The 55719-nt window shown below is 64.2% G+C and carries 58 protein-coding genes (2 of these 58 only partly in view); 25 read left to right on the top strand and 33 right to left on the bottom strand.

What is annotated here, in order from left to right; translation table 11 throughout:
• From KO516_RS02675 to KO516_RS02665, 3 genes are all read right to left on the bottom strand, one after another.
• Positions 1-333: the 5' portion of an ABC transporter ATP-binding protein gene (locus KO516_RS02675; protein WP_216002267.1), read on the bottom strand. 327 nt of this gene lie to the left of the window's left edge; 333 of the gene's 660 nt are visible here — the first part of the coding sequence; it begins with the start codon at positions 331-333; the stop codon falls past the left edge of the window.
• 201 nt (positions 334-534) lie between these two features.
• The gene (locus KO516_RS02670) at positions 535-1563 is read right to left on the bottom strand and encodes a permease (protein ID WP_216002266.1); all 1029 of its coding nucleotides are present in this window, start codon (positions 1561-1563) and stop codon (positions 535-537) included.
• Positions 1556-1912 (bottom strand): helix-turn-helix transcriptional regulator, encoded by a 357-nt coding sequence (locus tag KO516_RS02665; protein WP_216002265.1) that lies wholly within the window; start codon positions 1910-1912, stop codon positions 1556-1558. Before KO516_RS02665 ends, KO516_RS02670 begins: the two co-directional genes overlap by 8 nt.
• A gap of 99 nt (positions 1913-2011) precedes the next feature.
• Here KO516_RS02665 and KO516_RS02660 point away from each other — a divergent pair, with 99 nt between their 5' ends.
• Entirely contained in the window at positions 2012-2605 is a 594-nt protein-coding gene (locus KO516_RS02660) for a uracil-DNA glycosylase family protein (protein ID WP_216002264.1), read from the top strand.
• Entirely contained in the window at positions 2602-3393 is a 792-nt protein-coding gene (locus KO516_RS02655) for an SseB family protein (protein WP_216002263.1), read from the top strand. Before KO516_RS02660 ends, KO516_RS02655 begins: the two co-directional genes overlap by 4 nt.
• Positions 3394-3396: 3 nt before the next feature.
• Here the strand turns inward: KO516_RS02655 and panC are convergent, their stop codons facing one another.
• Positions 3397-4239: a pantoate--beta-alanine ligase gene (panC, locus tag KO516_RS02650; RefSeq protein WP_216002262.1), complete on the bottom strand. Its 843-nt coding sequence runs from the start codon at positions 4237-4239 to the stop codon at positions 3397-3399.
• Complete coding sequence (gene panB / locus KO516_RS02645) at positions 4236-5063, bottom strand: 3-methyl-2-oxobutanoate hydroxymethyltransferase (protein WP_216002261.1); 828 nt, start codon at positions 5061-5063, stop codon at positions 4236-4238. The genes panC and panB overlap by 4 nt, the downstream gene beginning before the upstream one ends.
• 124 nt (positions 5064-5187) lie before the next feature.
• Here panB and KO516_RS02640 point away from each other — a divergent pair, with 124 nt between their 5' ends.
• Positions 5188-6654, top strand: coding sequence for an ABC transporter substrate-binding protein (locus KO516_RS02640; RefSeq protein ID WP_216002260.1), 1467 nt, complete (start codon positions 5188-5190; stop codon positions 6652-6654).
• Here KO516_RS02640 and KO516_RS02635 read toward each other — a convergent pair.
• The 5 genes from KO516_RS02635 to folK all read right to left on the bottom strand — a co-directional run bounded on the left by KO516_RS02635 (position 6629) and on the right by folK (position 11465).
• Positions 6629-7504: a DMT family transporter gene (locus KO516_RS02635; RefSeq protein ID WP_216002259.1), complete on the bottom strand. Its 876-nt coding sequence runs from the start codon at positions 7502-7504 to the stop codon at positions 6629-6631. The two genes, KO516_RS02640 and KO516_RS02635, sit on opposite strands and share 26 nt — an antisense overlap.
• A gap of 19 nt (positions 7505-7523) precedes the next feature.
• Entirely contained in the window at positions 7524-8168 is a 645-nt protein-coding gene (locus KO516_RS02630; RefSeq protein ID WP_216002258.1) for a DUF2062 domain-containing protein, read from the bottom strand.
• Positions 8169-8294: 126 nt separating this feature from the next.
• Positions 8295-10433 (bottom strand): bifunctional (p)ppGpp synthetase/guanosine-3',5'-bis(diphosphate) 3'-pyrophosphohydrolase, encoded by a 2139-nt coding sequence (locus KO516_RS02625; protein WP_216002257.1) that lies wholly within the window; start codon positions 10431-10433, stop codon positions 8295-8297.
• Between the two features lie 33 nt (positions 10434-10466).
• Positions 10467-10820, bottom strand: coding sequence for a DNA-directed RNA polymerase subunit omega (gene rpoZ, locus KO516_RS02620; RefSeq protein WP_216002256.1), 354 nt, complete (start codon positions 10818-10820; stop codon positions 10467-10469).
• Positions 10821-10898: 78 nt separating this feature from the next.
• Positions 10899-11465 (bottom strand): 2-amino-4-hydroxy-6-hydroxymethyldihydropteridine diphosphokinase, encoded by a 567-nt coding sequence (gene folK / locus KO516_RS02615; protein WP_216002326.1) that lies wholly within the window; start codon positions 11463-11465, stop codon positions 10899-10901.
• A gap of 140 nt (positions 11466-11605) precedes the next feature.
• Here folK and KO516_RS02610 point away from each other — a divergent pair, with 140 nt between their 5' ends.
• From KO516_RS02610 to KO516_RS02580, 7 genes are all read left to right on the top strand, one after another.
• The gene (locus KO516_RS02610) at positions 11606-12184 is read left to right on the top strand and encodes an NYN domain-containing protein (protein ID WP_216002255.1); all 579 of its coding nucleotides are present in this window, start codon (positions 11606-11608) and stop codon (positions 12182-12184) included.
• 45 nt (positions 12185-12229) lie between these two features.
• Positions 12230-12673, top strand: coding sequence for a YqaA family protein (locus KO516_RS02605; protein WP_216002254.1), 444 nt, complete (start codon positions 12230-12232; stop codon positions 12671-12673).
• A 160-nt stretch (positions 12674-12833) separates the two neighbouring features.
• Positions 12834-13784, top strand: coding sequence for a 4-hydroxy-3-methylbut-2-enyl diphosphate reductase (gene ispH / locus KO516_RS02600; RefSeq protein ID WP_216002253.1), 951 nt, complete (start codon positions 12834-12836; stop codon positions 13782-13784).
• Between the two features lie 15 nt (positions 13785-13799).
• Positions 13800-14252 (top strand): DUF3429 domain-containing protein, encoded by a 453-nt coding sequence (locus KO516_RS02595; protein WP_216002252.1) that lies wholly within the window; start codon positions 13800-13802, stop codon positions 14250-14252.
• Positions 14249-14836: a bifunctional 2-polyprenyl-6-hydroxyphenol methylase/3-demethylubiquinol 3-O-methyltransferase UbiG gene (locus KO516_RS02590; protein WP_216002251.1), complete on the top strand. Its 588-nt coding sequence runs from the start codon at positions 14249-14251 to the stop codon at positions 14834-14836. Before KO516_RS02595 ends, KO516_RS02590 begins: the two co-directional genes overlap by 4 nt.
• Entirely contained in the window at positions 14829-15287 is a 459-nt protein-coding gene (gene rnhA, locus KO516_RS02585; protein WP_216002250.1) for a ribonuclease HI, read from the top strand. The genes KO516_RS02590 and rnhA overlap by 8 nt, the downstream gene beginning before the upstream one ends.
• Before the next feature lies 1 nt (position 15288).
• Positions 15289-15909 carry a trimeric intracellular cation channel family protein gene (locus KO516_RS02580; RefSeq protein ID WP_216002249.1) on the top strand — a complete coding sequence of 207 codons (621 nt, stop codon included), beginning with the start codon at positions 15289-15291 and terminating at the stop codon, positions 15907-15909.
• An 80-nt stretch (positions 15910-15989) separates the two neighbouring features.
• Here the strand turns inward: KO516_RS02580 and cueR are convergent, their stop codons facing one another.
• From cueR to argH, 9 genes are all read right to left on the bottom strand, one after another.
• Positions 15990-16379, bottom strand: coding sequence for a Cu(I)-responsive transcriptional regulator (gene cueR, locus KO516_RS02575; RefSeq protein WP_216002248.1), 390 nt, complete (start codon positions 16377-16379; stop codon positions 15990-15992).
• Positions 16376-18820, bottom strand: coding sequence for a heavy metal translocating P-type ATPase (locus KO516_RS02570; protein WP_216002247.1), 2445 nt, complete (start codon positions 18818-18820; stop codon positions 16376-16378). The genes cueR and KO516_RS02570 overlap by 4 nt, the downstream gene beginning before the upstream one ends.
• Positions 18821-18864: 44 nt before the next feature.
• On the bottom strand, positions 18865-19296 hold the full coding sequence (locus KO516_RS02565) for a hypothetical protein (protein ID WP_216002246.1): 432 nt from the start codon (positions 19294-19296) through the stop codon (positions 18865-18867).
• 97 nt (positions 19297-19393) lie between these two features.
• The gene (gene rlmN / locus KO516_RS02560) at positions 19394-20581 is read right to left on the bottom strand and encodes a 23S rRNA (adenine(2503)-C(2))-methyltransferase RlmN (RefSeq protein WP_216002245.1); all 1188 of its coding nucleotides are present in this window, start codon (positions 20579-20581) and stop codon (positions 19394-19396) included.
• A 172-nt stretch (positions 20582-20753) separates the two neighbouring features.
• Complete coding sequence (locus tag KO516_RS02555; RefSeq protein WP_216002244.1) at positions 20754-21644, bottom strand: helix-turn-helix domain-containing GNAT family N-acetyltransferase; 891 nt, start codon at positions 21642-21644, stop codon at positions 20754-20756.
• A gap of 65 nt (positions 21645-21709) precedes the next feature.
• Entirely contained in the window at positions 21710-24247 is a 2538-nt protein-coding gene (locus tag KO516_RS02550) for a TIGR02302 family protein (protein WP_216002243.1), read from the bottom strand.
• 37 nt (positions 24248-24284) lie between these two features.
• A complete protein-coding gene (lysA, locus tag KO516_RS02545; RefSeq protein ID WP_216002242.1) occupies positions 24285-25550 on the bottom strand; it encodes a diaminopimelate decarboxylase in 1266 nt (421 codons plus the stop codon).
• Positions 25551-25626: 76 nt separating this feature from the next.
• Positions 25627-25776, bottom strand: a complete 150-nt coding sequence (locus KO516_RS02540; RefSeq protein WP_216002241.1) for an argininosuccinate lyase — start codon at positions 25774-25776, stop codon at positions 25627-25629.
• Entirely contained in the window at positions 25773-27164 is a 1392-nt protein-coding gene (gene argH, locus KO516_RS02535; RefSeq protein WP_216002240.1) for an argininosuccinate lyase, read from the bottom strand. Before argH ends, KO516_RS02540 begins: the two co-directional genes overlap by 4 nt.
• A gap of 22 nt (positions 27165-27186) precedes the next feature.
• On the opposite strand from argH, the gene KO516_RS02530 reads away from it, so the two are divergent.
• Positions 27187-27747, top strand: a complete 561-nt coding sequence (locus tag KO516_RS02530; protein ID WP_216002239.1) for a TlpA disulfide reductase family protein — start codon at positions 27187-27189, stop codon at positions 27745-27747.
• Between the two features lie 77 nt (positions 27748-27824).
• Here KO516_RS02530 and KO516_RS02525 read toward each other — a convergent pair whose 3' ends face one another.
• The 7 genes from KO516_RS02525 to pncA form a co-directional block, all read right to left on the bottom strand.
• Positions 27825-28367 (bottom strand): hypothetical protein, encoded by a 543-nt coding sequence (locus KO516_RS02525; RefSeq protein WP_216002238.1) that lies wholly within the window; start codon positions 28365-28367, stop codon positions 27825-27827.
• 201 nt (positions 28368-28568) lie between these two features.
• On the bottom strand, positions 28569-29390 hold the full coding sequence (locus KO516_RS02520; RefSeq protein ID WP_216002237.1) for an extensin family protein: 822 nt from the start codon (positions 29388-29390) through the stop codon (positions 28569-28571).
• A gap of 1 nt (position 29391) precedes the next feature.
• Positions 29392-30303, bottom strand: coding sequence for a prephenate/arogenate dehydrogenase family protein (locus tag KO516_RS02515; RefSeq protein WP_216002236.1), 912 nt, complete (start codon positions 30301-30303; stop codon positions 29392-29394).
• Positions 30300-31385, bottom strand: a complete 1086-nt coding sequence (gene hisC, locus KO516_RS02510; RefSeq protein WP_216002235.1) for a histidinol-phosphate transaminase — start codon at positions 31383-31385, stop codon at positions 30300-30302. The genes KO516_RS02515 and hisC overlap by 4 nt, the downstream gene beginning before the upstream one ends.
• Before the next feature lie 558 nt (positions 31386-31943).
• Complete coding sequence (gene pncB, locus KO516_RS02505) at positions 31944-33233, bottom strand: nicotinate phosphoribosyltransferase (protein WP_216002234.1); 1290 nt, start codon at positions 33231-33233, stop codon at positions 31944-31946.
• A complete protein-coding gene (locus tag KO516_RS02500) occupies positions 33170-35512 on the bottom strand; it encodes a PAS domain-containing sensor histidine kinase (RefSeq protein WP_216002233.1) in 2343 nt (780 codons plus the stop codon). Before KO516_RS02500 ends, pncB begins: the two co-directional genes overlap by 64 nt.
• Positions 35513-35578: 66 nt before the next feature.
• Positions 35579-36172: a bifunctional nicotinamidase/pyrazinamidase gene (gene pncA, locus KO516_RS02495; protein ID WP_216002232.1), complete on the bottom strand. Its 594-nt coding sequence runs from the start codon at positions 36170-36172 to the stop codon at positions 35579-35581.
• A gap of 69 nt (positions 36173-36241) precedes the next feature.
• Between pncA and KO516_RS02490 the strand changes: the two genes are divergently transcribed.
• Positions 36242-37189 (top strand): rhodanese-related sulfurtransferase, encoded by a 948-nt coding sequence (locus tag KO516_RS02490; RefSeq protein WP_216002325.1) that lies wholly within the window; start codon positions 36242-36244, stop codon positions 37187-37189.
• Here KO516_RS02490 and fliP read toward each other — a convergent pair.
• From fliP to fliF, 4 genes are read right to left on the bottom strand one after another with little or no spacing between them, the layout of a single operon-like run.
• The gene (gene fliP / locus KO516_RS02485) at positions 37180-37908 is read right to left on the bottom strand and encodes a flagellar type III secretion system pore protein FliP (protein ID WP_216002231.1); all 729 of its coding nucleotides are present in this window, start codon (positions 37906-37908) and stop codon (positions 37180-37182) included. The genes KO516_RS02490 and fliP overlap by 10 nt on opposite strands.
• A gap of 3 nt (positions 37909-37911) precedes the next feature.
• On the bottom strand, positions 37912-38199 hold the full coding sequence (locus KO516_RS02480; RefSeq protein ID WP_216002230.1) for a FliM/FliN family flagellar motor switch protein: 288 nt from the start codon (positions 38197-38199) through the stop codon (positions 37912-37914).
• Complete coding sequence (locus KO516_RS02475) at positions 38192-38797, bottom strand: ABC transporter ATP-binding protein (RefSeq protein WP_216002229.1); 606 nt, start codon at positions 38795-38797, stop codon at positions 38192-38194. The genes KO516_RS02480 and KO516_RS02475 overlap by 8 nt, the downstream gene beginning before the upstream one ends.
• Positions 38794-40422 (bottom strand): flagellar basal-body MS-ring/collar protein FliF, encoded by a 1629-nt coding sequence (gene fliF, locus KO516_RS02470; protein ID WP_216002228.1) that lies wholly within the window; start codon positions 40420-40422, stop codon positions 38794-38796. The genes KO516_RS02475 and fliF overlap by 4 nt, the downstream gene beginning before the upstream one ends.
• 116 nt (positions 40423-40538) lie before the next feature.
• Here fliF and fliL point away from each other — a divergent pair, with 116 nt between their 5' ends.
• The 3 genes from fliL to KO516_RS02455 are packed head-to-tail and all read left to right on the top strand — an operon-like array spanning position 40539 to position 42167.
• Positions 40539-41090: a flagellar basal body-associated protein FliL gene (gene fliL, locus KO516_RS02465; protein ID WP_216002227.1), complete on the top strand. Its 552-nt coding sequence runs from the start codon at positions 40539-40541 to the stop codon at positions 41088-41090.
• Positions 41091-41100: 10 nt separating this feature from the next.
• Complete coding sequence (locus tag KO516_RS02460; protein ID WP_216002226.1) at positions 41101-41460, top strand: hypothetical protein; 360 nt, start codon at positions 41101-41103, stop codon at positions 41458-41460.
• Positions 41457-42167: a MotE family protein gene (locus KO516_RS02455; protein ID WP_252737355.1), complete on the top strand. Its 711-nt coding sequence runs from the start codon at positions 41457-41459 to the stop codon at positions 42165-42167. The genes KO516_RS02460 and KO516_RS02455 overlap by 4 nt, the downstream gene beginning before the upstream one ends.
• 4 nt (positions 42168-42171) lie before the next feature.
• Here KO516_RS02455 and trxC read toward each other — a convergent pair whose 3' ends face one another.
• Complete coding sequence (gene trxC, locus KO516_RS02450; protein ID WP_216002225.1) at positions 42172-42597, bottom strand: thioredoxin TrxC; 426 nt, start codon at positions 42595-42597, stop codon at positions 42172-42174.
• 143 nt (positions 42598-42740) lie between these two features.
• On the opposite strand from trxC, the gene KO516_RS02445 reads away from it, so the two are divergent.
• Complete coding sequence (locus KO516_RS02445) at positions 42741-43298, top strand: L,D-transpeptidase (protein ID WP_216002224.1); 558 nt, start codon at positions 42741-42743, stop codon at positions 43296-43298.
• A gap of 378 nt (positions 43299-43676) precedes the next feature.
• On the opposite strand, the gene KO516_RS02440 is transcribed toward KO516_RS02445, so the two are convergent.
• Positions 43677-44375 (bottom strand): arylesterase, encoded by a 699-nt coding sequence (locus KO516_RS02440; protein ID WP_252737354.1) that lies wholly within the window; start codon positions 44373-44375, stop codon positions 43677-43679.
• Here KO516_RS02440 and KO516_RS02435 point away from each other — a divergent pair.
• From KO516_RS02435 to KO516_RS02425, 3 genes are all read left to right on the top strand, one after another.
• A complete protein-coding gene (locus KO516_RS02435) occupies positions 44374-45066 on the top strand; it encodes an ABC transporter ATP-binding protein (protein ID WP_216002223.1) in 693 nt (230 codons plus the stop codon). The two genes, KO516_RS02440 and KO516_RS02435, sit on opposite strands and share 2 nt — an antisense overlap.
• A complete protein-coding gene (locus KO516_RS02430) occupies positions 45063-47567 on the top strand; it encodes an ABC transporter permease (protein WP_216002222.1) in 2505 nt (834 codons plus the stop codon). Before KO516_RS02435 ends, KO516_RS02430 begins: the two co-directional genes overlap by 4 nt.
• A 71-nt stretch (positions 47568-47638) precedes the next feature.
• Positions 47639-48556, top strand: coding sequence for an inositol monophosphatase (locus KO516_RS02425; RefSeq protein ID WP_216002221.1), 918 nt, complete (start codon positions 47639-47641; stop codon positions 48554-48556).
• On the opposite strand, the gene KO516_RS02420 is transcribed toward KO516_RS02425, so the two are convergent.
• The gene (locus KO516_RS02420; RefSeq protein ID WP_216002220.1) at positions 48553-49383 is read right to left on the bottom strand and encodes an ABC transporter permease; all 831 of its coding nucleotides are present in this window, start codon (positions 49381-49383) and stop codon (positions 48553-48555) included. The two genes, KO516_RS02425 and KO516_RS02420, sit on opposite strands and share 4 nt — an antisense overlap.
• Before the next feature lie 157 nt (positions 49384-49540).
• On the opposite strand from KO516_RS02420, the gene cysQ reads away from it, so the two are divergent.
• The 6 genes from cysQ to KO516_RS02390 all read left to right on the top strand — a co-directional run.
• Positions 49541-50338, top strand: a complete 798-nt coding sequence (gene cysQ, locus KO516_RS02415) for a 3'(2'),5'-bisphosphate nucleotidase CysQ (RefSeq protein WP_216002219.1) — start codon at positions 49541-49543, stop codon at positions 50336-50338.
• Positions 50339-51601: a glycosyltransferase family 2 protein gene (locus tag KO516_RS02410; RefSeq protein ID WP_216002218.1), complete on the top strand. Its 1263-nt coding sequence runs from the start codon at positions 50339-50341 to the stop codon at positions 51599-51601.
• Positions 51602-51736: 135 nt separating this feature from the next.
• Positions 51737-52633, top strand: a complete 897-nt coding sequence (galU, locus tag KO516_RS02405) for a UTP--glucose-1-phosphate uridylyltransferase GalU (RefSeq protein WP_216002217.1) — start codon at positions 51737-51739, stop codon at positions 52631-52633.
• Between the two features lie 6 nt (positions 52634-52639).
• Positions 52640-53623 carry a UDP-glucose 4-epimerase GalE gene (gene galE, locus KO516_RS02400; RefSeq protein WP_216002216.1) on the top strand — a complete coding sequence of 328 codons (984 nt, stop codon included), beginning with the start codon at positions 52640-52642 and terminating at the stop codon, positions 53621-53623.
• Positions 53604-54785 (top strand): glycosyltransferase family 1 protein, encoded by a 1182-nt coding sequence (locus tag KO516_RS02395; RefSeq protein ID WP_216002215.1) that lies wholly within the window; start codon positions 53604-53606, stop codon positions 54783-54785. The genes galE and KO516_RS02395 overlap by 20 nt, the downstream gene beginning before the upstream one ends.
• A gap of 73 nt (positions 54786-54858) precedes the next feature.
• On the top strand, positions 54859-55719 hold the 5' portion of the coding sequence (locus KO516_RS02390; RefSeq protein WP_252737364.1) for a glycosyltransferase family 2 protein. The gene runs 126 nt beyond the window's last position; only the first 861 of its 987 coding nucleotides appear in the window; its start codon is at positions 54859-54861; the stop codon falls past the right edge of the window.

Below are 55719 nucleotides of genomic sequence, written 5' to 3'. Positions count from 1 at the left end.
GTTGCAGAGCCAGCGGCAGAAGCTTTCGACGTAATCCGGATCGATACCGTACATCCGGGCGATGAACCGAGAGTTCTCGCGCGCCGAGATCTTCGACACCACCCCGCCCATGAATCCCAGCGGAAAAGACACCCGGCTGGTCGAGCGTATCTCGCCCTCGTCGGGCTTTTCCAGCCCGGCCATCATGCGGATCAGCGTCGACTTGCCGGTACCGTTCGGAGCAAGGATGCCCAGCGACTGGCCAAGTTCCACCCGGAACGACACGCGGTCAAGGATCACCTTGCGCCGCTGCCCTGTCCAGAAGGACTTGCTGACCGTGTCAAACTCAAGCATCCACCGTGCCCCGCACCATACGCCCTCCTCAGCAATACAGAGGGCAGATTAAGCATGTCTTAGGCGTGGAATCTGGTGATATTATGTCCCGATCAGGAAACAAAGAGCAATCGCCGGGGGTGTTATCCGGCGATTGTCTGGTTGTGTGGGCCACAAGATGGCGCGGGCTGCCCCAGCTGTGACCAAGGCGTTAACGCCGACTCAGGCGATGGCGCCCCAGGCAAGACCGGCGGCGAAGGCCCCGATCAGGGCAAAGCCGAAATAGGCGGCAAACACCCGCGGCTTGACCAGCGCCCAGACCGCGATGGCCGCCGGAATGCAGCTGACGCCGCCCGCCACCACAAAGCTCATCGCCGCGCCCGGCGCCATGCCCTGCGCCAGCAGCGCATCGACCAGCGGCACGGCAGCATAGCCGTTCAAATACGCCGGGGCCCCGATCAGCGCGCCCAGCAAGATCGGCCAGACCCCGGTGCCGCCCAGAACGCCCGCGATGGTTTCTGCGGGGATATAGCGCAGCATCACGGCCTCGATCAGATAGGCGAGCAGCAGCCATTTCAGCAGGAAGACAAGGTTGGCCTGCGCCTCGGTGCGGAAGGTCTCGCGCCGCGCCGCATCCTGCCAGAAACGCCATTTCGGTGTCCCCTGAAACGGCTTCGTCACGCCGCCACAACAGCTGCTGCCACAGGTCTTGGGCTGCGGCTTCAGCGGATCGGCAAACACCGGGCTGCGCTTCAACGCCATGGCGCCCAGCCCGCCCGCAAGCCCGATCGCCACCGCGGCCAGCGTCTTGGCCAGCGCAAAATCCAGCCCCAGCGTGCCCGCCGTCACCAGAAACATCGCCGGGTCCATCAGCGGCGAGGCCAGCCAGAAGGCCATCACCGCGCTGAGCGGCGCGCCCACCGCCAGCAGCGCGGCGATGAACGGGATCACCTCGCAGGAACAGAACGGCGACAGCCCGCCCAGCACCGCGGCCAGCACGATCATCCGGGTCTCGCGCCCCTCAAAGGCCTTGGCCAGCAGGGTCTCGGCCCCGGAGGCCTTGATCGTGGCCACCGCCGCCACAGCAAACAGCACGAAAGGCAGCGTGTGCAACAGAGCTCCCAGCGCGAACTGCGCCGTGGGCAGAGTCTGGGGCGTATCGACCAGAGCGACAGACAGCAGCAGCAGCGCGCTCGCCATCCAGGCCTTGTCGAGTTTCGGCAGCCGTGCCGGACGCCATGTGTCAGCCATCGTGATGCTCCGGGTGTTCGCTGCAACCCTCGCAATCGGCACAGCATTGGGTGACAAGAAACTCAGACAATGCCTGCACCTCTTCATAGGCGGCGGCGGCGCAGATGATGCTGCGGCCCTGCTTTTCCTGCCGCACGAGGCCGGCATGGGTCAGGATGCGCAGATGATGGGTCAGGGTCGAGCCGGTGACGCCGGTGCGCGCGCCAAGCGCCCCGATGCTGATGCCCGAGGGGCCGGAGCGCACCAGCGCCCTGAGCACGCTCAGCCGCTGTTCAGAGCCAAGCGCGGCGAATTTCGACGCGGCGATCTCCAGCGGCATATCTTTGGGGATGGGGGATTCGTGTTTCATATTTCTAGCATCATCGAAACATTTCCCGCACGCAACGGTTCATTTCGATAATTTTCGAACTGTTCTGGCAATCTCGCGCCACGCACTTATCTGCCCCTCATGGAACCGTTGCCAGAACTCGCCGATCATCTCCGCGCCTGCCGCCTGTGTGCGCCGCGCTTTGCCACCACCCGCACCCAGCACGCCCCGCGCCCGGTGGTCTGGTTCGCGCCGGGCGCGCGGCTGCTGATCGCCTCGCAGGCGCCGGGACTGCGGGCGCATCAAAGCCAGAAGCCATTTGATGATGCGTCGGGCATACGCCTTCGTGATTGGCTGGGGCTGGACGAGGCGACCTTCTGGGACCGCTCGAAGGTGGCGATCATACCAATGGCCTTTTGCTTTCCGGGCTATGATGCCGCCGGGTCCGACCTGCCGCCGCCGCCGATCTGCCGTGCCACGTGGCACGACCGGCTGTTCGCCGCATTGGGCGACGTTCAACTGCGGCTTTATATCGGCGGCTATGCCCATCGCTATCATCTCGGCGTGAAAACCGGCGTCACCGAGACGGTGCGCGGCTGGCGCGACCATTTGCCGGGCGCAATCCCCTTGCCTCATCCGTCGTGGCGCAATACCGCATGGCTCAAACGCAACCCGTGGTTCGAGGCCGAGCTTTTGCCGGTGCTGCGATCCCGCGTCCGCGAGGCGATGACATGACTTTGGAAACCCCACTCGACCACGCCCATGCCGCGATGGAGGCCGCCCCGCTGGACGGGGCCGCCCGCCTGCGGTTCTACGAACGGCTTGCCGATGGCGAGCTGTTCGTGTTGCTGGCGAAAGAAGCGACCGGCGACACCGTCGAACCCGAGGTGTTCGAACTGGCCGATGCCTCCTTTGTGCTGGTGTTCGATCGCGAAGAGCGCCTGTCGCAATTCGTCGGGGCCGCCGCGCCCTATGCGGCGCTGTCGGGGCGGGCCTGCGCGTCGATGCTGGCAGGGCAAGGCATCGGTCTTGCGGTCAACCTCGAGGTGGCGCCATCGTCGATCCTGCTGCCGCCCGAGGCGGTGGACTGGCTGAACGAGACGCTGGGCCATGGCCCCGCCGAAACCCATGGCCAGATCGAAGAGGTCACGCCGCCGGGCGGGCTGCCCGAGTCGCTGATCACCGCGCTGGACACCAAGCTGGCAACGGCGGTGGGGCTTGCCCGCGCCGCGTGGCTTGCCGGGGTGCGCTATGAGGATGGCACCCGCAGCCACCTTCTGGCCTTTGCCGGGGCAGTGCCGGGGGCCGAGGATGCGCTGGCCCGCGCCGTGAACGAGGCGCTGGTGTTTTCGGGAATCGAAGCTGGCTCGCTCGACGTGACCTTCGTGCGCGATCACGACCCGCTGGCGGCATCGCTAACCCGCGTCGGGCTGCGCTTCGATCTACCCGAACCGGAAAAGCCTGCGCGGATCGAACCCATCGCGCCGGGGTCCGACCCGGACAGCCCGCCAATCCTGCGCTAAGTCTCAGCCGACCGCGATATTGTCGATCAGCCGCACGCCGCCAATCCATGCGGCGGCGAGCAACCGCGCCGGGCGGTCGAGCCGATCCAGCAGGGCCAGCCCGTCGGCGGCGCGCAATTCAAGGTATTCGACCTTGTCGAAGCCCGCGCCCGCGAGCGCCGCTTCGGCGGGCGCGACCAGTTCGGCCATGGTCCCGCCCTGCGCCAGTGCCTCGGCCATGCCCTGCATGACGTGGCCCAGCGCCGGGGCCTTGGCCCGCGCATCAGCCGGCAGCAACAGGTTGCGCGAGGACAGCGCCAGCCCATCGGGTTCGCGCACCGTGGGGCAGCCGATCACCTCGACCGGGATATCCAGATCCGCCGCCATTCGCCGCACCACCTGCAATTGCTGGTAGTCCTTTTCGCCGAACCACGCCTTGTCGGCGCCGGTCTGAAGGAACAGCTTGGGCACAACGGTGGTCACCCCGTCGAAATGCCCCGGCCGGAACGCCCCGCACAGGATCTCGGTCAGCCCCTCCACATGCACCGAGGTTGCAAAGCCATCGGGATAGATCTCTGACGGGCCGGGCACATAGATTACATCGACCCCGAACGGCGCGAGCTTTTCGGCATCCTGATGTTCGGTGCGCGGGTAGTTTTCCAGATCAGACGGATTGTTGAACTGCCGAGGATTGACGAAAATCGTCACGATCACCCGGTCGGCCCCGGCCCTTGCCGCCTGCGCAAGGCTCAGGTGGCCCTCGTGCAGCGCCCCCATGGTGGGCACCACGCCGATCACCTCTCCGGCGCGTTTCCAAGCGGTGACACGGGCGCGCAGGGCCGCCTTGTCGCGGATGATCTCGGTCATTTCATCGGCTCCGTATCGGCAAAGACATGCTCTGGCGCGGGAAAGGCGCGGGCGCGCACCTCTGCGGCATAGGTGGCGATGGCGGCTTCGGCCTCATCGCCAAGGCTGGCATAGCGCTTGACGAATTTCGGCTTGAAGGCGGTGAACAGCCCCAGCATGTCGTCAACCACAAGGATCTGCCCGTCACAACCCGCCGACGCGCCGATGCCGATGGTTGGTATGTCTACCGCCTCGGTCACACGGTCGGCCAGCGCGGCGGGCAGTTTTTCCAGCACCACGGAAAAGGCTCCGGCCTCGGCCACGGCGCGGGCATCGGCCAGCAGCGCCTCGCCCGCCGCGCCCCGGCCCTGCACCTTGTAGCCACCCAGCGTGTTGATCGACTGCGGCGTCAGGCCGACATGCGCCATCACCGGAATACCGCGCCCGGTCAGAAACGCGATGGTCGGCGCCATCTGCACCCCGCCTTCCAGCTTCACCGCGCCAGCGCCGGTTTCCGCCATGATCCGGGCGGCGTTGCGAAACGCCTGCTCGCGGCTTTCCTCGTAGCTGCCAAAGGGCATGTCGACGACCATCATCGCCCGGCTCAGCCCGCGCTTTACCGCTCGGCCGTGCAGGATCATCATCTCGAGCGTGACGCCCAGCGTCGATTCCAGCCCGTGCAGCACCATGCCGACGGAATCCCCCACCAGCACGAAATCGCAATGGGCGTCCATCAGCTGAGCCATCGGCGTGGTATAGGCGGTGAGGCTGACAATCGGCACGCCGCCTTTGCGGGCGCGGATATCGTCCGGCAGCGGCACGCTCTTGTGTGCGATTGCGCTCATGTGCTCCTCCCTAAGCTGTGGCGCCCTCTATCAGCCCGTGCGATGCCTTTCCAGTGCGACGCGCCTTGCACCTTTGGCGAATTGCGTCACAGTTCGACAATCATCCCAGAACGGAGAGCCGCCGATGTCCCGCCTTGCCCTTGTCGCCGCGCTGCTTGCCGCACAGGCCGCCAGCGCCCAGCAGACCGACATCACCGTCGCCCTGCAACTGGAACCGCCGCATCTTGATCCGACCTCGGCAGCGGCCGGGGCCATCGATTCAGTGCTGTATTCCAACGTCTTCGAAGGGCTGACGAAATTCACCGAAACCGGGGCCATCGCCCCCGGCCTTGCGCAAAGCTGGGACATTTCCGACGACGGCGCGCGCTACACCTTTCACCTCGCCAGCGGCGTGACCTTCCACGACGGCAGCGCGATGGACGCCGAAGACGTCAAGTTCAGCCTTGATCGCGCCCGCGCCGATGACAGCCAGAACGCACAGAAGGCGCTGTTCGCGGGCATCGCGTCGGTCGACGTGATCGACCCGCAAACCGTCGAGGTGACGCTGGCTGCGCCCGACGGTAACTTCCTGTTCAACCTCGCTTGGGGCGATGCGGTGATTGTCGCGCCCGAAAGCGTCGATGGCATCAAGCAAACCCCGATCGGCACCGGCCCGTTCAAATTCTCGCGCTGGGTGACGGGCGATCGCATCGAGCTGGCCCGCAACGACGCCTACTGGGGCACCGAACCAGCGCTGAGCGACGTCACGTTCCGGTTCATCGCCGACCCGACAGCGGCCTTTGCCGCGATGATGGCGCAGGATATCGACGTCTTTGCCGGCTTCCCCGCCCCCGAAAACCTGCCGATGTTCGAATCCGACCCGCGCTTTCAGGTGCTGTCCGGCACCACCGAGGGCGAGACCATCCTTGCGATGAACAACGCCCAAGCGCCGCTGGATGATCTGCGGGTGCGCGCGGCGGTGGCCCATGCCATCGACCGGCAGGCGATCATCGACGGCGCGATGTTCGGACAGGGCACGCCCATCGGCACCCATTTCGCCCCGCATAACCCCGATTACGTCGATCTGACCGGGCTGTCCGCCTATGACCCTGCGAAATCGCGCGAACTGCTGACCGAGGCGGGCTATTCCGAAGGCTTCACCACCACGCTGAAGCTGCCGCCGCCCTCCTATGCCCGGCGCGGCGGCGAGATCATCGCGGCGCAGCTGCGCGAAGTCGGGATCTCGACCGAGATCGTCAATCTCGAATGGGCGCAATGGCTCGAAGAGGTGTTCAAGGGCAAGGATTTCGGCATGACCATCGTGTCTCACACCGAACCCTTCGACATCGGCATCTATGCGCGGCCCGATTACTACTTCCAGTACGGCAAGCCGGAATTTGCCGAGCTGATGACCACGCTGAGCGCAACATCCGACCCGGCGGCGCGCTCGGCGCTGATCAAGCAGGCTGAAACCATGATCGCCGAGGATTACGTCAACGCCTATCTGTTCCAGCTTGGCTTTGCCACGGTGGCCGATGCGCGGCTGACCGGACTGTGGACCAACCAGCCGACGCAGGCCACCGACCTTACCGCGGTGCGCTGGACCGAGTGAACGGGATCACCGACAGCGCGACTCCGCCCAGCACCAGCCCGCAGGCGAGCACAAAGCGCAGCGTCAGCGCCTCGCCCAGAAAGGCCATGCCGCCCGCCATGGCGATCACCGGCACGGTCAGCTGGGCGACGGCGGCGGTCGATGACGGGATGCGCGGCAGCACCGCGTACCATAGAATGTAGCCAAGCGCCGAGGTCACCGCGCCCGAGAACACCGCCAGCAGCACCGCGCTGGCGGACCAGCTTGCGACCCCGCCGCCGTCACCCCCCATGACAAACAGCCCGATCTGCACAAGGCAGCCCAGCCCTGCGGTCAGCACGAAATTCGCCGCGCTCGACACCATCGGCACGGTCGACAGCTTGCCCGCCAGCGAGTAGATCCCCCAGCCAAAGCCCGCAACCAGCATGGCCAGCGCGTGCGGCAGGCTGGGGGCCGTGCCGCCTCCCGGCGCCAGCAGCCATACCAACCCGCCAAAGGCCAGCCCCGCCCCAACCCAGCGGCGCGGCGGAAGAACCTCGCGCGCGATGGCTGCGGCGGCGAACATCGTCACCTGCACCATGCCGAACATCAGCAACGCCCCCAGCCCGGCAGCCAGCCCGTTATAGGCCACCGAAAACCCGTAGATATACAGGAATAGCCCGGCAACGGCCGCCAGCCGCCCCGGACCGCCCAGCGAAAACCGCCCCTGACGCAGCAGCACCAGAACCGACAGCATCACCGCGCCGGACAGCAGGCGCAGCGTTCCGAAACTGGTGGCGTCGATGCCACCCCCGGCCAGCGCCGCGCGGTTGAGCAGTGAATTGGCCGCAAACGCCACCATGGTCAGCGCGATCAGTCCGAACAGTTTCATGTATCCTCCGGGCGGCGGCTCAGTCAGGCCGCGCCGTGCTTTCCGCTTTTTTCTTCTGCAAGGCCGCCAGCTTGGCATTCAGCCGGCCGCGCCGCCGCTTTTGATAGGCGCTGATCACCGGCACCGTCAGATAATACGCGACCAGCGCGGTGATGATCCCCGGCAGGATGCCCCCGATCATGTAGGGGTAAAACACCGTGTGATAAAAGGCGTTCAACGCCGTCCAGTCGGTGGGGTTGCCCTGAAGCCAGTTCAACAAGTTGTCCCACAGATCCTGCCCCGCCATGGTAAAGCGGTGGAGCAGCGATGTGTGGTGCGGCTCGTGCCGGTCGATGCCCAGCAGCCAGTAACCGGTGCGCAGCGAAGCGATGCCGATCGGCACATAGGTCAGCGGATTGCCGACAAACGTGCCAAGGAAGGCCGCAAGGAAATTGCCCCGCAGTAGCCAGGCCAGCCCGCCCGCCACCACGAAATGCAGCCCGTAAAACGGCGTAAACGTGGTGAAGACCCCGGCAAACACCCCGCGCGCGATCTTTTCCGGGGAATCCGGCAGACGATGCAGCCGGTGCTGCATGTAACGCGCCGCGCGCGTCCAGCCGCCGCGCGGCCAGAACAGCTCGAACACGGCTCGCAAAAAGGGCCGTCTGTCGCGGCGTTTGAACACGCGTCCCGTCCGTTATTCCTGCGGCAGCCCGTGCTGTGGACCGCTGCTCCCCAAGTCGTCATCGCGCCCCGGCAGGGCCGCCCAATCAATGCGCCGACCCTAGCGCCATGACGCGCGAGGGAAAGCCTATTCCGCCGCCGCGGGCGCAACCGCCAGCGCAGTATCGCGCCTGCGGTGCACCGAGGCCACATCACTTTCCGCCTCGAGCGCCGAGACCACCGAGTGCAGATGTTCGACATCGCGGAATTCGATGTCCATCCGCATTCTGAAGAAATCGGGTTTACGATCCACAAAAGTCAGATCGGAAATATTGGCCTGACGCTCGCCGATCAGGCTGCACACGCGGCCCAGAACCCCCGCATCGTTGCCAAGGGTCAGCTCGAGCGTCACATCATAGGCGGCGGGATGGGTGCCCTCCTCCCAGCGCAGATCGAGCCAGCGTTCGGGCTGGTCTTCCCACGCGGCAAGGGAATCGCAGTCGATGGCGTGCACGTACACGCCCTTGCCGCGCTGGGTGATGCCGATGATGCGTTCGCCCGGCAGCGGCTGGCAGCAGCGCGCCCGGGTAAAGCCCTGCCCCGGCTCCAGACCGATCACCGCCGATTGCGCGTCGATCTCGTCGCCGCGCGCATCGTCAAGTTCGGGGTAAACCGCGTGCACCACCTCGCGTGAGGTGATCTCGGCGCTGCCAAGCCGCACCAGCAGCTCGTTGCGCCCGCTGATGCGCAGGGTGCGGGCAGCCTTTTCCAGCACCTTGTCGGTGGCCTTCTTGCCAAGATGTTCAAAGGCCGAACGCGCCAGTTCCGCCCCCAGCCGCATGAACCGCTCGCGCCCGGCTTCGCGCAGGGCGCGGCGGATGGCGGTGCGGGCCTTGCCGGTGGTGGCGATGTCGAGCCATGTCGCCTGCGGGGTCTGGCCCTCGGCGGTGATGATCTCGACCGACTGGCCGTTCTTGAGGCGGGTCCAGAGCGGCACGCGAATGCCATCGACCTTGGCCCCGACGCAGCCCGACCCGATCCGCGTGTGGATCGCATAGGCGTAATCCAGCGGCGTCGCGCCGCGCGGCAGCTTCACCACGTCACCCTTGGGCGTAAAGCAGAACACCTTGTCGGAATACATCTCGAGCTTGACCGCTTCGAGGAATTCGTCGTGATCCTGTTCTGCGTCGAACTGTTCGGTCAGCGAGGCGATCCAGCGGGCGGGATCGACGGCAAAGGGGTTTTCCGAGCGTTCGCCATCGCGGTACGACCAATGCGCCGCAACGCCGGTTTCGGCGACGTCATGCATCTGACGGGTGCGGATCTGCACCTCGACCCGCTTGCCGTCGCGGCCCGACACAGTGGTGTGGATCGACCGGTATCCGTTGGATTTCGGCTGGCTGACGTAGTCCTTGAACCGTCCCGGCACCGATTTCCAGCGCTGGTGGATGACCCCCAGCGCGCGGTAGCAATCCATTTCGCTGCGGGTGATGACGCGAAAGCCGTAAATATCCGACAGGCGCGAAAACCCGACGCCCTTGTCCTGCATCTTGCGCCAGATCGAATAGGGCTTTTTCGCACGGCCAAACACCTGAGCGTCGATGTCGGCCTTTTCCAGCTCGTCGCGCATGTCGCCGGTGATGCGATGGATGACGTCGCCGGTTTCCTTTTGCAGGTTGATGAAGCGGCGGATGATGCTGGCCCGCCCCTCGGGGTTGAGCACGCGGAACGCGAGGTCTTCGAGCTCCTCGCGCATCCATTGCATCCCCATGCGCCCGGCCAGCGGCGCATAGATATCCATCGTCTCGCGCGCCTTCTGGATCTGCTTTTCCGGCCGCATCGCCTTGATGGTGCGCATGTTGTGCAGACGGTCCGCCAGCTTGACCAGAATCACCCGCAGATCCTTGGACATCGCCATGAACAGCTTGCGGAAGTTCTCGGCCTGCTTGGTTTCCGAGCTGGAGAGCTGAAGATTGGTCAGCTTGGTGACACCATCCACAAGATCGGCCACATCCGCGCCGAAGCGGTCGGTGATGTCCTTGTACGAGGCGCGCGTGTCCTCGATCGTGTCATGCAGAAGGGCGGTGATGATGGTCGCATCGTCAAGCTGCTGCTCGGTCAGAATGGCGGCAACGGCGACGGGATGGCTGAAATAGGGCTCGCCCGAGTGGCGCATCTGCCCATCGTGCATCGCGCGGCCAAAGTCATAGGCCGCGCGGATCAGCGCTTCGTTCGTCTTGGGATTGTAGTTGCGGACCAGCGCAACGAGGTCTTCCGCCGCGATCATGGGCGTTCATCCTTGCAACGGCCCGCCGGGGCCTCAGCTTTCCCCTTGCGCTTCCATCAGAGCGCGAAGCAGCTTTTCCTCGGACATGTCGTCTTCGGCGGGCTTGTCCTGCTCGGCACCCATAAGAAGCGCCATGCTGTCGTCTTCGGGTTCGTCGACTTCGATCTGGGTCTGGTGCGACTCGATCAGCCGCTCGCGCAGCTCGTCAGCCGACTGGGTTTCCTCGGCGATCTCGCGCAGCGAGACGACGGGGTTCTTGTCGTTGTCGCGGTCGACCGTGATCGCGCTGCCAGCGGCGATCTCACGCGCACGGTGCGCGGCGAGCATCACCAGCTCGAAGCGGTTCGGAACCTTGTCGACGCAATCTTCTACCGTCACGCGGGCCATATGCGTATCACCTATCCGGTTAGCCGTAAGAAAGGGCACGTCTAACGCGCCCCTGCCCGGAAGACAAGCGCGATTCGCTCAAATGGGCTTGACTTCGGCGCGCGCCTCGGCAGGCAAGGCGTCGTGCATCTGCCGCACGGTCAGGCCGCTGACCGGGTGGCACCAATCCGGCGCGACATCCAGAAGCGGCACAAGCACGAAGCCGCGATCCTGAAGCCGTGGATGGGGCAGAATCAATTGCTCTGGGGCCAGCCTGCCCTGCGCCTCGGGCGACAGATCCCGCCATTGCTGGTAATACTTTAGTGAGGGCAGAACTTTTCCGCCTATTGCCAGCAGGTCCAGATCGAGGCTTCGCGCCCCCCAGCGACGGTCTCTTTTGCGATCATGCTCGGCCTCGATCTGGTGCAGCGCGGCAAGCACTTCCTCGGGTGTCAGATCAGCTGTCAAGTGCGCACAGGCGTTCACATAATCGGGCCCTGCCCCCGCTGGAAAGCACGGGGTCTCATAGAATTTGCTGACCGCGCGCACCGCAAGGCCAAGCTCGGGCAGACGCGAGAGGGCGTTGCTCAAAGTTTCGGCTGGTCCACCATAGGTAGATTGCATATTCGCCCCTAAGGCGATCAAGATTTCTTGTCCGACAGGCATGTGTGGACTATCCTTATGAGCAGGCTTCGTGGGTTGAAGCGCCTTTTCGAAAACCATAATATTCCAGGTTCGGCCTCGCGGCGCAGTACACTCACACTCACGGACCATTTTCGCGCGGCCAATTGCTGAAAGGACATTTAATGTTTTACAAGGACGAACGGCTGGCGCTGTTCATAGACGGATCGAACCTTTACGCAGCTGCAAAGGCGCTTGGGTTCGACATAGACTACAAACTCTTACGACAAGAGTTTGTGCGCCGAGGCAAGATGGTGCGTGCCTTCTACTATACCGCACTGCTTGAAAACGATGAGTACTCGCCAATCCGCCCGCTGGTGGACTGGCTGCATTACAATGGCTTCACCATGGTGACGAAGCCGGCCAAAGAGTACACCGACAGTCAAGGGCGCCGCAAGGTCAAGGGCAACATGGACATCGAACTTACGGTCGATGCCATGGAACTTGCCCCGCGCGTCGACCATATCGTGCTGTTCTCGGGCGATGGCGATTTTCGCCCGCTGGTGGAATCGCTTCAGCGTCAGGGCGTCCGGGTATCGGTGGTCTCGACCATCCGCAGCCAGCCGCCGATGATCGCCGACGAGCTGCGTCGCCAAGCCGACAATTTCATCGAGCTTGACGAATTGCGCGAAGTCATCGGTCGCCCGCCGCGCGAGCAGACCGCCGAGCGCAACTTCGAGGTTGCCGCGCCGCGCAACGCGTGACCACCTGCAAGGCGAGGGTTCGAATGGGGATGAGAGCCCTCGCCCATGCTGGGTGAAATCGCCGCACTTGGCGGCCTGTTCCTTGCCGCCTTCGGGGCGGCAACGATCCTTCCGTTCCAGTCCGAGGTCGTGTTTGTCGGCCTGCAATTGGGCAATGCGGCGCCGGTGCTGCTAATCGTTCTGGTGGCCAGCATCGGCAATGTGCTGGGCGCAGTGGTAAATTATTACCTTGGACTCTGGCTGGAACATTTCCGCCATCGGCGCTGGTTTCCGATCACCGAAGCGCAGCTGGAAAAGGCGCAGCGGATTTACGCCCGCTGGGGCGTCTGGACGCTGCTGATAAGCTGGGCGCCATTGGGCGATGCCTTCACCGTTCTGGCCGGGGTGATGCGCACCAACCTCGTGCTGTTTACGCTGCTGGTCACCCTCGCCAAGACCGGACGCTACATCGCGCTGGCCTGGATCACCGCCGCCGCATCCGGGGGCTGATCCGCCACGGTCCGCTTTGAGATCTCGGCATGGTATTGACGCACGGCCAACGCCCCCGCCACCCCAAGGGCAAGCTTCCGCAGCCCAGCCCAGAGTTAAAACGCCGCACTGGATTCGCCGTGCGTTTCGCCCTAGGTCTTGAACTGCACAGGAGACCCACATGACCGCTCAGAAGCTGACCCTATACCTTGCAGCCCCTCGCGGGTTCTGCGCCGGTGTCGATCGCGCCATCAAGATCGTCGAGATGGCGCTGCAAAAATGGGGCGCCCCGGTCTATGTCCGGCACGAGATCGTGCACAACAAATACGTGGTGGACAGCCTGCGCGACAAGGGTGCCGTCTTTGTCGAAGAGCTGTCCGACTGCCCGCCCGACCGTCCGGTGATTTTCAGCGCCCATGGCGTGCCGAAATCCGTTCCCGCCGAAGCGGCGCGGCGCGAGATGATCTATGTCGATGCCACCTGCCCGCTGGTCAGCAAGGTCCATATCGAGGCGGCCCGCCATCACGAGAACGGTCTTCAGATGATCATGATCGGCCATGCCGGTCACCCCGAGACCATCGGCACCATGGGCCAGCTGCCCGAGGGCGAAGTACTGCTGGTCGAAACCCCCGCGGATGTCGCGCATGTGCAGGTGCGCGATGCCCAGCGACTGGCCTTCGTCACCCAGACCACGCTGTCGGTCGATGACACGGTGGAAATTGTCGCCGCCCTGCGCGCACGCTTTCCGGCCATTGTCGGCCCGCACAAGGAAGACATCTGCTACGCCACCACCAACCGTCAGGACGCGGTCAAGGTCATCGCGCCCGATTGCGACGCGATGCTGGTGGTTGGCGCGCCCAATTCATCCAATTCGCGCCGTCTGGTCGAAGTCGCCCGCAAGGCCGGGTGCGGCTATGCGCAGCTGGTGATGCGCGCCTCGAACATCGACTGGCGCGCCCTCGAAGGGGCGAAGACCGTTGGCGTCACCGCCGGAGCCTCCGCCCCCGAGGTGCTGATCGACGAGGTCATCGGCGCGTTTTGCGATCGCTACGACGTGACGGTCGAGACGGTCGAGACCGCGACCGAAACCATCGAATTCAAGGTCCCGCGCGTGTTGCGCGAGATGGCCTGAGCAGGCCGCGCCGCGATGGGTCCGGTTCCACGCTCTGCGCTGCTGCTGGCGATTGCCGGGCTGATCCCCTTTGTCTGGAGTGCGGTAACGCTGGTCAGCGATCCGGCCTATGAGCTGAGCTATGCCCTGCTGGGCGGGCGGTTCGTCGGGCCTTATCTGCACCTGTCCTACGGCATGGTCATCCTTGCCTTCATGGCAGGGGTGCTTTGGGGGTTCGCCGCCAAGGCCCCGCGCGAACAGGCGCCGATCTGCTATGCGTTGTCGGTGATCCCGGCGCTCTGGGCGTTTTTCATGGCGGGCGGCGGGCCGGTGTCGGCGGGGATGAATCTCATCTTTGGCTATCTCGGCTTGCTGGCGCTGGATTGGCAATTCTGGAAATGGCAGCTGGCACCGCGCTGGTGGCTGCACCTGCGCCTGCCGATGACGGCGGCGGTGGTGGCGCTGCTGTTCGTTGGGGTGATGGCATGAGTGATCCGCAGACGCTAAAAGTCTATGCCGAAAAGGCCCGCGATTACGAGGCGCTGGCCCCGAACTACCCCTACCCCGCCATGGCCGCCTTTGTCGCCCGCCTGCCCGCCGGGGCGCGGGTGCTGGATTATGGCTGCGGTCCGGGGCTGGATGCCGGGTATATGGCCTCGCAAGGGATGACAGTCGACGCGCTGGATGCCTCGCCCGAGATGGTGGCACTGGCGGCAACGCGACCCGGCGTGACAGCGACGCTGTGCGATTTCGATGCGCTGAGCGCCGAGGCGCTGTACGATGCGATCTGGGCCAGCTTCAGCCTGCTGCACGCGCCGCGTGATGCGATGCCGCGCCACCTTGCCGCCATCGCCCGCGCCCTGAAGCCGGGCGGCCTGCTGGGCCTGACGCTGAAAGAAGGAAGCGGCGAGGCGCGCGACCGGCTGGGTCGGTTCTACACCTATTACACCGAAACAGAGCTGCGCCCCCTGCTGGACGCGGCGGGGCTGAGCGTGATGGATGTGGCGCGCGGCAGCAGCTCCGGGCTTGACGGCAGTGCCGCCAACTGGCTAAGCGTCACCGCCCATGCCTGAACTTTTTGCCTATACCGACGGAGCTTGCTCCGGCAATCCCGGCCCCGGAGGCTGGGGCGTGCTGCTGCGCGCCATGGACGGCGAGACCGTCTCGAAACAACGCGAGCTTTCCGGTGGAGAGCGAGACACCACCAACAACCGGATGGAGCTGATGGCGGCGATCTCGGCGCTTGAATCGCTGACACGGCCATCCTCGATCACGGTCATCACCGACAGCGCCTACGTCAAGAATGGCGTCACCGGCTGGATTCACGGCTGGAAGCGCAATGGCTGGAAGACCGCCGCCAAGAAGCCGGTCAAGAACGCCGAGCTTTGGCAGCGTCTGGACGAAGCGCAAAAGCGCCACGAGGTGACGTGGAAATGGGTCAAAGGCCACGCCGGGCACCCCGAGAACGAACGTGCCGACGAGCTGGCCCGCGCCGGCATGGCGCCGTTCAAGGCCGGAAAGTGACATGAGCCTGATCGCGGTGCTCGACTATGCCTCGGTGCTGGTCTTTGCCGCAACCGGGGCGCTGGTGGCGAGCCGCGCGCAGCTGGATATCGTTGGGTTCTGCTTCATGGCCTGCCTGACGGCGCTTGGCGGCGGTACCATGCGCGATCTGCTGCTGGATCGCGAAGTGCTTTGGATCGGAAATCCAGCCTATCTTGGCATTGCCTGCGCGGCCGCCGTGCTGTGTTTCTTTACCGCGCATCTGCTGGAAAGCCGGATGCGGGCGATCCTCTGGCTGGATGCGGCGGCGCTGAGCTTTGCCGTGGCCGCCGGCGCCGGGATCGCCACGAACGCCGGACTCAGCTGGCCGCTGGTTCTGGTGATGGGGGTGATGACCGGCTGCCTTGGCGGGCTGATGCGCGACGTGGTGGCCAATGAGGTGCCGCTATTGCTAAAGCAGGGCGAGCCTTATGCCACCTGCGCGCTGATCGGTGCCGGGGCGCTGTTGCTGGCGGAAACCACCGAGATGCTGCCCGGCCGAGGAGCGTTGATCGGCGCGATGCTGACATTTGTCGCGCGGGGCGGCACGCTGGCCTTTGGCTGGCAGCTGCCGGTTTACAAGAGCCGCCCGCCGCGCAGCTGACCGCCCGTTTCGCATGGCCACTGGGGACGGATGCCTCCGGCGGGGATATTTAGGGCCAGAAGAAACCGGGGGCGGCGCGGTCAGCCTTCGCTGGCAATCCCGGAGAGGATCGGACAATCGGGGCGGTGGTCGCCGTGGCAGGCATCGACAAGTTTTGCGAGGGTGTCGTGCATGTCCTGAAGCTGGGCGATCTTGTCTTCGATCTGTGCGAGGTGGTCTTGCGCAAGGCGTTTGACATCGGCGCTTTCGCGAGACTGGTCGTTGTAGAGGCCAAGCAGCGTGCGGCAGTCCTCGATGCTGAAGCCGAGGGCGCGGGCGCGGGCGAGGAAGGCGAGCTTGTGCAGATCCTGCTTCGAGAAGTCGCGATAGCCGTTTTCGCTGCGCGACGGCGCGATGAGGCCGATGTCTTCGTAGTAGCGGATGGTCTTGGCGGGCAGGCCCGCGCTCTCTGACACCTGTCCGATGTTCATGCTGAGGCCTCCTTGGGCTGGTGGGCGATCGAGGCAACGCGGCGCAGGCGCAGCGCGTTGCTGAGCACAAAGACCGAGGACAGCGCCATCGCCCCGGCCGCCAGCATCGGCGAGAGCATCATCCCGAAGAGCGGATAGAGCGCCCCCGCCGCCACCGGGATCAGCAGCACGTTGTAGCCAAACGCCCAGAACAGGTTCTGCCGGATGTTGCGCAGCACTGCGCCCGACAGGTTCACCGCCTCGGCAACGCCCGCCGGATCGCCGGATACCAGCACCACGTCGGCGCTTTCGATGGCGACATCGGTGCCGGTGCCGATGGCGATACCCACGTCGGCCTCGGCCAGCGCCGGGGCGTCGTTGATACCGTCGCCGACGAAGGCCACCGCGCCGAAGCGTTGCCGCAGGGATTTGACCGCGTCGAGCTTGCCTTCGGGCAGGATCTCGGCCTGCACCTCGTCGATGTTCAGCGCGGCGGCGATGGATTGCGCCGTGGCTGCGGTGTCACCGGTGATCATCGCGGTCTTGAGGCCGCGCCGGTGCAGCAAGTCGATGGCGCGCTGCGCTTCGGGCTTGACCGTGTCGGCGACCGCAAACACCGCCGCGATGCGTCCATCCAACGCCATCAGCACCGGGGTCTGGCCCGCCTGCGCGATCCGATTGAACGGGGCTTCGAGTGAGCCGAGCGCGATGTTTTCGCGATCCATCAGGCGCTTGGCACCGATCAGCACGCTATGGCCGTCGATCCGCGCCTTGAGGCCGTGCCCAGAGATCGCCTCGAGGCTTTCGGGTTGAGTCAGGCCGGTTGCCGCCTGTTCCAGCGCGCGGGCGATGGGGTGTTCAGAGCCTTGTTCGGCGCTGGCGGCGAGGCGTAGCGCCTCTGCGGCGTCGATGCCATCGGTGATGGTTTCGATCAGAACCGGGCGACCCATCGTCAGGGTGCCGGTCTTGTCGAAGGCGATGACGCGCACGTCGTCCAGTGCCTGCAACGCATCGCCTTTGCGGAACAGCACGCCCAGTTCGGCGGCGCGCCCGGTGCCGACCATGATCGAGGTCGGCGTGGCCAGCCCCATGGCGCAGGGGCAGGCGATGATCAGCACCGACACCGCGGCCACCACCGCCAGCGCCAGCGACGGGCCAAGGATCAGCCATGTCACGAAAGTGAGCAGCGCCGCCGCGATCACGGCGGGCACGAACCAGACCACGACCTTGTCGGCCAGCGCCTGAATCGGCAACCGCGCGCCTTGCGCCTGTTCGACAAGGGCGATGATGCGGGCCAGCATGGTATCCTTGCCGACCGCCGTGGCGCGCAAGCTCAGCGCGCCCTGCCCGTTGATCGTGCCGCCAACCACCATGGCGCCTGTATCCTTCAGCACAGGCAACGGCTCGCCGGTGATCATGCTTTCGTCGATGTAACTCGCACCGGTGAGGATTTCGCCATCGACCGCGATGCGCTCGCCGGGGCGGACATGCACGATATCGCCAACCTCCAGATCCTCGACCGGAACCTCGACAATGACATCATTGCGGGCGACCCGCGCGGTCGTCGGGCGCAACCCCACCAGCCGCCGGATCGCCGCGCCGGTGCGCCCCTTGGCGCGCGCCTCGAGAAAGCGGCCGAGCAGGATCAGCGTCACGATCACCGCCGCCGCCTCGAAATAGACCGCGCGCGAGCTTGCGGGCAGCAGCCCCGGCGCAAACAGCGCCACGGTGGAATACCCCCATGCCGCCAGCGTTCCAAGCGCCACCAGCGAATTCATGTCAGGCGCGCGTTTGGCCAGCAAGGGCAACCCGATCTGGTAGAAGCGACGGCCGGGAAACACCATCACCAGCGTCACCAGCACGAATTGCAGCGCCCAGGACGCGGTCTGCCCGATGCTGTTGAGGATCAGCGCGTGAAAGCCGGGGATGACATGGCCGCCCATTTCGATCACGAAGACCGGCAGGGTCAACGCTGCGGCGACGATCAGATCGCGCCGCAATCTGCGCTGCTCGGCCGCCTTTTCCTGCCTGCGCTCGGCGCTGTCGTCGCTGCCCGGGCGGGCGGGGTAGCCGACATCGCTCACCCGTTGGGCAAGCTCCGAAGGGGCGGCGCTGCCGGCCAGCAGAGTGACCTCTGCGGTGTCACTGGCCAGATTGACATGGGCGCTCAACACGCCGGGCACGGCGAGCAGCGCCTGTTCCACCCGCCCCGCACAGGACGCGCAGCTCATCCCGGTGACGGCCAGCGAGATCCGCGATTCACGCACAGGATACCCCGCGTCTTTCAGCGCCTCGCGCAGGGCGCCGATGCCGGCGCTGCCTTTGATCGTGGCCGTACTGGTGGCCAGATTGACGCTGGCATCGCTCACGCCGGGAACGGCGGCAAGCGCCTTTTGCGCGCGGCCTGCGCAACCGCCGCAGGTCAGCCCTGTGACTTCGAATTGGGTTGTCCCGTCAGCCATCAATGCCTCCTTGGCTCATGCTGAACGGGATATAGTGGTTCCAGTCACTGGAAGGTCAAGGGGCAGCGCAGCCTGTCCCGACACTCCTCGCACAGCAGTGGCAGACCGAGACGGGTGCCCGCCGCGACCAGCGGCAGGATCGCCTGCGGCGCGACCAGCATCATCGCTTCGGCCATGGCGGTGTCGCGGTCCTGTTCGGCGCAATGCAACACGAACCGGGCCAGATTCAGCTCGTCGTCCGAAACGCTGCGGGCACCGGGGCGCAGGATCAGCGGCGCGTGCCAGCCGTGTTGCTCGAGCAGCGCCAGCACCTGCAGGAACCCATCGATTGCCTGTTCAGCGCGGGCGTCGCCGATGTTGGCCGCAAGCTCGGTTTCGATGGCCGCGATGTCGTCCCGTGTGCGCAGCATCCGCACGATGCGCCATTCCGGGGGGCGCAAGGCAACCCCGGATCTCTCGAAATATTCGTGACGCATATCGGCCCTCCGTTCCCTGCCGCGCATGAACGCCGGGCTGCTCGGAGGGTTCCGATCTGGCTGGACTCCCTTATCCTGACTTAAATAGTCGGATAAATCAAGCGCCGCCGGTTTCCGCGGCGATCTGGGCGCGGGACTTGCGGGCACGCTCGGTGGCGGATTTCAGCTGGCCACAGGCGGCCATGATGTCCTCGCCCCGCGGCCTGCGGATCGGCGAGGCATAGCCGGAGTTGTGGACGATATCGGCAAACCGCGCGATGCGCTCGCGGTCCGAACGCTGGTAAGGCGCGCCGGGCCATTCGTTGAACGGGATCAGGTTGATCTTGGCCGGGATGCCCTTGATCAGCTCCACCAGTCGGCGGGCGTCGGCATCGCTGTCGTTCACATCCTTCAGCATCACATATTCAAAGGTGATGCGTTCGGAATTCGACAGGCGCGGATACTCGCGCAATGCATTCAGCAGCGTCTCGATGTTCCAGCGCTTGTTGATCGGCACCAGCTTGTTGCGCACCTCGTCGGTGGTGGCGTGGAAGCTGACCGCCAGCAGGCAGCCGATTTCCTCGGCGCATTTGGCAATCTCGGGGACAACGCCCGAGGTCGACAGCGTGATCCGCCGGCGGCTGAGCGCGATGCCCTCGCCATCCATCGCGATCTTCATCGCGTCGCGCACGTTGTCGAAATTATACAGCGGCTCGCCCATGCCCATCAGCACGATGTTGGACAGCAGCCGCGGGCCATCATCGCCCGAGCCGGTGCCATGGGCGGGCCATTCTTCCAGATCGTCGCGCGCCAGCATGACCTGACCGACGATCTCGCCCGCGGTCAGGTTGCGCACCAGTTTCTGCGTGCCGGTGTGGCAGAAGGAACAGGTCAGCGTGCAGCCGACCTGGCTGGAAATGCACAGCGTGCCACGGCCTTCCTCGGGGATATAGACGGTTTCCACCTCGTGCCCGCCCGCGATGCGGACAAGGTATTTGCGGGTGCCATCCGAGGAAACCTGCTTGCTGACGATCTCGGGCAGGGCGATTTCGAACTGCTCTTCGAGCAGGGCGCGATATGGCTTGGCAAGGTTGGTCATCGCCGCGAAATCGCGCACGCCCCAATGATAGATCCACTGCCAAAGCTGGTTGACCCGCATCTTGGCCTGCTTCTCGGGAGTGCCCGCCGCGATCAGCGCCGCGCGCAGCGCGTCGCGGGTGAGCCCCACGAGGTTCACCTTGCCACCTTCGGGCAGCTTGCGGGGAATGGTCACCAGATCCTGGGTGATGGGCGCATCTGCGGCCATGGCTGCGGTCCTTTGACTGAGGAAGACGTGCTCTTACAGGATTCGGCGGAAAAATCAAAGGGGCTGTCAACAGGTCACCGGCACGCATCCGCAGAGGCGACAGGATGCCTGTAAACGGCACCGCGAACGCGGCCAAGACCGCAGCAGCAGCGACTGGCTGGAAGCGCCGGAACTACAGGATCTTTTCGAAGAATTGGTCCGGGTAGGGATCGTCGTTGAAACGCTCGATCTCGGTCCAGCCAAGGCGGCGATACATGGCGATGGCCTCGGTCAGGGCCGAGTTGCTGTCAAGGCGCAGCCGGTCGATGCCCAGCACTCGGGCGCGAATTTCCAGCTGATCCATCAGGCGCCTGGCAAGCCCCATGCCGCGCGCGGACGGGGCCGTCCACAACCGCTTGACCTCGGCATAGCCCTTGTCGGTGCCCTTGAGACCGACACACCCGATCGGCATGCCATCCGAAAGCGCGACAAGGAACGCCCCGTGCGGAGCCATCATCGCGCTGGCCTCGGGGTCGGCAGACAGCTGCACCTCGTACCCGGTGGCGAGACGCTGCGCCAGTTCGGTGTAATAGGCACCGAGGCAGGCGGTGGCGCGCGGGTCGTCGGGCGCGATCTCTACGATCTCGGTCCGCTCGATGCCAAGCGCGGTGGCAACGATATCCATCGCCGCCAAAAGCCTGTCAGGGCACGGACAACGCGCGAGGATCTGCGCCGCCTGCGCGTCGGACAGCGCCTCGTAGGCGTCAAATTCCGCCGCGCCCTTGGGGGTCAGCGAGGCAAGACGGCGGCGGGCATCGTTGGGAGCGCTGGCCGTGGTGATCAGCCCTTCGTCTTCAAGCCCCCGCAGCAGCCGGCTCATCAGCCCGGAATCCAGCCCGAGATAGCTGCGGATGTCGGCCACATCACAGCGCCCGTTGCCAATGGTGTTGAGCACGCGCGCCGGGCCAAGCGGGCGCCCTCGCCCGAGGAACGAGCTGTCGAGCGCCCCGGCTTCTGCGGTGACCGCACGGTGAAAGCGGCGGGTCCGGGCGATGGGATCGGTAAGATCGGTCTGTTCGGTCATCGGGGCGCCTTCGGAGAATTGGCCTGACTTTTTTCAGTCCAGGTCCTCGAAGACAAGACCTTTGATCAGAAACGCTCCAGCAAGCGGCCAAGATAATCGAGTTCTGCCTCTGGCCGCTCGCCGTCACCAGAACGGCGGCGGATTTCATCCAGCAACTCGCGGGCGCGGCGGTAGACGTCTTCGTCCTGCACCATATTCTCGTCAGAGCCGATGTTGCCGTTGGCCCCGGCGTTGCGGCCCAGAGGGTCGCGCTGCTGGCCGGGATTGCCGCCCTGCATCTGCCCCTGCTGGCCCTGATTTTGCTGCTGTTGCTGCGCCATGGCCTCGCCCAGCTCGCGCATGCCTTCGCGCAACGCCTCCATGGCGCGGGACTGATCGTCGATCGCGCCGGCAAGATCATCCTGACGCAGCGCATCTTCGGCGTCGTCCATCGCGTCTTCGGCGCGGCGCAGGGCCTCGCGGGCATTGTCGCCCGGCTCGGTTCCGGCTCCGGGGAGGTTCTGGCTTTGGCGGTTCAACTCGCCGCGCAGCTCTCGCTGACGGTCGGCGAGCTGGTCGCGCAGCGAACCCTGCCCTTGGCCGGGCTGATCGCCCTGACCTTGCCCCTGTCCTTGGCCCTGCTGCTGGCCTTCGCCCTGCTGGCCCTGACCCTGCTGACCGGGGTTAAACTGGTCCTGCAACTGGCGGAATGCCTCGTCGGACAGGCCCTGCTGTTCGCGCAGCGTCTCGCCCAGACCTTCCATCGCTTGTTCTCCCGGAGACTGGCCGCCCTGCCCCTCGGTGACCTGCATGTTCTCCATCATTTCCTGAAGCTGGCGCAGCGCTTCCTGCGCTTCGGCCATGCGGCCCTGTTCCATCAGCTCCTGAATGCGATCCATCATGCGTTGCAGATCGTTCTGGCTCATCTCCATGCTGTTCTGGTTCTGCGCGCTCTGCTGATCCTGGTCTGCGTTGCGCTCGGCCTGCCGCGACAGCTGGCGCAGGTAATCATCGGTTGCCTCGCGCAGCTCCTGCATCAGCTCGGCGATTTCCTGATCCGAGGCGCCGTTTTTCATCGCTTCGCTGAGGCGCTCCTGTGCGCGCTGAAGCCGCTCGAGCGCCGAGGCAAGATCGCCTTCTTCCAGCAGCATCGCCAGATCCCACATCGCCGTGGCGATTTCTTCGCGTCGGTCCATGGACATGTCGGGCCCCGCCACTTCGAGATCGCCGAGGATCGCCTTCATTCGCAGGTACGGCACCGCCGAGCGGAACAGATCATCGGGCAGGTTTGAAATGGCGCGCATCATCCGGGTGATTTCGGGCACATTGCCACGGGTCCACAGCAAGGCGCGGCGCAATTCGATCACCGACGCCGCGATCGGGTCAAAGAAACGCCGCCCCGGCAGGGTGATCACCTCGCTCTCGGTCCAGCCCTTTTGCCCGGCCTCATCCTCTACCCCCATCTCGAGCTTTACCGGCAGGTTGGCCCACGGGTGCTGCGAGAAATTCTCGACCAGCGTTTCGCTGAAATCGGCACGGTTGCCTGCAATGGGCATCGGCAAGGGCACCTCGATGGCGGTGACAGCCTCCGGCTCGGCGGCCAGCAGGTAGCGGCGGTCGACCTGATCGAGTTGCAGCGTCATCCGGGCGATGCCGGCGACCACGCCGTAATCATCCATCGCGGCAAAGGGAATCTGCGCGTCGCCTTCGTAGCTGGATTCAATCTCGCCCTCGCGGCGCACGCTCGGCGCGGCGTCGGGTTTCATGCTGATCTCCCATGCGCGACCACCGGGGCCGTCGATGGCGATGCGCCCCGAACTGGCGACACGGAAATCCTGCGCCGTCGCTTCGGCGCCCTGCGGCGCGAGGGGGCGGTTCGACACGCTTTCCTCGACGCTCAGCGCGCCGACTTCGCCATACATGCGCAGGGTGATCTGCGCGCCCTCGGGCACGTCGATGCCCGGCGCGGTGATGTCATTGAGATAGACGGACGGCAGGCGAGTATAGCGCGGCGGCTCCATCCAGCCCTCCCACGCCGGGCCGGCGGCAAGATCGCCGCTGGGGCCCATCGCCGTAACGGATGAGACCCGCAGGAAAGAGCCGAACACCAGCGCCGCGGCAAAGGCCAGCAGCGCAACGTAGCGCAGCGCGAACGGATCGGCCCGGGACACGCGCAGATCGGGTTCCACCGGCTTTGCCTCGGCCAGCCGGGCGCGCATCCGCGCCTGATGTGCCTGCCACACCGCCTGCGAGCCGGGATCGGCAGCGCCAATCGCCTGCGCATCCAGCGCCGCCTGAATCGGATTGCCCTTGAGCGAGCCATCGAGCCGCGCCAGCGCCTCGGCCCTTGTCGGGCGGCGCCATGTGCGAAACCCGCGCCAGATCGCCCAGCCGAAGCCAGCAAGGAACACTGCCGCGCCAGCCCAGACCCATTCCACCGCGACCAGATCCTGCACGCCCAGCATCAGCAGCGCCAGCGCCGAGATCAGCACCGACCACAGCGGCCAGAAGGCGCGCGTGACCCTTTCGGCGGACATGCCCCACAGGGTCAGCCGAAGCGGCCAGCGGATGGGGCCGAGGATATCGGGGGGCGTCTCGGGCGGCGTGCTGCCTTGCGCGGGCATGGGCGTCTCCTTCGGGCGGGGCCGAAGGGGAATTGCCCTACAGCCACTCGGGCAGGCTATCGCGGTTTATCATATCCTCAAAGGACGGACGCGGCCGTATGACAGCGAATTGATCATCCCTGACGAGAACTTCGGGGACAAGTGCCCGCGTATTATACTCGGAGGCCATTACCGAACCGTAAGCGCCCGCCGAACGGAACGCCACGAGATCGCCTTCGCCAAGCGCGGGCATCATGCGCCCCTTGGCAAAGGTATCCCCGGATTCGCAGACCGGGCCGACGATGTCGAACGGCGCCTGTTCGGCCCCGGCCTTGGCTTCGATCACCGGCACGATGTCATGATGGGCATCATACATTGCCGGGCGGATCAGATCGTTCATCGCCGCATCGAGGATCAGGAAATTACGACCTTCGCCTTCCTTGACGTAGATCACCTTCGACACAAGGATGCCCGCGTTGCCCGCGATCAGGCGGCCCGGCTCGATCTCGATCTCGCAGCCCAGATGGCCCAGTTCGCGCTGCACCACCGCGCCATATTCCACCGGCAGCGGCGGCGCCTCGTTGGAACGGGTGTAGGGAATGCCCAAGCCCCCGCCCAGATCGAGCCGCGAAATCTCGTGACCGTCGGCGCGCAGCACTTCGGTAAGTTCGGCGACCTTGCGATAGGCCATGGCGAAGGGCTCAAGATCGGTCAGCTGCGAGCCGATATGTACGTCGATGCCGACCACCTTCAGCCCCGGCAGCGCCGCCGCCTCGGCATAGACGCTGCGCGCCTTGGCGATGGGAATGCCGAACTTGTTCTCGGATTTGCCGGTGGCGATCTTGGCGTGGGTCTTTGCATCCACATCCGGGTTCACCCGCACGGTCACCGGGGCGATCACCCCCATGGACGACGCGATTTCCGAGATCACCCGCATTTCGGGCTCGCTCTCGATGTTGAACTGGCGCACGCCCCCGATCAGTGCGGCGCGGATTTCGTCGCGGGTCTTGCCGATGCCGGAAAACACGATGCGCTCGCCCGGCACACCAGCGGCCTTGGCCCGCGCGTATTCGCCGCCCGACACCACGTCCATGCCGGCGCCAGCCTCGGCCAGCGTCTTGAGGATCGCCTGATTCGACGCCGCCTTCATCGCGTAGCAGACAAGATGCGGGCCCCATGCCAGCGCCTCGTCGAACAGCCGGAAATGGCGCAGCAGCGTCGCCGTCGAATAGATATAGACCGGCGAGCCGACGGCAGCGGCGATATCCGCCACCGGCACGTCTTCGGCGTAAAGCTGGCCGTCGCGATAGAGAAAATGATCCATGCCGGTCTCCGTGCCTTTGGCGGGCAGCTTGGCCGCCCGTTGATCTTTGCCTGTGTGTTCTGCGCTCGGGCGGGCCTTACCAGCCGCCCGAAACGCCCATCTCTGCCGTGCCGCTGACCGACAGCTGAATTGCGCTGTCGGATTTTGCCTTCGGCGCAACCGGCTCTCCATCCGCGCCGCAGCCGGCGATCAGCAGCGCCAGTGCAAGAGTTGCGAGCGACTTCATGACAGGATCTCCGTCCAGCGGGCGACCTGCTCGCGCACGCGCGCCGGGGCGGTGCCACCATAGCTGAGCCGGCTGGCGACCGAATTGTGCACGCCCAGCACATCATAGATGCCCTGCGTGATCGCGCCGCTGACCGATTGCATGTCTTCCAGCGACAGATCGGGCAGATCGCAGCCCTTTTTCTCGGCCATGGCGACCAGCGTGCCGGTCACGTGATGGGCCTCGCGGAACGGCAGCCCGGTTTCGCGCACCAGCCAGTCGGCAAGATCGGTCGCGGTGCTGAACCCGGCGGACGCGGCAGCTTCGAGATTGGCGACATTGGCGCTCATGTCGCGCACCATGCCCTCCATCGCGGCCAGCGCCAGCATCAGGTTGTCGGCGGCGTCGAACACCTGTTCCTTGTCTTCCTGCATGTCCTTGGAATAGGCCAGCGGCAGCCCTTTCATCACCATCATCAGCGCGACATTTGCACCAAAGATGCGGCCAATCTTGGCGCGGATCAGCTCGGCGGCGTCGGGGTTCTTTTTCTGCGGCATGATCGACGAGCCGGTGGAAAAGCGATCCGACAGCGTGACAAAGCGGAACTGGGCCGAAGACCAGATCACCAGCTCTTCGGCGAAACGGCTCAGGTGCATGGCGCAGATACTGGCGGTGCCAAGGAATTCCAGCGCGAAATCGCGATCCGACACCGCATCGAGCGAATTGGCGGCAGGGCGGTCGAAACCCAGCGCCTCTGCGGTCATCTGGCGGTCGATGTTGAACCCCGTGCCCGCCAGCGCCGCCGCGCCAAGCGGGCTTTCGTTCATCCGCTTGCGCCCGTCGCGGATGCGGGACAGATCGCGGGCGAACATCTCGACATAGGCCATCATGTGATGCCCCCAAGTCACCGGCTGCGCGGTTTGCAGATGGGTGAAACCGGGCATGACCCAATCGGCCCCAGCCTCGGCCTGCCCCAGAAGCGCGCGGATCAGCGCCAGCAACCCCTGTTCCGCAGCGTCGAACTGATCGCGCACCCAGAGTTTGAAATCCGTCGCCACCTGATCGTTGCGCGAGCGGGCGGTGTGCAACCGGCCTGCAGGCTCGCCGACGATCTCTTTCAGCCGCGCCTCGACATTCATGTGAATGTCTTCGAGCGCGGTGGAAAATTCGAATGTGCCGCCCTCGATCTCTGACAGTACCGTGAGCAGGCCTTCCCGAATGACCTCAGCGTCGCTATCACTGATGATGCCTGTGGCGGCGAGCATCGCGGCATGGGCCCTTGAACCGGCGATATCCTGCGCCGCAAGCCGCTTGTCGAAGCTGATCGAGGCGTTGATCGCCTCCATGATCGCATCGGGGCCAGCGGCAAAGCGGCCGCCCCACATCTGGTTCGAGGTCTTGTCCGACATGCTGATGCCTCCGGGAGGAATAATGAGAAACCTGGCGCTCGCCGTCCTGTATACCGCCGCAACGGCGCTTGCAAATCCCGCCCTTGCCGATGTCGCCGCCGCGCAGGCGCTTCGGGACGGCGATATGAAGAAGCTCAACTTCCATTCCGAAGCGAAACCGGCGGGGACTGCGGATTTCACCAGCTTCGACGGGAAGGCGCTGAACCTGTCGGACTGGCAGGGCAAATGGCTGCTGGTGAACTTCTGGGCGACGTGGTGCGCGCCCTGCCGCAAAGAGATGCCGATGCTCTCGGAATTGCAGACCGAGCTGGGCGGCGAGGGCTTCGAAGTGATCACCATCGCCACCGGGCGCAACCCGCCGCCCGCGATGCAGGAGTTCTTTGCAGAGATCGGCGTCGACAATCTGCCGCTGCACCGCGATCCGAAATCCGGTCTGGCGCGGCAGATGGGCGTGCTGGGCCTGCCGATCACCGTGATCGTCGACCCGGACGGACAAGAGGTCGCCCGCATGCAGGGCGATGCGGAATGGAATTCCGACAGTGCCAAGGCGGTGCTGGCGGCGCTGATGGCCCCCAAAAGCTGAAAACAAGAGCGGGGCAAGGGTTTCCCCCCTGCCCCGCCTCGCTGACGACACGTGCCGAAATTTGCCGATCCGTGACGCTAGTTCAGCGCCAGCAGGATGCGACGGGATCGGGTCTTTACACCGCTCTGGTGGTCCCTGGCCCAGCCTTTCATGGCCGCTCCGAGCTGATCGAGTTCCAACGCCCCCGTCGAAACCAGCCCATCGAGCCCCCATTCCTTCCACGCCAGCCCCAGCGCTGTCTCGCGCGTCACCCGTTGCCGGATTTCGCGGAAACCATCGGAATGGATGATGACATAAGCACAGCGCCCCATCGTGCGTGCGCAGCGGTACGGTTCGAATCTGGTGATCAGCCCTGCGGCTGTCACCTCCCGCACCACCTCGCCCCGGTCATTGGTGTAGTAGCTGCCCAAGAAGACCGGCCGTTTGCCCTTGCTCTCGTACGTGTCGAACCGAAAAAGTCCATTCTGCTGCCCGCGCGCGACGTGGCTTTGAAACGCGCCGTGCCCGTCCTCGATCACCATCAGCGAACCGGGCGCCATGCGCGCGGCCTGAAAGGCGATGTCGGCGTGCAGCGGAGCGCTGGCCATCGTCAGGATTGCAGATAATAGAATGGCGCGCATGGCGCGTGCATCTCCGGTTTCATGGCCCCCGCCACTGATGGAAACCTTGTCGAATTTGCGACGCAGATCAAGCTTTTGCCATATTCCCGCCCCAGAGCGCTCCGATTGGAGAACAATGCTGCGCTGGCCGGGCAAACCGTTCACGAAACCCGAGGCAATCGGCCCGTGGGCGGACGAAACTATGCGGCCCGCCTGCGCGAATCAGCGGCAGTAGGCCCCGTTGCCGTGGCGCGCGATATCATAATGCAGATGGTCTTCGTGATAGCCATCTGAGCCGGGGCCAAGCGTGGTGCCAAAGATGCCGCAGGCGCTTTGGTGCATTGATTGCAGCGCCCGGCCCTTGGCCCCGGAATGCCAGTCGCGCAGCACCACGATGTCATCGCCGTTTTTCAGCCGGATCCCTGCAATGTCGATGGCGCGGCCCTTGCCATGTTCGCTGACCTTCGCACCCGCCACGTTGTTGCGCGACCGACACGCGTAATGCGCCGCAACGTGCAGCCCCGAAATCCCGCCGCCCATGCTGCCGAGCGCAGGCTTGGCGGCGGTGTCGACCCAGCGCTTGAGCGCCTTGGCCGTCGGACAGCTCAGCATGGCCTGCTGGCTGAGCGCGACCCCCGATACAGACGAGACCCTCACCGCGTCCTTGATGCCGCACCCCGAGATGCGCCCCGGAACAAAGCCGACCCTTTCGCCCTGTATCGCCGGATCGCCGCAGACCGATCCCTTGCGCCAGCCCTCGCGCTGCGACATCACCCGCGTCACAAGGCTGTCCGGGCGCAGTTCCGGCAGGTGCGACAGCGCCACGGCCAGCGGCGAGGCAGATGCAAACCCCATCGTCTTGGCCGCATCTTCGGGACTGAAACCGGGGATGCCCGCGTTGTGCAACGCATTGGCAAGCGCGGCGCGGGGGGCTTCAGGCTGCTGCTCGGTGGCTTTCAGCGGCGGGCGAAGCGACAAGGCCGGAGCCTCTGCCAGCGCCGGGGTGGCCAGCAGCAGTACCGCAAAGACCGTGCCAAGCCGCATGTCAGTCGTCCTTTTTGATCCGCCCGAAATCAGGTGCGTCGGTGTCCTGCCCGGCCTCAAGAATGCCCCGGCGGATGCTGCGCGTATGGGTGAAATAGTCGAACAGGGTATCGCCATCGCCGGTGCGGATCGCCCGTTGCAAGGCAAAGAGCTCTTCGGTGAACCGCCCGAGCACCTCGAGCGCGGCATCCTTGTTGGTCAGGAAGACATCGCGCCACATGGTCGGATCGCTGGCGGCAATGCGGGTGAAATCGCGAAAACCGGCGGCCGAGAACTTGATGACCTCCTGATCGGACACCCGGCGAAGATCGTCCGCCACGCCCACCATGGTGTAGGCGATCAAATGCGGCACATGGCTGACCACGGCACAGACAAGATCGTGGTGACTGACCTCCATGCGCTCGGTGTTGGCGCCCAGCGCCTGCCAGAAGGATTCAAGCGTCGCGGTGGCCTCTTCGCGCGCGCCATGCGGCACGATCAGACACCAGCGGTTGTCGAACAGGCTGGAAAAGCCGGATTCGGGGCCGGAATGTTCGGTGCCCGCCATCGGGTGCGCCGGAACAAAATCCACGCCTTCGGGCAGATGCGGGGCGACCGCCTCGATCACCGACGCCTTGACGGAGCCGACATCGGTGACCGTGCAGCCCGGTTTCAGAAACGGCGCGATGGTCTTTGCAATGGCCCCCATGGCGCCGACCGGCACGGCAAGCACCACAAGATCGGCATCCTTCACCGCCTCTTCGACGCTGTCGCAGACGGTGTCACACAGGCCGATGCGCCGCGCGGTGTCACGGGTTTCGGCGCTGCGGGCATAGCCGGTGACATGGCTTTGCATCCCCGCCCGGCGCATCGCCCAGAACATGGACGACGCGATCAGGCCAAGGCCGATCAGCGCAACGCGGGGATAGCTCATCTTGCGCCCGCCTTGAACAGGCCGATGCAATGGGCGACCCGGCGACAAGACGCCTCGTCGCCGACAGTGATGCGCAGCGCGGCGGGCAGCTTGTAGCCGGTGACGCGGCGCACAAGAATGCCCTGAGATTGCAGGAAGCTGTCGCAGGCCGCGGCCTCGTCCGGGCTGCCAAAGCGCGCCAGCACGAAATTGGCGGTCGAGGCATCCGAGGGCACGCCATGTTCGGCCAGCGCCTCGGCGAGCCATGCCCGCCAGCGGGTGTTTTCTTCGCGCGATTTCTCGACATACATCGTGTCGCGAATGGCGGCTTCGGCGGCCTTGAGCGCAACGTTCGACAGGTTGAACGGCTGGCGGATGCGGTTCAGCACGTCGATCATGTGCTGCGGGCCGTACCCCCAGCCAACGCGCATTCCACCGAGCCCGTACAGCTTTGAAAAGGTGCGGGTCATCACCACGTTCTGCCGCGCCTCGACCAGACGCGCGCCGCCATCATAACCCTCGACATATTCAGCATAGGCGCCATCAAGCACGAGGATCGCCTGCGGCGGCAGGTTTTCGGCCAGACGCTCGATCTCGGCGAAACTGATCATCGTGCCGGTCGGATTGTTCGGATTGGCGATGAACACCAGCCGCGTGCGCTCGTTGCAAGCCGCAAGGATGCTGTCGACGCAGACCACGCGCTCGCGCTCGGGCACCTCGACCGGCGTGGCGCCGACGGCGCGGGCAAGGATCGCATACATGGCAAAGCCGTGTTCGGTGTGGATCACCTCATCCCCGGGGCCAGCATAGGCCTGCGCGAGAAATTGCAGAACCTCGTCCGAGCCGACGCCGCAGATGATGCGGTCCGCGTCCAGATTGTGGACATCGGCAATTGCGGCGCGCAACTCGGCGTGATCGGTCGAGGGATAGCGATGAATATCGTGAACCGCACGGCGAACCGCATCCTGCGCCGCTGGCGACGGGCCAAACGGGTTCTCGTTCGAGCTGAGCTTGATGACATTGCTCAGGCCGTCGACGCTGGATTTGCCGCCGACATAAAGCGCGATATCCATGATACCCGGTCGAGGCTCGATGCCCGCCATTGTCGTCACCCCCGGAAAAACGTTTCCGAAACCTTCTAGCTTGCACGGCCGGGCATGACCAGACACGGCACCCGGCCCCATGAATATTCGTACGAAATTTTCGGGGGACGATCGCGGTACGGGGCGCGCACTGTCTTCTCCCGACGAGTCGTCAGGTGGCGCATGGCCGAAGGCTCGTTTTCGGCGCTGTCTTCGGCAAAATGGTCCCACCGATCCTGACGCGTCCAGTTGGCGTGCTGCGCTTCGGTCCGGCCAAAGCAGGGCCGCTGCAGCGCAAGACAGCGGACAGGATCAGGCACCCTCTGCGGGCTATTCCAGTCCCCAGACCAGCCCTGCGACAGCGCGCCTTGTTGGTGTCCGCTGGGCAACAAAGCCGACCCGGCGATGGTCTCGACGGGCTCATCCACGTCAAAGGTGGTGCTTTACCGGCTAACGGCCTGAGCCGATCAGCACAACGGCGCTTTCGAATCTCCCGCATAGCGGGAGATCCCGCGCCATATTTCCGCTGTCCCCTGCCGATGCGAGGCCCGCGTCACGGCGACGCCGGCGCAGTCCCAGTCAGACCATGACCTCGCGCCGCTCCTGCTCGCCAACGGCGAAGACCCGCTTGTAGCGGTCGATTTCCGATTGCGGCCCCATCGCCTTGTTCGGGTTGTCCGACAGCTTGACCGTCGGGCGGCCATTGGCGCTGATCGCCTTGCAGACAAGGCTGAACGGGGCGAGCCGGTCATCCTGCGTCAGCCCGCGGAAATCATTGGTGAGAAGCGTGCCCCAGCCAAAGCTGACACGCACCCGGCCATGAAAGCGCGCGTGCAGCTCGATCATCTTGTCCACGTCGAGCCCGTCCGAGAAGATCACCAGCTTTTGCGTAGGATCCTCGCCGCGCGCGATCCACCATGCGATTGCCGCCTCGGCTCCCACTTCGGGCGCGCCGCTGTCGATACGGATGCCGGTCCAGCCCGCAAGCCAGTCCGGCGCGCGTTCCAGAAACCCGACCGTGCCGTAGGTGTCCGGCAGGATGATCCGCAAGTTGCCGGAATGCTCCTTGTGCCAGTCGGCCAGCACGTCATAGGGCGCCTGCGCCAGCGCAGCGTCATCCTCGGCCAGCGCGGCATAGACCATCGGCAGCTCGTGCGCATTGGTGCCGATCGCCTCGAGATCGCGGTTCTTGGCGATCAGGCAGTTCGAGGTGCCCGCGAAGCGGTCGCCCAGCCCTTCGGTCATCGCCTGCACGCACCAGTCCTGCCACAGGAAGCTGTGCCGCCGCCGCGTGCCGAAATCGGCGATGCGCAGGCCGGGCGCGTCGCGCAGACGTTCGACCTTTTCCCATAGCTTGGCGGTGGCGCGGGCATACAGCACCTGCATCTCGAATTTCTTCATGTCATTGAGAACCGCGCGACCGCGCAATTCCATCAGCACCGCCAGCGCCGGGATTTCCCACAGCATCACCTCGGGCCATGAGCCTTCGAAGGTCAGCTCGTACTGATCGCCGACCCGTTCGAGGAAATACGGCGGCAGGCGCAGGTTTTCGAACCATTCCATGAAATCGGGGCGGAACATCTGGCGCTTGCCATAAAAGGTGTTGCCGCGCAGCCAGGTCGATTCCCCGCGCGTGAGCGACAGCGACCGGATATGGTCGAGCTGTTCACGCAACTCGCCCTCGTCGATCAGCCGGGCAAGCGGCACGTGCTTCGAGCGGTTGATCAGACTGAAAGTGACCCGCACGTCTGGCCGGTTGTGAAACACTGACTGACACATCAGCAACTTGTAAAAGTCGGTATCAATCAACGAGCGGACGATCGGATCGATCTTCCACTTATGGTTCCAGACTCGTGTGGCGATTTCCAAAGTGTGGCCTCGTGCGCAGGGGTCGCCGCCCCTGATACGTCAACAACGCTTTGCAGGCCAATAGATTTGTCGAGGGCCATCGCGGTCTGCGCCCGCGCCAGAGCAGACAGCAAGGCGCCTTTGCGCAGCGGCTTGCACAGGAAGTCGTCCATTCCGGCATCGATGCAGGCGTCGCGGTCGCTGTCAAAGGCCTTGGCGGTCAACGCGATGATCCAGGGCTGGGCGCCATCCTGCGCACGTATCCCACGCGTCGCCGCAAATCCGTCGAGCACGGGCATCGACAAATCCATCAACACCACGTCAGGAGGGGCCCTCACGACCTGCTCGACGGCCTCGCCACCATTGACCGCCTCGATGATCTCGATCGGCTGATCGACCAGAAGACGCGTTACAAGCAAGCGATTGGCGCGGTTATCCTCGGCCAGCAACAGGCGCAACGGCACCAGCGTGGCGCAGATTGGCACAGAGCGGGCCTTGGGTGGAAGCGGCGCCTCGACTTCGGCCAGAGCAAGTTGCAAGCGCAGTTCGAAGCAGGCTCCACGCGTCTGCGTTTCGGACAGGAAAAGCCCGCCGCCCATACTCTCGGCGATCTGGCGCGAGATCGACAGCCCGCGCCCCTTACGCGTCGTTTCGCTGCCGACATGTTCGAATTGCTCAAAGATCTCGCGGGCGCGATCCGGTGGGACGCCGATCCCGGTGTCCTGTACCTGCACCACCAGATCCACCATGTCCCCTGCGCTGGCCTTGGCATGCGTCGTCACCGTGACGCCGCCCGCGTCGGTGAATTTCACCGCATTCCCCAGCAGGTTTATCAGGATCTGCCGCAGACGCCCGCTGTCGCCCACCACATCTGGCAAGAGCGACTGGTGACAGATGTCGAGGTAAAGCCCCTTTTCGCGGGCCTGAGGGCGCAGAATATCCGTCGCCTCGCGCAGGCAGGTGCGCAGCGAGAACGGTTCGGCGAGGATCAACACCTTGTCCGCCTCAAGCTTCGAATACTCGAGAATGTCGTTGATGATCTTCAAAAGCGCTTCGGCAGAGCTGCGAATTGTCTTCTTGCAATTGGTCTGATCCGGGGTCAGGTCGGTATCCGACAGAAGATCAGTCATACCGATAATCCCATTCATCGGCATTCGCATCTCGTGGCTCATGGTCGCAAGGAAGGCCGCTTTGGCGCGCGCACCGGCCTCGGCGCGGTGCTTGGCCTCGGCCAGCTCCGCCGTGTGCGCCGTTGCTTCGGTGATGTCACGCTCGGTCACGATCACCTCTGCCAGCGCGCCATCGACGCCCAGCACCGGCGCAAAGGCCGCCTCAACCCAGATCTTACGGCCGTCCTTGTGGTAGTTGATGACTTCCACACGAAGAGTCTCACCCGAGCTGGCCCGCGCCATGATGTCCTCGACCTGCCCCAAATCGGTATCAGGCCCTGAGAAGACGTCTTTCAGGCTGCGCCCGACCAGTTCCTCGAAACTGTAGCCCTTCATCCGGGTGACCCCGTCGTTCACCCAGAGGATGCGCATCTCTGGATCCAGCAACAGAATCGACTCATTCGCATGCTGCGCGATCAGCGCCAGCTGCCGGATATCGTCATGCGACTGCAGGAGGTCTGCGTTGGAGCGCGCAAGCTCTGCCTGCCCAAGTAAGAGCTTGTGTTCACTCGCGATTCGCCTTCGTTCCGCGCCATTGGAATGATGCAGGAAGGCATAAGAAGTGAAGGCCAGCATCGACAGCCCGAAGGCATTGTAGAACAGCCCCTCGGTGCTTTCATGATTGAGCATTTCCGCGGAAAAACCATAAATCGCCGTGACGCCAAAGATCACGATCCGCAGGTTTGCCGCTGCCTTGTGATAACCACACACCACGCCCGCGTTCAGCACCGCTGCCGCAAGAAAAGCAAAGCTGAACAGCGATGCCTCCCCGTCCGGCGCGGTTGCCTGCGCAAGCACCACCGAGGCCGCGATCGTAAGCCCCTGAAAACCCGCGGTGAGCGTGCTCAGCAACATCACGTGACGCACCGAGACACCGCGCCGGATCAATGCGGGCACCTGATGCAGCAACAGGCAATCGACCCCCTCACCGACGATCACGAGAGACGCGACGATCAGTCCCAGAGCCGGATCGACAAGAAGACCCAGCGCCACCGCTCCGCCCACGGTCGCAACCTGCCGCGCGGCGACATGCCTTACGCGTCCGCGCGCATAGCGTCGCAACAACCCCTCGGGATTATTGCGCGCCTCGAACACGGCAAGCGGCTGATTTTCGACAGCTTGGTCGGACATGGATGGGCTTTCGCTCCGTTACCCACCCCTTCTACCCGTCCAAAGGTTAAGATGGTGCAACCGCGCTCAGGTAAGCGTCACGCCAGCCGCGCCCATCCGTTCTCGCGCAGCGGTTAGCGAACCTCCAAGATCGATACCTCGGCACAGCGCCTCGTTCACCGTGACTTCGAAGCCAAGCCGCACTGCATCTATGGCCGAGAAAGCCACGCAGAAATCCGTCGCCAGCCCCACGAGCGTCAAGCGCTGAAGACCGCGCGTCTTCAGGTAACCTTCGAGCCCAGTCGGCGTTGCGTGATCGTTCTCGAAAAAGGCGGAATAGCTGTCGATCTGCGGGCGGAACCCCTTGCGGATCACCATTTCGGCGCGGTTCGCATCCAGCGCCGGGTGGAAGGCCGCGCCATTGCTGCCCTGAACGCAATGATCCGGCCACAGCACCTGCGGACCATAGGGCATCTCGACCTGTTCCAACGGAGCCTTGCCGGGATGCTGGCTGGCAAAAGACGAATGCTCGGCCGGGTGCCAGTCCTGCGTCAGAATGACCGCGTCGAAACCGGCCATAGCATCGTTGATCGGCCCTACGATCCGGTCGCCTTCGGTGACGGCAAGCGCACCGCCCGGACAAAAGTCATTCTGGACATCGATAACGATCAGCGCGTGCATGGGCGGTCTCCTTGGCTGCGGCGATCCTCATGCTTGCCCCGGAGCGATGCAAGGCGTAAATCCGTGCCCATGTTTACCGTTTGCGCGCTTTACCACTTCACTCGTTTCGACGATCCCGCCGGGCTTCAGGGCCCGCTGCTGGACTGCTGCCGTGCCCACGCGGTGACCGGCACGCTGCTGCTGGCGGGCGAAGGCATCAATGGCACCATCGCCGGCCCGCGCGCCGGAATCGACGCGGTATTGCTGCATATTCGCGCCCTGCCCGGCTGCGCCGATCTAGAGTGGAAATTGTCGAATGCTCAGGATCGACCGTTTGCGCGCATGAAGGTGCGCCTCAAGCGTGAGATCGTGACGATGGGGCAGCCCGACGTCGACCCGCGCAGCCGCGTTGGGCACTATGTCGAGCCCTCCGACTGGAATGAGCTGATCCGTTCGCCGGACGTGGCGGTGATCGACACACGTAACGATTACGAAGTCGCCATCGGCACGTTCGAAGGCGCGATCGACCCTCAGACCGACAGTTTTCGCGACTTTCCCGCTTGGTGGGAGGCAAACCGCGAGCGGTTCCACAACAAGCGCATCGCAATGTTCTGCACCGGCGGCATCCGTTGCGAGAAATCGACCAACTGGCTGCTTGGTCAAGGGGTCGAAGAGGTCTTTCACCTCAAGGGCGGCATTCTGAAATATCTTGAAGACATCCCCGAGGACACCAGCGCCTGGCAGGGTGAGTGTTTCGTGTTCGATGGACGCGTGTCGGTTGGGCACGGGCTTCGAGAAGGGCCGCACCTGCTGTGCCACGCCTGCCGCCGCCCGATGCTGCCCGACGACCGCAGCCGGCCCGAATATGAACATGGCGTGTCCTGCCATAAGTGCATCTCCGAGACATCCGAGTCGGACAAGGCGCGGTTTCGCGAGCGCCAGAAGCAGATCGCGCTCGCTGAAGCGCGCGGCGAACGCCACCTGCATGCCGACGTTCCCAATGATGTCATGCCGATTATGGCGCGCGATCAGAAATAACTTCGCACCAAGGCCCCGGCGAGCAGCGACCAGCCGTCCGCGACCACGAAGAAGGCCAGCTTGAAGGGCAGGGACACGATCGCCGGCGGCACCATCATCATGCCCATCGACATCAGCACTGCCGCCACCACGAGGTCGATGATCAGGAACGGCAGAAAGATCAGAAAGCCGACCTGAAACGCCCGCGCCACCTCCGACAGCATGAAGCTCGGGATCAGGATCGACAGCGGCGCTTCGGGCGCAAGCGTGGTGCCTATCGAATCCGGCCGCAGATCCGCCATGTTGACGAAGGTTTCCGAGTCGGTGCGCCCGGCCATAAAGCCCCGGAACGGCTCGAGCGTGCGCTCGACGGCAACGTCGAGGTCGATCTGCTCCTCGATCAGCGGCTGCAAACCGTTGTCCCACGCAGCGGTGAAGGTTGGCTCCATGACGAAATAGGTCAGGAATAGCGCAAGGCTCACGATCAGCATGTTGGGCGGGGATTGCTGCAAGCCGACCGCCTGACGCAGGATCGACAGTACCGTCACAAGAAACGGAAAACAGGTGATCATGATCGCGATGCCGGGCGCGAGACTCAGCAGCGTGATCAACGCGATAAGCTGCAGGCTCGCCGCAGTGACGGAGTTTCCCGCGCCAAGGTCGAGGCTGAATTCCTGCGCGCCAGCAGGACCGGCGAACCCGATCAGCATCGCCGCGTAGAGGAGTGGTAGAAGGCGCATCGCTCAGGACGGTTTCTTCAGGTCGATCACTTCGGTGAGCCTGACCGCGAGCTGCCCGTTCTCGCCGCCCTCGAGCACCTCGAGAGCGCCAATCCCGATCAGCCGATCGCCGACATACAGCTCCACCGGATCCTCGAGACGCTTATCGAGGGTCAGAACCGACCCTTCTGTGAGCTTGAGAAGATCCCGCACCAGCGGGCGCGCCCGACCGACAGAGACGGTGATCTCGATCGGAACGGAGGTGAAGGGAGTCGCGGATTCGCTCCGCGCGGCATCTGCCTGGTCATCCATGTGCGGTCTTTCTCCGGTTATCATGCACAAAGCCCTGCACGGCCCGTGCCACCTCCTCGACAAGCCCGCCGAGGTCGATTTGTCTTTCGATTTCGCCAAAACGGATATCGGCTTGTCCACCCATCAGGGTCTCATCCTCGATCAGCGACAACGGGAAGCCGATGTCCGGGTCGAGCATCGGCGCCACCTGCTCGGCATGCCCCGGTGCAACGGCAATCACCACATCGAGCGTTCCAACCTCGTGTGCCATGGCTCTGAGCTGCTCGGACACATGCAAGCCAAGCGTCTCGCGCAGCATCGCGGGCAACAGCTTGCCGACGACCTCCTCAAGCAAGGGAGAAATGCCGCTCATGACCTGCCCATATGCTTCATGATAGGTGAACGAGAGGTCCTGAAGATTCTGCGCGAAGTCGCTTGCGATGCGGGAATGACCGTCATCCTGCGCCTTGATCGCATCATCCCACCCCGCCTTGTAACCGCTCTCGAATGACTCGAGCCTTGCCGTCTCGAGGTCTCCGTCGTCGTGCATGACGGTCATTGCCTTGGCCGGGAGATGGGTTGCCCCGAAATCCTCGAGAATTTCAGCAAGCCGACTCATTTCACTTCCTCCTTCTCATCAAGCCAACTGCGCAGGATCTCGACGGTCTCGGTCTTGCGCTCCTCGATCAGGTTGCGCAGTCGATCGACCGGATCCTCCTCCGCAGGGCTATCGAAATCGACCACGCCCATGCCGCCAAACCCCTCGGCTTTGCTCACTGTTGCCAAGGGCGCAAAATCGTCATCGCCCGAGGAGATCTCGCCATCAAGCGCCGGGCCTGAACCCAAGTCCGATCCAGGAAGCGCCAGTGCGGCTCCTTCCGCCCCGGCCAGAGCCGCCTGACCGCCACCCGTCAGGATCGGGCGAACCACAAAGAGCCCGAGCACCAGTGCCACAAGCGCAAGCACCGCGATCTTGATCAGCGTCATCGGGTCAAGCGTCATCGCAAACCAGCTCGGCTCGATCGGACCGGTGCCTAGCCCTTCGGGCCGCTCGAAAGGCATCGAGCGGATGGTAATCTGATCTCCCCGCGCCTCGTCGAAGCCAACGGCCGACGCGACCAGATCATTCAGCGCCGCAAGTTCGGTGTCCGGCAACGGAACGAAGGTCTGCGTGCCGTCATCCGCGATGGCAATACTCCCGTTGACGAGGACCGCGACGGTCAGGCGTTTGACGGCCCCCGGCGCCTTGGTGATTTCGCGGGTCGTTTCGGACACTTCGTAATTCACCCGCTCACGCGTTTCGTTTTCCGAGCTTTTCGAACTGTCGCCCCCGCCGTCAGCATTCCCGGCCGGCAGATTCGAGGCCACAGTGACATTGTTGCCCCCCTGATCCTGCGAGGAGCTCGTGTTCTCCGAGGTGTCGGTCGAGATCACCACGCGCCCTTCAGGGTCGAACTGGCGCTGTCTGATCGTCTCACTTTCAGTGATGGTGGCGACGCTGACCTCGACAACCGTGTTGCCTTGCCCGACACGCGCCTCGACGAGCCGTTGCACCCGGTCACGCAGCGCTGCGGCCCGGTCTTCGGCGGTCTGCGCCCCGCCCGGTTCGTCGTCCGCCCCGACAAGGCCGCCTTGCCCGTCAATCACCGCGACATTGTCCGGGACCAGACCCGGAACCGCAGAGGCGACAAGATATTTCAAAGCACGGGCCTGCCCCGGCGAAATCAGCTCGCCATTGGTGGTGACCGAAATCGACGCCGACGCCGTTACGTCGCGCTGGAAGGGATTCGCCGTGGAATTGGCTATATGCACGCGCGCCGTCGCCACCCAGGGGTTGGCGACGATTGTGCGGGCAAGTTCACCTTCCTTGGCACGCCAGTACGCCGCATCGAACATCTGCGATGTCGTGCCGAAGCCCGATAGACTGTCGAGCAACTCATAGCCCTGATTCGAATTCGCGGGCAGCCCTTCGCTTGCCAGCGTCATGCGCAGGGCATCGCGCTGCGTATCGGGAACAAAAATCGCCCCTCCACGCACTTCATAGGGTACGCCGCGCGCTTCAAGCGCTGAAACCACCTCGCCGGCGGCACCGTTTTCAAGGCCCGCATATAGTAGCGTCAGTGACGGTGACGAGGCCATCCTGCCCATCGCGAGCACTGCAAGTACCATGGCCAAGGTAGCGCCAATGACAATCAGCCTGCGCCGCGCGCCAAGACCATCCCAAATTTGTGCGATCTGCTGCAAGACCAACCTCCGTTCCGACCGTTCTGCTCGGTGAGGGCATCATTGGGGCATCAGGCTTAACAATCGGTTAGTCCCTGAGAGGCTATAACGATCTTGGTTCGAATAAGAGGTCAGCCATGACGGATGCCACAGTCGACGCCCCCAATGGGGAAGAAGATGTCAAGAAATCCTCAAACCTGCCGCTCATCATCGGCGTGATTCTGGCTCTTGTGGGCGGAGGCGGAGGATTCTTTGCCGTTTCTTCCGGGCTTTTGCCCTTCGCTGGCAGTACAACACAGGACCATGCCCCGGCAGAGGCTTCGGAAGACGGGGGCCACGACGCCACCGCCGATTCGCATGCTTCCGGCGGTCCCGGTACGACAATCGGAGAGGTGTCGTTCATCGAACTTCCACAGCTTGTCGTGTCCATGGGCACGGCATCGAACATGCATCATCTGCGGTTTCAGGCGAGCCTCGAAGTGCTGCCGTCTTCGGTCGCGCCGGTTGAAAGCCTGAAACCGCGCGTGATCGACGTATTGAACAACTACCTGCGAGCGCTGTCACCCTCGGATATCGAGGCCCCCGGCGCGCTCATCAAGATCAGGTCGCAGCTGTTGCGACGCATTCAGATGGTCACCGGCGAGAATCGCGTGCGTGACCTTCTGATCCTGGAATTCGTGCTCAACTGAGGGGACTGGAATGGAATTCATTGCCGATATCCTGCTCGCCGCCGGGGCCCTCGGGGCCGGCTTTTACTGCTTCGTGCTGTCGCGGCGCCTGTCGAGGTTCACCGACCTGGAGAACGGCGTCGGCGGGGCCGTTGCCCTCCTGTCCGCGCAGGTGGACGATCTGACCCGCACGCTAGACGCAGCGCAAACCACTGCCGGAGAATCATCGAACAAACTCGAATCGCTGTCCAAACGTGCAGAGGAGTCCGCCAAACGGCTGGAGCTGATGCTTGCATCTATGCATGATCTGCCCGCAGACGAAGCTCCGGCGAAGCAAGCTGTTGGTGGCGGCGAACCGATGTTTTTCCGGCATCCCGGAGCGTCAAGATGATCTCGCTATTTCGCAAGGCAAAGCAGAAACCAGCCCCGAGCGATGCACAGTCTGCGGCCAAACCCACTGCATCGCGCACACCGACCCGCGCCGGGACGACATCGAAGCCGAAGCGGCGGCGCGGAAAGGGGGTTCTTGCGATCATCGGTGGCCTGCTCATCGCCTCTGCTCTGACGCGAGTGGCCATTCAGGCAACTGCGGCGATCGCCTTGGAAACCGGCGCGCCGTCTAATGATGCGATAGCGTCAGAACATGGCGCCGGGGTCCCGGGCAATTCTGTCGCAGCCTGCACCGCGGAAGAGGACATTGCACCGGTCCTGTCTGCCTTGAAGGCGCGCGAAGAGCGGATCACCAAGCGAGAGACGGATATTGAAACCCGTATGCAGGCGCTTTCCATCGCCGAGCAGGAAATCGACCGTAAGCTGGTCGCGCTGGAAGAGGCCGAGGTCAAGCTTCGCTCGACTCTGGCCATGGCGAACACAGCTGCGGACGACGACGTCGACCGATTGACTCAGGTTTATGCGAGTATGAAACCCAAGCAGGCCTCGGCACTGTTCGAAGAGATGGACCCGGAATTCTCTGCGGGTTTTCTTGGCCGAATGCGTCCGGATGCGGCCGCCGCGATCATGGCGGGCCTGACACCGGCGACAGCCTACACGATCAGTGCAATGTTGGCGGGCAGGAACGCAAACGCGCCAAGGCAGTGACCTTTCAACCCCGCCCCGTGGCAAAGTCAGCGATTCCCTGCGCCCGCAGCGCGCCGGATTGTCGCCCCGCCTCCTTCCCTCGCCGAAACGAGATCATCGTGGGAATCCCCCGGATTCGATAGGATGCGGCAGCGGACTGATGCGCTTCGGTGTTCAACTTCACGAGACGCACCTGCCCTTTGAGCATCCCCGCCGCCTTGGAGAATTCCGGCCCCATCATCCGGCAAGGCCCGCACCATGGAGCCCAGAAATCGACAACCAATGGAAAATCATCGACGCGGATCGCTTTTTTGAGCGTGCCGGCATCTATCTCCTGCGCCTTACCCGAAAGCAGGATGGCGCCACAGGTGCCGCACTTTGGCCCGGCCCCGAGCTGCGCATCCGGCACACGATTGATCTGACCGCAGTCAAGACAGACAAGCTTTGTCATTTTCCAGCTCCACGTCACATTCCATCTGGATTATATGTGCTTTGCACGCCATCGTGACAATCCCACTGGGACAGCTTGCATTGCTTTCGCGTTGGGCCTGGACAAGATACACTTGCTGTCACCAGAGGAGTCCGAGTTTCAAGATGATCACCCGCCGACAATTCACCCTCGCAAGCGTCGCAGCTGCCGTCGCCGCCGGGTCCCCCGCCCTCGCCTTCGAAGTCGAGCCGAAATTCCGGCCGCAGCCGGTGCGCATCAAGCAGGATCTCGCGCCCGGCCAAATCCTGATCCTGCCCCGCGCGCATTTTCTGTACTACGTGTCCGCTCCAGGCCAAGCGATCCGCTACGGCGTTGGCGTCGGGAAGGCCGGGCTTGAGTTCACCGGGGATGCGATCATTCAGGTCAAGAAGGAATGGCCGACATGGCGCCCGACACAAGACATGATCGATCGTGAGCCAGATCACTACGGCAAGTTCAAGGACAACGACTATGTCCAGCCCGGCGGCCCGGAGAACCCGCTTGGCGCGCGCGCGCTCTACCTTTTCCAGAATGGTCGCGACACGTTCTTCCGCATTCATGGAACCACAGCCCCCGAATCGATCGGCCAATCCGTGTCGAACGGCTGCATCCGGATGTTGAATGAACACGTGAAGGACCTGTACGAGCGTGTACCGCTTGGCACACCGGTCACCGTGCTCTGAGTCTTGGCAGCGCGCCTAGCGCGCTGTTTACCAAGCCTGCCGCAATTCAACCGAATTTCTGGCCATTCGCTTCCTTGCTGACTGCCTCCTGACACAATCCAGCCCGAATTGACCCGGATTAATGCTATCGTAGAGTTTGAAGCGCAGTCTTATATTGCGTAGGGAGGCTTACATGGCATTGATCGCACTCTTGTCTGGAAGCGTTTTGGGCGCTTTTGCGGCAATTTCTGGTTGGCTGGTTTTCGGCATCTCACCGATGTCCGGGTTTGGCCTGTACCTCGCAACATCGCTTGGCCTTGGCTTGGCGCCCTTTGTGCTTTGCGGTCTGAGAACGGCTTTGCGCGGCGTCGGCAACCCCATTCCGGCGAACCGCTGACGCTACTCCTTGGCGTCGATGCGCTCCAGCAACTGCTCGACACTCGGGCCGATTGCATCGACGATCATCGCCACCCCTTCCGAGTTTGGATGAATGCCGTCTGTCTGCATCAACCCTTCCGCCGCCGAAGGTGCCGCCCCCTCGGGCAAGATCCCTTCAAAAAAATATGGGTAGAAAAGGCTGTCGTGCTGCGACGCCAGAGCAGGGTAGAGCGCATCGAAGGATGCCTTGTAGTCCGGCCCGTAATTCCCCGGCGCAGTCATCCCGACCAGCAATACGGCAACATCCTTGGCTTCGGCCGCCGTCAGGATGCCGTCGATATTGCTGCGCGTCACCGCCGGATCTAGCCCGCGAAGCAGATCATTTCCACCCAGCGTAACGATCATCCCTTCGATGTCCGGCGTGAGCGACCAGTCGACACGCGCCAACCCTCCGGCAGAGGTATCGCCGGACACACCTCCGTTGACGATCTGCACGTCATATCCCCGGGCCGTGAGCCAGGCTTGCAGCTGCGGCACGAATCCTTCGCCATCCATCAGCCCGTAGCCTTGCGTCAGGCTATCGCCCAGTGCCAGAATTCGCGTCGTTTCCGCCTGCACTGGTAGGGCCAACCCCACCAGCAGCACCGGAAACAGGTTGTGGATCCGCAACCGGGCCCCATATTTCGTCAAAGCTTTCATTGTTCCCGGAAAATCCCTCATGCCCGATCCCGTCATCACCCTTGAAGATGTCACGCTCAGCCTCAGGGGCAATGCCGGAATGGTCGAGATCCTTCACGGTATCTCGATGCAGGTGGCCGCCGGAGAGACGCTGGGCCTCATTGGCCCGTCGGGCAGCGGCAAATCTTCGCTTCTTATGGTGATGGGCGGCCTGGAAAGCGCAACATCTGGGGTTGTCCGGGCCCTCGGACAGGATCTCACCGAGATGAACGAAGATGCGCTGGCCCGCTTTCGGCGCGATCACATGGGCGTGGTGTTTCAAAGCTTCAACCTGATCCCGACGATGACCGCGCTTGAAAACGTCGCCACCCCGCTGGAGCTGGCGGGCCAAAAGGACGCATTCGCCCGCGCCAAGGCCGAGCTTGACGCGGTCGGGCTGGGTCACCGCGCCGATCACTATCCCGCGCAGATGTCCGGCGGAGAGCAGCAGCGAGTCGCGCTGGCCCGTGCCGCGGCGCCGCGGCCACATATCCTGCTGGCGGATGAACCGACGGGGAACCTCGATGGCGCGAATGGCGATGCGATCATGGACATGCTGTTCGGCCTGCGGGATCGTCATGGGGCGACGCTGGTTCTGGTGACGCATTCGAACACACTTGCCGCGCGCTGCGACCGGGTGATCCGCCTGACCGACGGGCGCATCGACCCTGCACAGGCGAGGGCCGCCGAATGAGCCTTGCCATCGCGGCGCGCCTCGCCCGGCGCGAATTGCGCGGAGGTCTGCACGGCTTTCGCATCTTCCTTGCCTGCCTTGCGCTGGGAGTCGCGGCGATTGCCGGGGTCGGCTCGGTGCGCTCGGCGATTCAGGCGGGGCTGTCCGATCAGGGCGCGGTCTTGCTCGGGGGCGACGCGCAGGCCGAATTCACCTATCGTTTCGCCTCGGATGAGGAACGCGCGTGGCTGCAAAGCGTGGCCACGCAAGTTTCTGAAATCACCGACTTCCGGTCCATGGCCGTGGTCGGGGACGAGCGCGCGCTGACGCAGGTCAAGTCGGTTGATGATGCCTATCCGCTGCTTGGGCAGATGATTCTTGATCCGCCGATGCCGCTGGCCGAGGCGCTCAACGACAGCGGCGCGGTGATGGCCCCGGTTCTGGCGGACCGGCTCGGGCTGTCTCCCGGCGACAGCTTCAAGCTTGGGACGAGGGAGTTCACCCTCTCGGCCATCATCGTGACAGAGCCGGACGATGCGGGCGACGGGTTCGGCCTTGGGCCGCGCACGCTGGTCAAGACCACCGATCTGGATGGATCTGGCCTGCTGGCGCCCGGCTCGCTGTTCGAAAGCGAATATCGGCTGACCGTCCCCGCCGGCACCGACATGCAGGCGCTCAGGGCCGAGGCAGAGGCGCGCTATCAGGGCAGCGGCATTCGCTGGCGCGATGCCAGCAATGGCGCGCCGGGGATTGCGCGCTTTGTCGACCGGCTGGCGAATTTCCTTGTGCTGGTGGGGCTTTCCGGGCTGGCCGTCGGCGGCATCGGGGTGTCGGCGGCGGTGCGGGCCTATCTGGCGCGCAAGACCTCGGTGATCGCAACGCTGCGCACGCTGGGCGCCTCGCGGCGGGTGATCTTCCTGACCTATTTCCTTCAGGTCGGCTTTCTGAGCCTTGTCGGCATCGCCATCGGCATCGTGCTGGGGGCAGCGATTCCACTGCTGTTCGCGCCGATCATCGCGGGCGCCCTGCCGATCCCGGTGATCTTCACGCTTTATCCCGGCCCCTTGGGCGAGGCGGCGATCTATGGTGTGCTGACGGCGCTGCTGTTCACGCTCTGGCCGCTGGCGCGGACCGAAGACGTGCGCGCCGCGACCCTGTTCCGCGACGCGCTGGACAGCGCCCGCGCCCTGCCCGCAACACGCTTTGTCGTGGCGACGGTGGTCCTGCTGGCGCTGCTGGTCGGGGTGGCGGTGCTGTTTTCGGGCAGCCCGCGCATCACGCTATGGACCACCGGCGGCATCCTTGGGGCGCTGATCATCCTCACCGTCGCCGCGTCGGGAATCCGCGCATTGGCCCGCAAAGCGACCCCCGCAGCGCGTGGAAAACCGGTGCTTCGCTGGGCGCTTGGCGCAATCGGCGGGCCGCGTGAAACCGCGGCGTCGGTGGTGCTGTCGCTGGGGCTGGGCCTGTCGGTGCTGGCCGCCATCGGGCAGATCGACGGCAACCTGCGCGCGGCCATCGACCGTGACCTGCCCGAGATCGCCCCGTCGTATTTCTTTGTCGACATCCAGCCCGACCAGATCGAAGGCTATCGCCAGCGGCTGGCCGATGATCCGGCCGTCAGCCGCGTCGATACCGCGCCAATGCTGCGCGGCGTGATCACCCGGATCAACGGCGTGAATGCCCGCGAGGTCGCCGGGGATCACTGGGTGGTGCGCGGCGACCGGGGCATCACCTATGCCGCGCAGCCGGACGAGCGCACCATCATCACCGACGGCGCATGGTGGCCCGAGAATTACGACGGCCCGCCCCAGATCAGCTTTGCCCGCGAAGAAGCCGAAGAAATCGGCCTGAACCTCGGCGACGAGATCACCTTCAACGTGCTTGGCCGCGACATCACCGCAACGATCACCAGCTTTCGCGACGTGGATTTCTCGACCGCCGGGATTGGCTTTGTCATGACGCTGAACCCAGCCGCGCTGCAGGGCGCGCCGCACACATGGATCTCGACCGTTTACGCCGAACCGCAGGCCGAGGCGCAGATCCTGCGTGATCTGGCCAGCCAGTATCCCAACATCACCGCAATCCGGGTGCGCGATGCCATCGACCGGGTGGCCGAGCTGCTGGAAGGCATCGGCGTCGCGATCCGTTGGGGCGCGGCGGCAACCCTGCTGACCGGGTTTCTCGTGCTGATCGGTGCGGCCAGCGCCGGGTCCGGCGCGCGCACCTACGAGGCCGCCGTACTCAAGACTCTGGGCGCCAGCCGCGCGCGCATCCTGCAAAGCTTTGCGCTGCGCTCGGTGTTGCTGGGAGCGGGCGCCGGGATCGTGGCGCTCGGGGCGGGCATCCTTGGCGGCTGGGCGGTGAGCCATTTCATCATGGAAACCGGCTTTGCCGTGCAATGGTCGTCGGCCTTCGGCATCATCCTTGGCGGCATCGTTGCCACGCTTCTCGCCGGGCTTGGCTTTGCCTGGAAACCGCTGTCGGCGCGCCCCGCCGGGGTGCTGCGGGCGCGGGAATAGTGCCGCTTGCACCTCGCGCGCGGGACTGGCAAGCCTTCGCCATCCCTTTTGGCAGCCGCAGGACGCGATAGATGACCGATTCCCTTCCCATGCCGATTTCCGTGCTGAGTCGCGCTCAGAAGACCTCGATCCTCAACCTGGTGCGCCGGGCCGCGAAGACCGAGATCATGCCGCGGTTTCGCCGGCTCGATGCGAAGGAGATCGCGCAAAAGACCTCGCGCCTCGATCTGGTGACCGAAGCCGACCGCAACGCCGAAAAGATGATCGCGCGTGGTTTGCTGCGGATGTTTCCCAATGCGGTGATCGTGGGCGAGGAAGCGGTGTCCGAAAACGCCGCCGTGCTGGACAAGATCGCCGAGGCCGAGCTGTGCTTTACCATCGATCCGGTGGACGGGACGTGGAACTTTGCCAAGGGTCTTGCCACCTTTGGGGTGATCGTCTCGGCGCTGCGCTTCGGCAAGCCGGTGTTCGGGCTGATCTACGATCCGGTGATGGATGACGTGATCTGGGGAGATCTTGGTGGGCCGGCGGAAATGACCGTGCCGACCAAGCGCATCACCCGCGAGCTGCGCAGCTCGGAGGGCGGCGAGATCGCTGAACTGTATGGCTACATCCCGCTTTACATGATTCCGCAGGACAAGCGCGCCGAGATGGCCGCTACCCTGCCCCGCTTCGAGCATGTGCAATCCATCCGCTGCTCGGCGCATCAGGACCGGATGCTGGTGCAAGGCCACGTCGATTTCGTGCTTTCGACCGGGCTGACTCCTTGGGACAATTCCGCCGGTGTGGTGCTGACCGGCTGTGCAGGCGGCGTGGCGCGGATGCTCGACGGGGCAGAGTTCAACGCCGCGAAGACCGACGGCTACCTGCTTTGTGCCAGCGACGAGGCAACATGGACCCGGCTGCGCGACGCGTTCTCGTTTCTGCTAGAAACCCCGGCTGCGCCGGTGCCGATCGAAGACAGCAACGTAGACGGCGGCGAGGGTTAACGCCGCGCTGCCCAGCTCGCCGAGGCGTGCTTGCGGGTATAGAATTCGGCCATCAGGCCGATCATGATCAGCACCAGCGACAGGTACAGCGCATATTCCCAATTGGAGTTGCGCGGGTTGTAATCGACAAAGGCAAAGCCGCGTGACTGGTCGATGGTGTGAAACAGCGGGTTCCAGCTGAACAGGGCAATCATCTTGGGCGGCAGGGTGTTGGCGACGAACATCTTGCCCGAGGCGATCATGTTGGCCCGCTGATAGATCGTCGACAGGATCGACACCGGCGTCGGGAACCACGGCTTGGCCGCAAGGAACACCAGCCCGATCGCCGCCCCTGAAAGCCATGACAGCAGCAACATGCCAAGGCAGGCGATGGGATCATATATCTCACGCATGACGAAGGGGTTGAAGGCCACGTCGTAGATGAACAGGATGAAGAACAGCGACAGCACCTGAATATACAGCGTCGACAGCATCGCCGAAGCGATGGCGATGGCGGTGTTCATCGGCGCGTGCTGCATCATCGGGCTGGCCGGGCCTTCGGAACCGACGACGGCCCCCATGGTCTTGGTATGGGTCATGTACAGGAACACGCCGGTCATGATGTAAATCATGAAGTCGCCGCGCAGCGCCGTGCTGCGCAACCCGAGGATCTGGAACATGAAATAGAAGGCGAGCACGAAGATGATGGTCTGAAGCATGTTCATGAACAGCGCCATGAACGCGTTGCCATGGCTCTTGCGCACGGCACGCACCGAATTGTGGTAGATCAGCTCGCAAATATAGACCGCAGACCCAAAGCTCGATCGCGGTTTTCTGGATTCGAACATCTTGCGCCTGCTCCGCTATGGCCCCACCGTCAGCTGCGGCGGAAGGATCTGCCCCATCGGACGGGTCTTCTTGCCCATCGCGACTTCGGGCAGCATAAGAGTGAGAGCCTTTCAAATCAATGAATCCGCACCGATTGGCGGAATAAGGAGATCAACCTTGAATTACGAAACTCTTGTGACGGTGATGCGGCGCCTCGCGCTCGAGGCGGGCGACAAGATCATGGAGATCTACGAGTCCGACGATTTCGAGGTGAAGACCAAGTCCGACTCCAGCCCGGTGACCGAGGCCGACGAGGCGGCGGATGCGCTGATCTCTGCCGGACTGCGCGAAGCGTTCCCCGATGTGGCGCTTGTTACCGAAGAGCAGGCAGACAGCCATACCCTTGACGCGATGACCTTTCTTATTGTCGATCCGCTGGATGGCACCAAGGAATTCGTCAACCGGCGTGGGGATTTCACCGTCAACATCGCGCTGGTCGAAGAGGGCGTTCCGACGCGCGGCGTGGTCTATGCTCCGGCCAAGGGACGGATGTTCTACACCGACAGCGTCGGCAAGTCGGTCGAAGAAACCGGACCCTTCGACAAGGAAACCGTCGGCGAAACCGTGCCGCTGTCGGTCTCGAACGCCAATAATTCGGCGCTGATGGTGGTGGCCTCCAAGTCGCACCGCGACGAGGCAACCGATGCCTATATCGGTAAATACGCCGTGGAGGATTCCAAGAGCGCCGGATCTTCGCTGAAATTCTGCCTTGTCGCGACCGGTGAGGCCGATCTTTATCCGCGCCTCGGGCGGACGATGGAATGGGACACCGCCGCGGGCCATGCCGTGCTGAGTGGCGCGGGCGGTCGGGTCGTGCGCTTCGACGATCACACCCCGCTGGCCTATGGCAAGCCAGAGTTCGCCAACCCGTTCTTCATCGCCTACGCCCCGAGCGTCGAGCTGAAAGACGCCTGAATGCCCACGCCCTCGGCGCAGACGATTGCGGCCAGCATCGTGATCGTCAGCCGGGGGCGACCCGATGCGCTGCGGCTCTGCCTCGCGGGGATCGCGCAGCTTGATCATCCGCAGTTCGAGGTGATCGTGGTGGCCTGCCCGGCTGGCATGGCGATGCTGGGCGAGCATCCCCAACGGGCGCTGATCAAGGCCATGGCGTTTGACCGGGCCAATATCTCGGAAGCGCGCAATCTTGGCATCGCGGTCGCCGCGGGCGAGGTCATCGCCTTCATCGACGACGATGCCGTGCCCGAACCGACCTGGCTGGCGCATCTGCTTGGCCCTTTCGCCGATCCGCAAGTGGCTGCCGCCGGGGGCTATGTGCGCGGGCGCAACGGCATTTCCTTCCAATGGCGCGCCCGCAGCGTGCAGGGAAGCGGCGAAGATGCACCACTGCACATCACCAGCGACACACCGGCCCGCCCCGCCCTGCCCGATGGGGCCGCGCTGAAGCTTCAGGGCACCAACATGGCGCATCGCCGCACAGTGCTGGCGGCAATGGGCGGCTTTGATCCGGCCTTCCGCTTTTATCTCGACGAGACCGACCTTGATATGCGCCACGCGGCGCGCGGGCATATCTCGGTCGTGGTGCCTTTGGCCGAAGTGCATCACGGCTATGCCGAAAGCCCCCGGCGCAGCGCCCGCCGCGTGCCGCGCGATCTGACCGAGATCGGCGCGTCGATGGCGTGCTTCCTTGCCCGCCACTGCCCCGAGCAGGATCGCGGCGCGGCGTGGCAACGATTTCGCGACGGGCAGCAACACAGGTTGGCCGCGCTTGTCGCGCGCCGGGCGCTGCGCCGTGACGACATGCAGGGCTTGCTGCGCGGGCTGGATCAAGGCTTTGCCGAAGGTGCGAATCGCAGTGCCGCGCCGCTCGCCCCGATCCCGGCGGCGAGGGCGGCTTTCCTGCCGTTTCCCGGGCGCCCCGGCGCCAGTCGCAGCGTTCTGTCGGGGCGATTGTGGAACCGCCGCGCCCTGCGGCGCGAGGCCGCACACCGCGCCGCGCAGGGCGAGATCGTCAGCGTCTTTCGCTTCACCCACACCGCGCTGCCGCACCGGATGCGCTTTGACGCCGGGGGCTACTGGGAGCAGACCGGTGGCCTTTGGGGCCGCAGCGACAGGGGCGGACCACGCTTTGTCGCGACGCTTTTCCGGGTGCGACTGAACGCCGAGATTACACGCGTGGCTAAAATTCGAAGTTTGCGCACGCCAAGCGATCACTAAGCGGAATATGACCGCGCAGCGGGAACCCGCAGGCTATTTGCCCTGTTTTCTCGTTAAAGGAGACGTGCTAGTAAATTGGCGAAACCGTACCCTCGACACGCGAGGCTTTCGGATTATTTCAAGGAGCAAACCGTTATGCGCAACAAGGTGACCAAGGCGATTTTTCCAGTCGCCGGTCTCGGCACAAGGTTCCTGCCGGCAACGAAGTCCGTTCCGAAGGAAATCATGACCCTGGTCGACCGCCCGCTGGTGCAGTACGCCATCGACGAAGCCCGCGCCGCGGGCATCAAGGAATTCATCTTCGTGACTTCGCGCGGCAAAAGCGCGCTTGAAGATTACTTCGATGTTGCTCCCCACCTCGAGGCCGACCTGAAGGCCAAGGGCAAGGACAAGCTTCTCGAGATCCTCGAACATACCAACATGGACTCGGGCGAGATTGCCTATATCCGCCAGCACAAGGCGCTTGGCCTCGGGCACGCGGTCTGGTGCGCCCGGCGCCTGATCGGCGACGAGCCCTTTGCGGTGATTCTGCCCGATGACGTGATCGCGGCGGACAAACCCTGCCTTCAGCAGATGATCGAAAGCTACGAAGAAGTCGGCGGCAACATGGTCGCCGCGATGGAAGTGCCCGCCAGCCAGGCCAGCAGCTATGGCATCCTCGACGTTCAGGAAGACATGGGCAGCCTCGTGTCGGTCAAAGGCATGGTCGAAAAGCCCAAAGCTGGCACTGCGCCGTCGAACCTTGCGGTGATCGGCCGCTACATCCTGTCGCCGAAGATCCTTGAAAACCTCGAGAACAAGGAAACCGGCGCGGGCGGCGAGATTCAGCTGACCGATGCCATCGCCAAGCAGATCGGCGATGAGACCAACGGTGTCTATGGCTACCGCTTCAACGGTCAGCGCTACGATTGCGGTTCCAAGGCAGGCTTCCTTCAGGCGACCGTGGCCTTTGGCCTCGAGCGCGAAGAGCTTCGCGATGATCTGGCCGCCTACCTTCACGAGGTTGTCGCGGCGCGCAAGGCGGCCCAGTAACGCCTCATGACCCATGTATTGGTTACCGGGGGTGCGGGCTATATCGGCTCGCACGCCTGCAAGGCGCTGAAAGCGGCGGGCTACACGCCCGTCACATACGACAACCTCGTGACCGGCTGGCGGGATTCGGTCAAATTCGGCCCGTTCGAGCACGGAGACCTGTCTGACCGGGCAAAACTGGACGCGGTATTCGCCAAGTACCAGCCGGTGGCGGTGATGCATTTCGCCGCCCTGAGTCAGGTTGGCGAAGCGATGTCCGAGCCGGGGCGCTACTGGCGCAACAACGTCGAGGGTTCGCTGACCCTCATCGAAGCGGCCTGCGCCGCTGGCTGCCTGAATTTCGTGTTCTCATCGACCTGCGCGACCTATGGCGAACATGACAACGTCGTGCTCGACGAGGCCACGCCGCAAGAGCCGCTGAACGCCTATGGGGCCTCCAAGCGCGCTGTCGAAAACATCCTGCGCGATTTCGAGGCCGCTTACGGGCTGAAATCGGTGATTTTCCGATATTTCAACGTGGCGGGCGCCGATCCCGAAGGCGAGGTCGGCGAGCATCATCGCCCCGAAACCCATCTGATTCCGGTGATGCTCGAAGCCATCGACGGCAAGCGCCCGGCGCTGACCATTCACGGCACCGATTACGACACGCCCGATGGCACCTGCATTCGCGATTACGTGCATGTCTGCGATCTGGTCGATGCGCATGTTCTGGGGCTGAAATGGCTGCGCGAGGACAAGGGCAGCCAAGTGTTCAACCTTGGCACCGGCACGGGGTTTTCCGTGCGCGAGGTCATCGATGCATCGCGCGCCGTGACCAATCGCGAAGTGCCCCATTCCGAAGGGCCGCGCCGCGCTGGCGATGCCACCAAGCTGGTGTCCGGCTCGACCCGCGCCGCCGGCGAACTGGGCTGGGAGCCTGCGCGCTCGACCATGCCGCAGATGATCGCGGATGCCTGGAACTGGCATCTGAATGGCCATTACGACGGCTAGACTTCTGGACCTGACGCGGCTGGTCTCACGGGCCGGCCGCGCCTTCACCGGCATTGACCGGGTGGAATACGCCTATCTTTCCAGACTGTTGTCCGAAGGGCCCCTGTGGGGGCTGGTGCGCACGCAGATGGGTTATCTTCTGCTGAACAGATCGGGCTGCGCCGCGCTGAAGGCGCTGCTGGAGGGCGGCGCCTTTCCCGCGCCGGACCTGCTGTCACGCTTGCGCAGGCGCGACAGTCGGCGCGCCGGGGCCGAGACGGCCTTGCGCCGCGTCGCGGTGGCGCGCTGCCTGCCATCGGGGCTGCGGCGGATGTTGCGGGCGCTGCCCGAGGGCTGCACCTACCTCAACGTCGGGCACACGCTGTTCAGCGTCGACGCGCTGCGGGATCTGCGGGTGGTAGTGCTGTTGCATGATACCATCCCTCTCGATCATCCTGAGTTTACCCGAGACGGCATGACCGAGCGGTTCACCGGGTTTCTCGACCGGGTCGGGCAATCTGCGGCGCTGGTGATCTGCAACTCGGCGCAGACGAAGGCTGATCTGGCGCGGCATCTTGCATCGCCCCCGCCAAACGTCGTAGCCCATCTGGGCGTCGATGTGGCGCGTCCCGGACAGATGCCCTCCGGGCCGTGGGTCGGGGCACCCTATTTCGTGGCATTGGGCACCATTGAGCCGCGCAAGAACCACGCGCTGCTGCTTAACCTGTGGCAGCGCCGCGCATCCCGAAGCAATGTCAGCCCCCCGCATTTGCTGATCTGCGGCGCGCGGGGCTGGGGCAATGCCGAGGTGTTTGCCCGGCTCGATGCCGGAATCGCAGGGGTGCATGAATTGCCGGGCCTGCCTGATCATGCCGTGGCCGCCTTGTTGCAAGGCAGCACCGGGCTGCTGTTTCCAAGCCTCGCCGAGGGCTACGGCCTGCCCCCGATGGAAGCCGCCGCGCTGGGGGTGCCGGTGCTGGCCGCCGATCTGCCGGTGTTGCGCGAGGTGATGGGGGATATTCCCATTTACGCTGCGGTAGCCGATACATATCGTTGGGCGCGGGAAATCGACCGGCTGGCAGCGGATCGACAGGCAGGGTGTCACGAAAAAGGTTCAACGCGTGCGGCATTTTATCCGCCCACATGGGATGAACATTTCAAGTTCGTGTTAACCCTGATCTGATAGCCGGAAACCGATAGGCCGGAGAAACCGGCCGCAGAGAGGGCACGCTTTGGGTGCATGGCAGTCATATCGGCTGAGGCTTCAGCGCAAACGCTGGCGCATACGCGCCCTGCGCAAGTCGCGTGAACTCAGGCCAGTGATCAATCGCACCGGGCAGATCAGGCCTTCGGACCTTCTGGTTTTCTGCACCGCCCGGAACGAAGGCATCCGCCTGCCCTATTTCCTGCAGTATTACCGCGAGATGGGGGTCAACCACTTCTTCTTTGTCGACAATGACAGCAGAGATGGCTCGCTCGAATTCCTGTCGCGGCAAGAGGATGTATCGGTCTGGTCGACGCGTGGCAGCTACAAGCGCGCGCGCTTCGGGGTGGATTGGCTCAATCATCTGTTGCGCAAATACGCCCACGGGCATTGGGCACTGACCGTCGATCCGGACGAATTCTTCCTCTACCCGTTCTGCGACACCCGCCCGCTGCGCGCCCTGACCGACTGGCTCGATGCCTCGTCGATCAAGAGCTTTTCCGCCATGCTGCTGGATATGTATCCCAAGGGGCGCATCGACGCGCAGCCCTACGTGGCCGGGCAGAACCCGCTTGAGATCGCGTCATGGTTCGACGCCGGAAATTATTCCATTTCCCGCAACAGACGCTTTGGCAACCTGTGGATTCAGGGCGGGCCCCGGGCCCGCGTGTTCTTTGCCGACGCGCCGCAAAAGGCGCCGGCGCTCAACAAGATCCCGCTGGTGAAATGGGACAGGCGCTATGCCTATGTCAGTTCGACCCATATGCTGCTGCCACGCGGGCTGAACCTCGTCTATGACGAGTGGGGCGGCGAAAAGGCCAGCGGGCTGTTGTTGCACACAAAATTCCTCGACACCTTTGGGACGAAGGCCGCCGAAGAGCTTGAGCGCAAGCAGCATTATGCCGCCTCGGTC

It is taken from the genome of Citreicella sp. C3M06 (assembly GCF_018860705.1).
Classification (GTDB): domain Bacteria; phylum Pseudomonadota; class Alphaproteobacteria; order Rhodobacterales; family Rhodobacteraceae; genus Salipiger.
The sequence above is the reverse complement of the archived record's forward strand: the minus strand, read 5'-3'. Positions and strand labels throughout refer to the sequence as shown.

Excerpts from the sequence above, each read along its gene's own strand:
- panC (WP_216002262.1), bottom strand. The coding sequence starts at position 4,239 with ATGACCGAGATCATCCGCGACAAGGCGGCCCTGCGCGCCCGTGTCACC.
- folK (WP_216002326.1), bottom strand. The coding sequence starts at position 11,465 with ATGCCTGTCGGACAAGAAATCTTGATCGCCTTAGGGGCGAATATGCAA.
- galE (WP_216002216.1), top strand. The coding sequence starts at position 52,640 with ATGACCCATGTATTGGTTACCGGGGGTGCGGGCTATATCGGCTCGCAC.
- pncA (WP_216002232.1), bottom strand. The coding sequence starts at position 36,172 with ATGCACGCGCTGATCGTTATCGATGTCCAGAATGACTTTTGTCCGGGC.
- KO516_RS02530 (WP_216002239.1), top strand. The coding sequence starts at position 27,187 with ATGAGAAACCTGGCGCTCGCCGTCCTGTATACCGCCGCAACGGCGCTT.
- KO516_RS02550 (WP_216002243.1), bottom strand. The coding sequence starts at position 24,247 with ATGCCCGCGCAAGGCAGCACGCCGCCCGAGACGCCCCCCGATATCCTC.
- rnhA (WP_216002250.1), top strand. The coding sequence starts at position 14,829 with ATGCCTGAACTTTTTGCCTATACCGACGGAGCTTGCTCCGGCAATCCC.
- panB (WP_216002261.1), bottom strand. The coding sequence starts at position 5,063 with ATGAGCGCAATCGCACACAAGAGCGTGCCGCTGCCGGACGATATCCGC.
- KO516_RS02515 (WP_216002236.1), bottom strand. The coding sequence starts at position 30,303 with ATGAGCTATCCCCGCGTTGCGCTGATCGGCCTTGGCCTGATCGCGTCG.
- argH (WP_216002240.1), bottom strand. The coding sequence starts at position 27,164 with ATGTCGGACAAGACCTCGAACCAGATGTGGGGCGGCCGCTTTGCCGCT.
- fliL (WP_216002227.1), top strand. The coding sequence starts at position 40,539 with ATGACGGATGCCACAGTCGACGCCCCCAATGGGGAAGAAGATGTCAAG.
- KO516_RS02460 (WP_216002226.1), top strand. The coding sequence starts at position 41,101 with ATGGAATTCATTGCCGATATCCTGCTCGCCGCCGGGGCCCTCGGGGCC.
- KO516_RS02670 (WP_216002266.1), bottom strand. The coding sequence starts at position 1,563 with ATGGCTGACACATGGCGTCCGGCACGGCTGCCGAAACTCGACAAGGCC.
- KO516_RS02435 (WP_216002223.1), top strand. The coding sequence starts at position 44,374 with ATGCCCGATCCCGTCATCACCCTTGAAGATGTCACGCTCAGCCTCAGG.
- KO516_RS02640 (WP_216002260.1), top strand. The coding sequence starts at position 5,188 with ATGTCCCGCCTTGCCCTTGTCGCCGCGCTGCTTGCCGCACAGGCCGCC.
- KO516_RS02590 (WP_216002251.1), top strand. The coding sequence starts at position 14,249 with ATGAGTGATCCGCAGACGCTAAAAGTCTATGCCGAAAAGGCCCGCGAT.
- KO516_RS02665 (WP_216002265.1), bottom strand. The coding sequence starts at position 1,912 with ATGAAACACGAATCCCCCATCCCCAAAGATATGCCGCTGGAGATCGCC.
- KO516_RS02430 (WP_216002222.1), top strand. The coding sequence starts at position 45,063 with ATGAGCCTTGCCATCGCGGCGCGCCTCGCCCGGCGCGAATTGCGCGGA.
- KO516_RS02635 (WP_216002259.1), bottom strand. The coding sequence starts at position 7,504 with ATGAAACTGTTCGGACTGATCGCGCTGACCATGGTGGCGTTTGCGGCC.
- KO516_RS02660 (WP_216002264.1), top strand. The coding sequence starts at position 2,012 with ATGGAACCGTTGCCAGAACTCGCCGATCATCTCCGCGCCTGCCGCCTG.
- KO516_RS02655 (WP_216002263.1), top strand. The coding sequence starts at position 2,602 with ATGACTTTGGAAACCCCACTCGACCACGCCCATGCCGCGATGGAGGCC.
- KO516_RS02565 (WP_216002246.1), bottom strand. The coding sequence starts at position 19,296 with ATGCGTCACGAATATTTCGAGAGATCCGGGGTTGCCTTGCGCCCCCCG.
- KO516_RS02455 (WP_252737355.1), top strand. The coding sequence starts at position 41,457 with ATGATCTCGCTATTTCGCAAGGCAAAGCAGAAACCAGCCCCGAGCGAT.
- galU (WP_216002217.1), top strand. The coding sequence starts at position 51,737 with ATGCGCAACAAGGTGACCAAGGCGATTTTTCCAGTCGCCGGTCTCGGC.
- KO516_RS02610 (WP_216002255.1), top strand. The coding sequence starts at position 11,606 with ATGTTTTACAAGGACGAACGGCTGGCGCTGTTCATAGACGGATCGAAC.
- rpoZ (WP_216002256.1), bottom strand. The coding sequence starts at position 10,820 with ATGGCCCGCGTGACGGTAGAAGATTGCGTCGACAAGGTTCCGAACCGC.
- KO516_RS02500 (WP_216002233.1), bottom strand. The coding sequence starts at position 35,512 with ATGTCCGACCAAGCTGTCGAAAATCAGCCGCTTGCCGTGTTCGAGGCG.
- KO516_RS02555 (WP_216002244.1), bottom strand. The coding sequence starts at position 21,644 with ATGACCGAACAGACCGATCTTACCGATCCCATCGCCCGGACCCGCCGC.
- KO516_RS02480 (WP_216002230.1), bottom strand. The coding sequence starts at position 38,199 with ATGGATGACCAGGCAGATGCCGCGCGGAGCGAATCCGCGACTCCCTTC.
- KO516_RS02605 (WP_216002254.1), top strand. The coding sequence starts at position 12,230 with ATGCTGGGTGAAATCGCCGCACTTGGCGGCCTGTTCCTTGCCGCCTTC.
- KO516_RS02490 (WP_216002325.1), top strand. The coding sequence starts at position 36,242 with ATGTTTACCGTTTGCGCGCTTTACCACTTCACTCGTTTCGACGATCCC.
- hisC (WP_216002235.1), bottom strand. The coding sequence starts at position 31,385 with ATGGCGGGCATCGAGCCTCGACCGGGTATCATGGATATCGCGCTTTAT.
- KO516_RS02525 (WP_216002238.1), bottom strand. The coding sequence starts at position 28,367 with ATGCGCGCCATTCTATTATCTGCAATCCTGACGATGGCCAGCGCTCCG.
- KO516_RS02580 (WP_216002249.1), top strand. The coding sequence starts at position 15,289 with ATGAGCCTGATCGCGGTGCTCGACTATGCCTCGGTGCTGGTCTTTGCC.
- KO516_RS02420 (WP_216002220.1), bottom strand. The coding sequence starts at position 49,383 with ATGTTCGAATCCAGAAAACCGCGATCGAGCTTTGGGTCTGCGGTCTAT.
- KO516_RS02570 (WP_216002247.1), bottom strand. The coding sequence starts at position 18,820 with ATGGCTGACGGGACAACCCAATTCGAAGTCACAGGGCTGACCTGCGGC.
- cueR (WP_216002248.1), bottom strand. The coding sequence starts at position 16,379 with ATGAACATCGGACAGGTGTCAGAGAGCGCGGGCCTGCCCGCCAAGACC.
- KO516_RS02395 (WP_216002215.1), top strand. The coding sequence starts at position 53,604 with ATGGCCATTACGACGGCTAGACTTCTGGACCTGACGCGGCTGGTCTCA.
- KO516_RS02475 (WP_216002229.1), bottom strand. The coding sequence starts at position 38,797 with ATGAGTCGGCTTGCTGAAATTCTCGAGGATTTCGGGGCAACCCATCTC.
- trxC (WP_216002225.1), bottom strand. The coding sequence starts at position 42,597 with ATGACAAAGCTTGTCTGTCTTGACTGCGGTCAGATCAATCGTGTGCCG.
- ispH (WP_216002253.1), top strand. The coding sequence starts at position 12,834 with ATGACCGCTCAGAAGCTGACCCTATACCTTGCAGCCCCTCGCGGGTTC.
- KO516_RS02540 (WP_216002241.1), bottom strand. The coding sequence starts at position 25,776 with ATGAAGTCGCTCGCAACTCTTGCACTGGCGCTGCTGATCGCCGGCTGC.
- KO516_RS02440 (WP_252737354.1), bottom strand. The coding sequence starts at position 44,375 with ATGAGGGATTTTCCGGGAACAATGAAAGCTTTGACGAAATATGGGGCC.
- KO516_RS02445 (WP_216002224.1), top strand. The coding sequence starts at position 42,741 with ATGATCACCCGCCGACAATTCACCCTCGCAAGCGTCGCAGCTGCCGTC.
- fliP (WP_216002231.1), bottom strand. The coding sequence starts at position 37,908 with ATGCGCCTTCTACCACTCCTCTACGCGGCGATGCTGATCGGGTTCGCC.
- KO516_RS02595 (WP_216002252.1), top strand. The coding sequence starts at position 13,800 with ATGGGTCCGGTTCCACGCTCTGCGCTGCTGCTGGCGATTGCCGGGCTG.
- KO516_RS02625 (WP_216002257.1), bottom strand. The coding sequence starts at position 10,433 with ATGATCGCGGCGGAAGACCTCGTTGCGCTGGTCCGCAACTACAATCCC.
- KO516_RS02410 (WP_216002218.1), top strand. The coding sequence starts at position 50,339 with ATGCCCACGCCCTCGGCGCAGACGATTGCGGCCAGCATCGTGATCGTC.
- KO516_RS02520 (WP_216002237.1), bottom strand. The coding sequence starts at position 29,390 with ATGCGGCTTGGCACGGTCTTTGCGGTACTGCTGCTGGCCACCCCGGCG.
- KO516_RS02425 (WP_216002221.1), top strand. The coding sequence starts at position 47,639 with ATGACCGATTCCCTTCCCATGCCGATTTCCGTGCTGAGTCGCGCTCAG.
- rlmN (WP_216002245.1), bottom strand. The coding sequence starts at position 20,581 with ATGGCCGCAGATGCGCCCATCACCCAGGATCTGGTGACCATTCCCCGC.
- lysA (WP_216002242.1), bottom strand. The coding sequence starts at position 25,550 with ATGGATCATTTTCTCTATCGCGACGGCCAGCTTTACGCCGAAGACGTG.